Here is a 57,671-nt window from a genome sequence, read left to right on the forward strand (position 1 = left end):
GCCTTCGCCATGCAATGTATGAGTACGGTAGCAGTGGTATTCAGGGAAACGAAGTCCTGGAAATGGCCTTTAATTCAGTTGACCTATATGACTGCAATGGCCTATATCGCCAGTTTGATCGCCTACCAGCTTTTGAAGTAATTTACTTATCTTGGGGAGGTGAAAAAGGAGGAGATCTTAGCGCAGTACATGCCCCAGGCAGCCGCACCGATCATTGCGAAGTGGATAGATTATTTTCAATGTGAGTTTAAAATATCTAAAAACAGGGTGACGAAACTGGGCGATTACCGCCATCCCTATCAAGGGCTGGGGCATAAAATATCTGTGAATAACGATTTGAATCCCTATGCATTTCTGGTTACCACGGTTCATGAATTTGCACATTTGCTTACCTGGAACGACCATAAGAATAAGGTGAAGCCCCATGGCGGAGAGTGGAAGCACAATTTCAAGCGCATGATGGCCCCCTTTATTGAGCAGAAAATCTTCCCTCAGGATGTGGAACTGGCGATTGTCAGCTACCTGCACAATCCTTCTGCGGCCAGCTGCACTGATTTAAAACTCTCCCGGGCGCTCAAAAAACACGACATATTAAAAGATGCTTCCCGATTGGAAGAACTGCCTTTAGACGCGGTGTTTACCATCAAAGATGGCAGGCAGTTTAAAAAAGGAGAGAAGCTCAGAAAAAGATACCGCTGCCTTTGTCTGGACAACGGAAATGTCTATTTATTTAATCCTTTAGCGGAAGTCATGTTGGCGCCAACAGGCACATAAACGGCCTCTTTATCTGCTATTTCCCATTTAAAATTCAACTTTTCATTCTTGAATATCGTAGGCTGACGTTGTAAACTGTCAATCAGCGCATCCGGTGTTCTCACCATTACATTTGCAGTATAGCTATTCTGGCCACTGCCTTTCAGTTGTAGGATACTTTCTTCAGGAATGTCTATAAATTGCTCAAAATACATTGCAAAATCGCCTTTTTGACCAATCGCATCTTCCAGTTTTTTGAGCTGCTGTACCTCGTCTTCCGCTGTTTGGACAGTTCTCATTGCAGACTTAACAGATAAAAAAGGTTGTTTTTTCAATGCTGCAGCGTTTACCGCTGTACGCTGTTCCTTTTTAAAAGAAATGTTGTTCCTAAAATAGTTGCGGATTTCTGTCAGGCCATTATTGGCTTTAATGCTTTCCTGAACAAGGATTAAAGTATCGTTTTTCAGGAAGTATTTTTTGCTGCTGTTGCTGATCAGCTTATTGTCAATGTTTTCTTCATATAAGACCGGATTCCCATTCGCGCTGTACTTTTCTACATACATGGATTGTTCTCCCTGCTGGAAAATAAGACTGCTTTGTTTCTCCAAACCACTGAGGTTTGATTGAATAGAATCGGCATAATGAAGAATGGAGGCATCGGTCATTGCGGCTGGAGAACTCTGATTGATCAGGTCTGCCTGGGGATGTTTGGGCTGCTGATTACAACCGGATATCGCTAAGGTCAGCGGGAAAATGAATGATAGATAAGCGTGCTTCATAGTATTCCTTAAGTAGTTCAGGAATCAAAATGCGATTATCGTGCCATAAGAAGGTTTGGAGTGTCGCAATATTGCGCAGAAATTTATTGGGAAGACCCAAAAGTCTCAGTGCTGGGGAGACAAATAGGCTGCAGGAATTATTGGACGTAGCTCATGAGCCTTTAAATGAGGAATGACTCCTTAATAAGCCAGCAGCTGATCAACCATACCTGATAACCTGCTTTTCGCAAGGAAGTCCTCTTCCAATACTTTACTCATTGGAATGGCCGTATCGGCACTGGCGCAGCGCATCACTGGTGCATCCAGATCGCTAAAACAATGTTCGCCTATCCATGCCGCCAATTCTGCTCCAAACCCAGTGCTTAAGGTATCTTCATGTAGGATCAATACCCTTCCTGTCTGCTTTACAGCAGCACTGACTGCAGTTTTATCCCAAGGCTGCAAACTGCGTAAATCAACGAGTGTGATGCTTAAGTCCGGATGTTCCGCGATATAGGAGAGCGCCCAGTGTACACCAAGCCCATAAGTAATAATGCTCAATTGTGTCCCTTCCTGTAATACATTCGCTTTGCCGATTTCCAGGTTGTATTCGCCTTGCGGAACTGCTCCGGTTAAACTCCTATACAGATATTTATGCTCAAAAAATAATACTGGATTCGGATCATCAATTGCCGCCAGCAATAGTCCTTTTGCATCCGCAGGAAAGGCCGGATAGACAATTTTTAATCCCGGTGTTTTTGTAAACCAGGCCTCATTACTTTGGGAGTGAAAAGGACCAGCACCGGTTCCGGCACCTGTAGGCATTCTGATCACCACATCTGCTTTTTCTCCCCATCTATAATGGGTTTTCGCCAGGTTATTTACGATTTGATTAAAACCACAGGTCACGAAATCGGCGAACTGCATTTCTACCACTGCTTTATAGCCATTGATAGAAAGGCCTAATGCGGTGCCTACAATTGCAGATTCACAGATGGGCGTATTTCGTACCCTTGACTTGCCAAAAAGACCAACAAAGCCTTCTGTAATCTTAAAAGCACCACCATATTCGGCAATATCCTGACCCATCAATACCAGATTTTCGTGTTTAGACATTCCGATTTTCAGCGCATCAGCAATGGCATCCAGGTAACGCATTTCTGAAGAAGGGAGCGCTGTTAGGGGGATCACAGGTTCAAAAGCATAGGGAGCGTACATATCTTCAAGTTCAGCCTGGGCATCTGCCACTGGTTCTTCCTCCTGGAATGCGGCTTCTATTTCATACTCAATACCAGCTTTAAAATCTGCTTTAATCTCTGTTATAAGCGAGGCAGTCAGCACATTTTCTGCTAATAAATAGCGTTCAAAGTTTGCTACCGGATCTTTCTGCGCCCAGGCATCCATCAGTTCCTGCGGAACGTATTTAGTGCCTGAGGCTTCTTCATGCCCCCTCATTCTGAAAGTTAAACACTCTACCAATACAGGTTTAGGATCTTTACGAATTTTTGAGGCAATACCGGCCAGCGTATCATAGACTTCCAATACATTATTGCCATCGATTTGAAAACCTTCAATACCATAACCTGCTGCCCGATCTACCAGATTTTTACATTTGTATTGTTCGCTGGTAGGGGTAGAGAGACCGTATCCATTGTTCTCAATCAGGAAGATCACTGGAAGATTCCATACAGCAGCTACGTTGATGGCTTCGTGGAAATCACCTTCACTGGTAGCACCTTCGCCGGTAAATACCAGCGTTGCTTTTTCCTGACCGGAGATCAGGTCTGCGAGGGCGATGCCATCTGCAACGGCCATTTGAGGTCCCAAATGGGAGATCATGCCGATAATTTTATAGTCTTGACTGCCAAAATGGAAGGAGCGGTCCCGACCTTTGGTAAAGCCGTTCAGTTTTCCCTGCCATTGTGCCATCAACTTCTTCAAAGGAATGTTACGTGCGGTAAATACACCGAGGTTTCTATGCATAGGGAGGATATACTCCGATTCCTCCATAGCCAGTGTACTGCCAATGGCAATGGCTTCCTGACCGATGCCGGAGAACCATTTGCCAATTCTGCCTTGACGTAATAGGATAAGCATTTTTTCCTCTACCATTCTTGGGTAGAGCAATTGCGTATATAAATTTAGTAATACCGCATCGTTCTTATCTTTTCTGTCGAACTGCATATTTTAAGGGTTTTTGTTTGCTTTCTTTTTCTCTTCGTAAAGCTTCGCAAAAGACTTCGGCGCAACTTCCGGCATGCTTCGGTATTTGCCCCAGGTCTTTTTGAAGAAAAACTTGAGGAAGAAGTTTTTCATTTTCCCTCCTAACATATCCATTCTAGACCGTTTTTGCATGGTAGTCGTGAAAGCGTTCCATCCGATCTCCTCTACTTTAGTATTTTGGTTATCGGCTACTGCATCTCTTCTATTCAGCAATAACATTTTATGAACGTCAATCTTTACCGGGCAAACCTCTGTACATTTACCGCATAAACTAGAGGCATTACTGAGGTGTTTGAACTCCTTCATCCCCTGTAAATGCGGGGTGATAATAGAGCCAATCGGTCCGCTGTAAGTAGTGTTATAGGTATGTCCGCCAATATTTTTATATACCGGACAAGCGTTTAAACAAGCGCCGCAGCGGATGCAGTATAAGGCCTGACGCTGTTCTTTTTGTGCCAGTAGATTGGTTCTGCCATTGTCTAGCAATACCACATACATCTCCTCCGGACCATCAGTTTCATGTGCCTGTCTGGGGCCGCTCAATATCGTATTGTAAACGGTCAGGTTTTGTCCGGTTCCATGACTAGAAAGCAATGGCCAGAACAAATCCAGGTCAGCCATAGAAGGAATGACCTTTTCTATGCCAACAATAGCAATATGGATTTTAGGAAAAGTAGTACATAACCGCGCATTTCCTTCATTTTCTGTCAGGGCGATGCTGCCGGTATCGGCAATTAAGAAGTTCCCTCCGGAAATGCCAATGTCTGCTCTCAGGTATTTTTCCCTCAGTAATTCTCTGGCCTTTTGGGTCAGTTGCTGAGGTGTCGCATCTAGTGGTGTCCCAAATTTATCATGGAACAGCTTTGCAATTTCCTCTTTACTGAGGTGCATGGCAGGGGTAACAATATGGTATGGAGCCTGGCCCAATAGCTGAACAATATATTCACCAAGGTCGCTCTCTAAGGATTCAATGTTGTTTTTCTCCAGGAAATCATTGAGGTGGATTTCTTCAGTGGTCATTGATTTAGACTTGATGACCGTTTTACCACCACTCTTCTGGATGATGTTTAAGATCTCTCTCTGTGCCTCTTCTACATCATTCGCCCAGATTACTTTCCCGCCTCTACGTTGAAAATTGGTTTCAAATTCAGGGAGAAACTTATCCAGGTTCTCCATCACCCTCCATTTAATCACATGCGCTTTCTTTTTCGAGTTTTCTAAATTCTCGAACCTCGACACCCCCCGTTCTACCGCAACATTATACTTGCCAATATTATGATTAATTGTCTTGCGATGCCCTAAATCAAAGGCTTTTTCATCGGCCTTAACCAAAAATTCATCAGATATCTTCATCATCATCAAATATAAAAATAATTAGGCTTGAAATGGATTCCTGCCCTGAAATTACAATATAAGGAAAGGAAGAGGAGTATCGACGAAATATTTTCGTCGATTGGTCGAGAAGTTCGGGCATTTCGTCGAGAGGTACACTGCTATGGTCTAAAGCGCCGAAAATCGCTGAAACGTTTCTGATTTGGCTACGTCTTATCTACAAAACAACTTAAAAAATTAAAAACTTAAAAAATAAAAGATATGAAAACTGCCATCAAAACTCTAATCGCAACTTCTTTAACAGCTATCGTTTTAACTTCTTCAGCGTTCACAACATTCGCAAAAGAAAAAGCACCGATGGGCACTACTACTGCTGTAAAATTTAATAAAATCGTAGTAACTGGAAACGCAAATGTGGTATTAGTACAAGGAAATAGAGAAGACATCAATAGTTATGATGCCAACTCAGAAGAAGGTACAAGTGTAGTACAAAAAGGATACACTTTATACATCAACTCTACTGACAACAGCACGATCTATGTAAATGTAAAAGACCTGCAAAGAATTGATGCATCAAATACTGCTACCGTTAGAACTCGTGGTAATTTCGACCTTGCTGTTCTTCAGATCTTCTTAAAAGATGATGCTAAAGCCAATGTAAATGCGAAAGTAGGCAGTCTTTATACAGACATCAGTGGTTATTCTGACTTGAAATTGAGTGGTTCTTCAAAAGAACATGCACTGGTAAAAAACGATGTTTCTAAATTGAACCTGAATGACTTTGTGATTGCTAAACTTTAATTAGCAGGCCATCATTCAATTCAACAGGTCAAATAAAAGATCGGAGTGATGATCAACAGCACAAACTTCAAAGCTATTGATCAGTACAAATGCTAAGATCTCAAAATTAACAGGCCAGCTGGATAAAGTATCCAGCTTTAAAGCCCGGGAGCCCGGGTAAAGATATAGCCCAACACATAGGAACCAAACGAGAACCGCTCTAAACCAGGGCGGTTTTTTTGTGCAAAAAAATACCCCTTAACTTATGTTTAAGGGGTATCATTTTGAATTCAGAACTGAGCTTTTAAAGCTCACTTATATATACCAGCATTTAGTTTTTTCTGGTGCCGTCTTCGTTCTTATCAACTTTCGGTCGATTGGCACGATTGGCAAGTTCCCAGGCCGTAAAGTAAACCAACCTTGCTCTTTTAGCCAGCATTGGGAAATCAATCTTGCTGATCTCATCACCTGGCTGGTGGTAATCCTCATGAACTCCATTGAAGTAGAAAATTACAGGGATACCATGTTTCGCAAAGTTATAATGATCTGAGCGGTAATAGTAGCGATTTGGGTCGGTTCTATTGTTGTAACGCTCATCCAATTGAATATTTACGTAATCTTTATTTGCTTTTTTGCCGATCTGGTCTAGCTCTGTGCTCAACATATCAGAACCGATGATATAAACGAAGTTGTTGTCCTTTTCATGGTCTTTATCCCCTCTGCCGATCATATCAATATTTAAGTTTGTGATCGTTTTTTCTAAAGGAAACACTGGATGTTCAGAATACCATTCCGAACCCAAAAGCCCTTTTTCTTCACCGGTCACCGTCATAAACAAGATGCTTCTCTTCGGACCTTTACCTGCTTTTTTTGCATTGGCGAAAGCTTCTGCTAACATCAATACACCAGTAGTTCCAGAGCCGTCATCATCTGCACCGTTGTTGATCTTATCGTCGCCTTTCACTTCCGGAGTGATACCAATATGGTCATAATGACCAGTGACTACCAACACCTCATGTTTCAATTTCGGATCAGAACCTTCCAGGAAGCCCAGTACATTTTCTGCTCTTACTTTCGTCTCTACTCTCTTTGCAGAGGCAGAAATGGAAACATTAATCTCCTGTGTTGCAGGTTTACCAGTATCCGCAATTTTCTTTTTAACGTCAGTGATGTTCGTTTTTGCGGCAGCAAGAATTTGATTAGCTACACCAGATCCGATATAGATCACTGGTGTTTCCTGTGGGGCGTTCAATTTTTCAATCTCTTCCTTAGTTTTCATCACCATTCTTGGTGCAGTCAGGTAGCTTTTCAAGTTTTCCGGCATCACTTCTACCGTAGGGTCGATCACCAATATTGCAGCAGCATTTTTTTCCGTCAGGTATTTTACTTTTGCCATCATTACAGACCTGCTGTTTGCAGAACCTGCAGTCCCATTTGGCTCTCCTGATTTGAAGATCATCACTACTTTTCCGGCAACATCAGCACCTTCAAAATCATTGTAACCTTCTTTTTTCAGGCCATAACCTGCAAAAAGAACAGTAGGGGTATTGAATCCAAAACCTGCTCCAGAAACTGTTTGTGGAACAATATAGAATTCTTTTAAAGCTTCTGCCGGTTGACCATTCAGCGTTAAGATCTGAGAAAGTGAGATGTTCACCATATCGATCGGCTGGAAGTAATCTCCGTTTACCGGAGCTTTTAAGCCCAGGCTTTTGAAGAAATTCTTAATGTAATCAGCGGCCATCCAACCACCTTTTGTACCGGTTTCTCTACCTTCATAGGCATCAGATGCCAATACGGATAGGTGTTTATAAGCATTGTCTTTGCTGATCGTTTTACTAAACTTCACCGCATCTTTATTTTGAGCAGTGGCAGAGCAAGCCATCGTCAGTACGAAACTGGCGTACAATAAATGTTTTTTCATCTGGGTCTTTTTCTTAGCGGTTAACAAGAAATTTTGTTCACTCTGTTCTCATGTCTGCCACCTTCAAATGCAGTATTTAAAAAGGTAGTGGTCATTTCTTTTGCCAATTCTTCAGAAACAAACCTTGCTGGAATACACAATACATTCGCATTGTTATGTACCCTTGCCAGCGATGCAATCTCGTTTAGCCAGCAAATGGCTGCACGGATATGCTGGTGTTTATTGGCAGTAATGGCAACACCATTTGCGCTGCCGCACACTAGAATTCCAAAAGTATATTCCTGACTTTCCACGGCCAATGCCACAGGATGAGCAAAATCCGGGTAGTCAACAGATTGTGTAGAATGGGTTCCGAAATCTTTGACCTCATAGTCGCCAAGAAAAGACTTTAGCAATTCTTTGTATTCAAAACCGGCATGGTCGGCGCCGATTGCAATTTTCATTTTTGGGGCTGTTGACATCTTCAAAAATATATAGTTTGGTTAGTTTTTTCTAATGGTAGACACACCGTAAAGTTCTTTATTTTTCTTACGCTCGATGTTCGCTGAAATAATGATACTCAATTCATACAGCAGGAACAATGGTGCTGCTACAATTAACATGGTGTATGGATCTGCAGTAGGGGTAACTACAGCGGCAACAATCAGGATTAAAACAGTAGAGTACCTTCTGCTGGAGCGCATAAATGCAGGTGTCATCACTCCTAATTTCGACAGGATATAAATGATCACCGGCAATTGGAAGATTACACCCGAACCGATAGTAAGGGTCATCACTGAAGAGAGGTAAGAGTCAATGGTAAAGGTGTTTTCAATCTCCGGACTCACGGTAAAGTTAGTCAGGAAGTTGATAGAAAGTGGACAGATCAGGTAATAACCAAACATAATCCCCAGGAAGAAAAGAAAAGAAGCGAAGGCTACAAATCCACTGGCAGACTTTCTTTCATTGTCATGCAAAGCTGGTTTAACAAACAGCCAGATTTCAAAAAGTAAGTAGGGGATTCCGAGAATAATTCCGACCATCACACAGGAGTTCAGCTGCAGGGTAAACTGTCCTGCCATTTCCGTGTTGATGATCTTCGCATCGATCTTTGTAATGCAAAAATCTGAACCTATAGAGGGGAAGCGCTCTACGAGTTTACACATCATTCTGTAAGTCCAGAAGTTAGGGTTTTTTGGCCCCATGATGATGGTGTTAAAAATGAAGTCAGTAAAGTAAAAAGCTCCGGCTGTTAACACTAAAACGACTGCTAATGCGCGTAGTAGGTGTTTGCGGAGGACATCGATATGGTCAAAGAATGACATTTCTGCCTCTAAAGTTTTTCCTTTTTCTTTTATAGCACCAATAAGGTCCCTTTTCTTAGTATCACTCATGTACGTTATTTGTAAAACAAAAATACCATTCTATTTTGTTTAGAATGGTATTTACGTTTTAAATCTACTAAATAGTTTTTGTTAGCGGGAATTTGCTTTGTAACAAGTATAAATCCCGCCATTACTATGACTTATTTATTCCGAAAACTCGAAAGTTTCCATGAACTTAGTGGTAAAATTACCAGCTCTGAAGTTCGGGTCTTTCATCAGTTTTAAGTGGAATGGGATCGTCGTTTTAATACCTTCGATTACAAATTCACTTAAGGCACGCTCCATGGTACTGATCGCTTCTTCGCGGGTTTGAGCCACACAAATCAGTTTAGCAATCATTGAGTCGTAGTTAGAAGGAATCTGGTAACCAGCATATACGTGCGTATCTACCCTCACCCCATGACCACCTGGAGAGTGGAAGTTGGTGATTTTTCCAGGACAAGGTCTGAAGTTATTGAATGGATCTTCAGCATTGATCCTGCACTCGATTGCGTGCATATTTGGTAAATAATTTTTTCCTGAGATCGGTACACCAGAAGCTACTTTAATCTGTTCTTTGATTAGATCATAGTTGATTACTTCTTCTGTTACCGGGTGTTCTACCTGGATACGGGTATTCATCTCCATGAAGTAGAAATTACGGTGTTTGTCTACCAGGAATTCAATGGTCCCTGCACCTTCATATTGTACCGCAATGGCACCTTTGATGGCTGCTTCACCCATTTTCTCACGAAGTTCTGGTGTCATGAATGGTGATGGTGCTTCTTCAACCAGCTTTTGATGGCGACGTTGAATTGAACAATCACGTTCCGACAAGTGACAAGCCTTACCATATTGATCTCCGATGATCTGGATTTCAATGTGACGAGGATCTTCGATATATTTCTCTAAGTAAAGACCATCATTTCCAAAGGCTGCACCTGACTCTTGTCTGGCGCTATCCCATGCATTTTCAAAATCTTCATCTTTCCAAACTACACGCATTCCACGGCCACCACCACCGGCAGTTGCTTTAAGAATAACGGGGTAGCCCATTTCATTGGCCATCGAAATTCCATCCTTGAAATTTTCAAGCAATCCCTTCGATCCTGGAATAGTAGGGACACCAGCTTTTTTCATCGTTTCTTTTGCCGAAGCTTTATCACCCATTGAGTTGATCTGCTCCGGTGTAGCACCGATAAATTTAATTCCATAATCACGGCAAACTGAAGAAAACTTAGCGTTCTCAGAAAGGAAACCGTAACCTGGGTGAATGGCATCTGCATTTGTTAATTCTGCAGCTGAAATAATATTCGGGATGCTCAGGTAAGAATCCTTACTTGGCGGCGGCCCTATACAAACAGCTTCATCGGCAAAACGTACATGTAAACTTTCTCTGTCTGCAGTAGAGTAAACAGCTACGGTTTTGATGCCCATCTCTTTACAGGTGCGGATGATACGCAAAGCGATCTCGCCCCTGTTGGCAATTAGTATCTTTTTAAACATATATTTTTTCTTTTCCCCCCGAATTAGTTCAGGGCATATTAAGCAATGAGCTGTTGATCTTTCAATTCAGAAAATTGAATTTTCAACAGAACGAATTACATAGGTTCAACTAAAAATAACGGTTGGTCATATTCTACTGGAGAAGCATTCTCTACTAAAACTTTCACGATTCTACCAGAAACTTCACTTTCGATTTCATTGAACAATTTCATCGCTTCGATAATACAGATCACTTTACCTACTGGGAATTCATCACCTACATTTACGAAAGATGGTTTATCCGGGCTAGATGAGCGGTAGAAAGTTCCGATCATTGGTGATTTAATAGTGATGTATTTTGAATCATCTTCTACAGCAACAGGTGCTTTTGTTTCTGTTGGGGTAGTTGGTTGAGGTGCTGCCGCTGCCGGAGCTACTGCTGGAGCAATCTGTGCTGGTACCGTTGCCTGAACGTAGGTAGGAGCCTGATTGGTTTTAATTGTTATTTTGAAATCTTCCTGCTCAATAGCGACTTCATTTACGCCCGAACGAGAAACAAATTTAATAAGTTCCTGAATTTGTTTGATATCCATTTTTTGGTGTTTTTTAGAGAAAACAGTATGTCTTAACAATTATCTAAGTTAAGATTAATTATTTTATAAAATTAATAAGCCCACTTTAAGTACACAGAACCCCAGGTGAAACCACCTCCAAATGCTGCAAGGATGATGTTATCGCCTTTTTTCAATTGGCTTTCCCATTCCCATAGACATAGTGGAATTGTTCCATTAGTGGTATTTCCGTAACGTTGAATGTTGATCATTACCTTTTCTGTGCCCAGGCCCATTCTTGATGCTGTAGCATCGATGATCCTTTTATTGGCTTGATGTGGAACCAACCAGGTCACATCATCAGAAGTCAGGTTATTGCGTTCCATGATTTCGGCCGCAACATCTGCCATATTAGTAACCGCAAATTTGAATACTGCCTGACCTTCCTGATGCACAACGTGCTCATTATTGTCGACCGTCTCATGGCTTGCCGGTCTGGCAGAACCGCCAGCTTTTTGGTGTAAGAATTGACGACCAGCACCATCACTTTTCAGGATGGAGTCCTGGATGCCCATTCCTTCCTCATTTGGCTCTAAAAGAACTGCACCGCAGCCATCACCAAAGATGATGCAGGTGGTACGGTCCTGGTAATTGATGATAGAAGACATTTTGTCGCCGCCAACCACCAATACTTTTTTATGTTTACCGGATTCGATGAACTGAGCCCCAGTAGACAAACCGAAGATGAATCCTGAACAAGCTGCCTGCAGGTCATAGCCCCAGGCATTCTTTGCGCCGATTTTATCAGCAAGGATGTTCGCCGAAGCAGGGAAAGGCATATCAGGAGTGGTGGTACAAAAGATGATCAATTCGATCTCTTCTGCAGTAATCCCACGTTTCTTAAGTAAACCATTCACCGCATGAACTGCCATGTCTGAAGTACCTAATCCTTCACCTTTCAATATTCTCCGCTCTTTGATACCAGTCCTGGATAAAATCCATTCATCCGTAGTTTCTACAATGGATTCTAGCTCTTTATTAGTTAGTACGTAATCTGGTACGTAACCATTAACAGCCGTAATCGCAGCGTGAATTTTATTCATTTTCAATGTTCTTATTTAAATGCAGCTTGAATTTTACCTACCAAGCCAGTAGTAATCATGTCTCTTGACTGAAGAATCATGTTCTTAACAGCTGTCGGACTTGAAATGCCATGACCTATGACCACAGGGGCATTGACACCTAGAACCGGGCTTCCGCCATAGTTTTCGTAGTTAAAGCGGTCAAAGAAATCATCCTTTAAACCTCTTTTTAGTGTCAATACATAAAATGACTCTGCCAGTTTCAGCATCACATTTCCTGTAAATCCATCGCATACAATTACGTCAGCCTTATCGTTGAATAAGTCCCTTCCTTCTACATTACCCACAAAGTTGAAAAGATTGGTATCTCTCATTAAAGGGAAAGTCGCCAAACTAAGCATATTGCCTTTTTCGTCTTCTTCACCAATATTCAATAACGCAACCTTAGGCTGTTCAGTACCAAACATGCACTCGGCATACAAACTACCTAAAGCACCAAATTGAAGCAAGGTGTCAGGCTTACAGTCGGCATTTGCACCAACATCAAGCATTAAACCTAGGCCTCCACTTAGTTTTGGAAGAATTGTAAGGATACATGGCCTGATGATTCCCGGAATAGTTTTTACACTAAACACGGCACCAACAAGCATTGCACCAGAGTTACCGGCGCTGGCAAAGGCATCGATTTTACCTTCTTTAAGTAAGGAAAAGCCGACAGCAATGCTGGAATTAGGCTTTTGAACAATAGCCTTAGTGGGATGTTCGCCCATACCAATCACTTCTTCGGTATGAACATATTCAAAGTGATCCGGATTGAATCCGTTTTCAGTGAGAAGGGGCTTAATCTGCTGTGTATCTCCGATCAACACTATGTGCTCCCCGGGAGATAACAATTGATGGGCAGCTATTGCTCCTAAAACGTTCGCTTTAGGAGCATAGTCTCCGCCCATTATATCGAGACCTATTTTCATAGTAAAAAATCAGTTTGTGTTTAGAAGGCAAAATTGCCCTAGTTTTCCGTCGCTAAAGGTAAACTTTCAGCGACTTAAAACACAAACTATTTTTCAAGAAAATTAACCTATTGAAGTGTTTTCAATAACCAATTTACCGTTGTAGTATAGGTTACCATCAACGTTGTATGCATGGTGAGGTACGTGAATTGCACCAGTGGTTTGACAAGTAGCCAAAGAAGGAGCTACCGCTTTATAGTGAGTTCTTCTTTTATCTCTTCTACTCTTAGAAATCTTGCGTTTTGGATGTGCCATTGCTGATTTGTTTAATTATTATTTTAATTTTTTTAATGCTGCCCAACGCGGGTCATCATCGTTATTTTCTTCTTGTTGTTGTTCTTGTCTATCAATTGAAAAACTTTCCAGTCTCGCAATCATTTCCTCGTCGCATTTCTGGCCATTGCCATCCTGCTCACAGGCTTTAATATAAGGTACTGATACATTGATGAGTTCGTATATCGGAAGCGCAACATCTACTTCGCTTTCTTTTGTACTCAGGACAATGATTTCTAAATCATCACTTTCCAGTTCATCTTCAGCAAATTTTACAATCTGCCTTTCTTGTATGCTTATTGGTGCATTAAATTCCGACAAACATTTGTCACAATCCAATACGATTGTTCCTTTGATGTCGAAATGCAAAAGTAGCATTGTTTCCTGTTTATCCAGTTCAATGCCAACTTTTAAGTTTCCTTTTTTTACTAAAGAGTATTCAAAGGCCTCAAAAAAGCTGTTATCAACCTCAAAATCAAACTGATGTTTGCCGATTTTAAGGCCCGTAAATGGGATTGAAAATTGTTTTAATGGTTTCAATTGTAACAAAATTTTAGCCCGCAAATGTAGGAATTATTTTATAGAATTAAAATGTTTTTTCATTCTAATTTGCGTCGTCTTTTATATCCGCTGCAGTTTCTATAATTTTCCCCCCACTTCTCAGCTGGTTTTTCAATAATTCTTCCTGTTCTCTTCTGTTTCTCAGGATGTGAGTTGCTGCAAATAAGGCTTCTATAAATGAAGTCGGATCTGCCAGGTTCTTTCCTGCAATGTCGTATCCTGTGCCATGATCCGGTGAGGTACGCACGATTTTCAGGCCTGCAGAGTAGTTTACGCCAGTGCCAAAAGCGATGGTTTTAAAAGGGATCAAACCCTGGTCATGATACATCGCCAATACGGCATCAAATTGCTTGTAACTGCCCTTGCCAAAAAAGCCATCCGCAGGGTAAGGACCAAAACAAATGACGCCTTTATCGAAAGCTTGCTGAATTGCCGGCATGATGATATCCGTCTCTTCGCTGCCCAATAAGCCATTATCGCCCGCATGTGGATTTAATCCCAATACCGCAATTTTCGGTTTTTCAATCCAGAAATCTTTCTTTAAAGTCTCATTCATCAGGATCAGTTTCTTCACAATCTTTTCAATTGTGATACTTTTTGAAACTTCTGTAATGGGAATGTGCCCGGTTACCACACCTACCTTAATGTCTTCACTCACCAAAAGCATCAATACGTCGCTGCTTCCACTGCGTTCCATCAGATATTCGGTATGTCCTGGGAATTTAAAGGTATCTGATTGTATATTATGTTTGTTGATCGGGGCCGTTACCAAGGCATCAATTTCCCCTTTGATCAGATCTTCTGTCGCTTTCTCTAAAGAAAGTAAGGCATATTTACCACCAGTTTCATTGGCTACACCCAGGTCGATTTTCACATCTTCCTCCCAGCAATTGATCATATTCGCCTTCTTAGGATTGGCCAATGCAGCCTCTGTAATCACATTGAAGTTGAAATCACTCAGCCCTAAAGCCTTGCGATGGTAGGAAGCAACCTTGGTATGTCCATAAACGATAGGGGTACAGTAATCCAGGATTGCGCTCTCGGCTAAAGTCTTGAGGATGACCTCCAAACCTATGCCGTTCACATCTCCTATGCTGATTCCGATTTTAATCTTATTGCTCATACTTCAAAAAAATTTAGCGCAAATTACAGAATTCATTTTAAAATGGTTGGTTTTTCTGGCGCTTGTATTTCCACTTTTGTAGAAATGGAAGCCGATCTCTAAAACGATCGGAAAATGATATCCTTATTTTTAAGGCTGTAGAGGGTGTTTTAGTGGATTGTTGCTCTGATACTCGCAAAACTTTGCTTATTTTGCAGCTTTTAGAAGGAGAATATATGAGTTTGGTAAGGGCAAAAAAACATTTAGGACAACATTTTTTAACGGACAAAAAGATTGCCGCGAAAATCGTAAACGGTCTGGTACATACCGATCAGTACAAACAAGTACTGGAAGTAGGACCAGGAATGGGGATCCTTTCGGACCTGCTGCTGGAAAGAGCAGATCTGGAAACTTTCATGATCGATATCGATGTGGAGTCTTACCATTTCCTGAAAGAGAAATATCCGCAATTAGGAGATCGCTTAATCAATGGCGACTTTTTAGCCTTGGACCTTTCCTCGATCTTCAAAGAAAAATATGCGATCATCGGTAACTTCCCATATAACATCTCTTCTCAGATTCTTTTCAAAATATTGGAAAACAGAAGCCAGGTAGTGGAAATGGTAGGAATGTTCCAGAAGGAAGTGGCAGAACGCTGTGCTTCTAAAGAAGGCACTAAAGACTATGGAATTTTAAGCGTCCTGATTCAGGCGTATTATGATATAGAATATCTATTTACCGTGAAACCGGGAACATTTAACCCACCACCGAAAGTAAATTCAGGGGTGATCAGGTTGAGTCGTAATGACGTGGAAACGCTTCCATGTGATGAAAAACTGTTTTGGCGTACCGTGAAAGCAGGTTTCAACCAGCGTAGGAAAACCTTGAGAAATGCGCTTTCAGGTGTAGTGCCAAAAGAGAAAATGGACGACCATATTTTCTTTGATAAGCGCGCCGAGCAATTGAGTGTTGCCCAGTTTATTGAGCTGACACAGCATTTAACACAGCTTTCACAGTAAATAATAATTGATCAACAACAATATGAGTAAAGGAAGAATTTTAATTGTGGATGAGTTACATCCTGTCTTTAAGGAACGTGCCATCGCTTTGGGTTATGAGGTAGATGACCTGCCATTGTATACCCGTGAGCAAACACTAGCCGCAATTTCCAACTATCAGGGGATCGCTGTGAGAACAAAATTCAGAATTGATCAGGAGCTGATGGCCGCTGCACCCTCATTGAAATTCATTGCCAGAGCAGGTGCCGGTTTAGACAATATTGATGTGGATTACGCAAGGAGTCGGAACATCGAGTTGTTAAATGCTCCGGAAGGCAATATGGATGCCGTAGGAGAACATGCCACAGGGATGCTGCTGTCGTTGATGAACAATTTCCGTAACGCGGATCAGGAGGTTCGCAATGGCATCTGGGACAGAGAAGGAAACCGCGGTTATGAACTAAAAGGTAAAACAGTAGGGATCATTGGCTACGGTTTTATGGGCAAAAGCTTTGCAAAAAAGCTGGCCGGATTTGAAGTCAACGTGATTGCCTATGATAAGTATAAAACTGGTTTCAGTGATGCTTACGCAAAAGAAGTGAGCATGGAGGAGATCGTAAAACATAGCGATGTGTTGAGTTTACACATTCCGCTGACCTCAGAAACGCGTCAGATGGTGGACGAGGAGTACTTCTTCCATTTCCGTAAGCCTATTTTCTTTATCAATACCGCCAGAGGTGAAATTGTCAATACCCAGGCCGTATTACAGGCCATTCAGACGGGTAAAATCTTAGCTGCTGGTTTAGATGTACTGGAAGTGGAGAAATTTCCGTCATTACAGCAAACACCTTGGTTTAATGACCTAAAATCCTCCGGGAAATTGATCCTGACGCCACATGTTGGGGGCTGGACCTTTGAATCTTACCGCAAAATATCGGAAGTTTTAGCAGATAAGCTGATTGCTGTCATTTAAACATACATTTTTGATAAACTGCCCAAAATCAAATTAAATAATTTGTTTTTGTGGTTATACCCCATTATCTTCGTTTTTATTGAAGCAAGACTATGTAGGCTTAACAGCCCATATAGTCTTGTTTGTTTTTATAGTACTACATAAAATAAATTGAGCTATGACAGAGGTTACCTATTATACCCAAGATGGTTTAGACAAACTAAAGGCAGAATTACACCAGATGAAAACCACCGGAAGGCAACAAATCTCTAAGGCAATTGCCGAAGCTAGAGATAAAGGGGATCTTTCCGAGAACGCGGAGTATGATGCAGCGAAGGAAGCACAGGGTTTACATGAAGCTAAAATAGCAAAATTGGCAACTACGCTTTCTACCGCCAGATTAATTGATGAATCAAAGCTGGATACTTCTAAAGTATTGGCCTTATCTATAGTAAAGATCAAAAATGTAAAGAATGGTTCTACCATGTCTTACCAATTGGTCGCAGAAAGTGAAGCAGATCTTAAAACTGGAAAAATTTCCGTTAAGTCGCCGATTGCCAAAGGTTTATTGGGTAAATCGGTAGGTGATAAGATTGAAATTCAGGTTCCTGCGGGAATGATCGAATTTGAAATATTAGAGATAACCCGATAACCCTTTTAAATTACCCATTCGATGGCAAGTATATTTTCAAAAATAGTAGATGGTGAAATCCCTGCACATATCGTAGCGGAAACTACCGAATTCCTGGCATTCTTAGATGTTAACCCCCTCACCATGGGCCATGTCCTGGTGATTCCTAAAAAGGAAATTGACTATATCTTTGATATGGAGGAAGAAAGCTATGTTGGACTCACCATGTTTGCCAAGATTGTGGCAACAGGGCTAAAGGAAGCGTTCCCTTGCAAAAAAGTAGGCGTTGCCGTTATCGGCCTGGAAGTACCGCATGTACACATCCATTTGATCCCTATGAATGCAGTGAACGATATGAACTTTAGTAAGGAAAAATTGAAACCTTCGCAGGAAGAACTGGCAGAAGCCGCATTAAAAATCAAAGCAGCGTTGAATGAAACGACCGCTTAATAGATAAAAAATGAATGGGTGTTGACCCGAAATGAAAAGGGGCGTCTTTATAGGCGTCCCTTTTTTTGTTGAACCGGAGTTAACTAATGGTTAATCGGATTTGTGCCCGGATATATAGCTTTTGATGTGCTGTTGTACTGTTGTTCTGGTGCTGTTTTTCTTTTGCTGGAGCAATGCCGGAGTAAAAGAAAAGCAAAATAAGAGCAAAACAATAGCAAAATAGATAGCGTCTGCTGTCCCGGTTAAAATCGGTAACGCTGCACCAGAATCAGGAAGAAATTTTTACGAAGCAGTCGTCAGTTTTTCCTGCATTGGGAACTGAGCTGGATTCTTTTTTACAAAAAAGAAGAAATAAATATTGCTATTTTCTTTGCTTTGTATCTTTTTATGACAGGCTAAAAGATGCTGAAATGAAGGGTGCCCAAAATTCTTGGGCACCCGATTTCTATAGGGGGGTAAATGTAGGGGCAGGTTGTTGCTGAAAGCTGTAATTGATGCCTTCTGGGTTGCTGATCAGGTCGGCTAGTAGCTCATCAATCTGGGCATGATTCACATTGGGCATACAGATGAGGTGCGAAAGACCGTTTTCTGAGGCCAACTGCCACTTCTGACAAATCCATTTGGATGGCGCAGGAAAAACTACGGTAATCGCATTTGGATTGCTCCAGGCCTCGATTCCAAGATCTTTCAGTTTGGCTTCGGCATAAGCAGCAATGCTTAGGCTGTGAATCGCTCTTTCTTTCAGGCCTTTTAAGCCTAGTTTTTTTAACGTATACCAGAGGAATAATGGCGTATGTCCATTCCTGGAACCGGTAATCGTGGTATCTACGCTTCCGATGTAATCAATGGAACGCGCAATCCTGTCGCGGTTGGTCTTTTTGACAATCACTAAACCGCATGGCATTGGAGAACCCAAAAACTTATGTCCGCTGATGGCAATACTATCCGCACCATCTGCAAAATCAAAAGCTGGACGAGGCTCAATAAATGCACTGTAGCTTCCTGATAAAGCACCATCTGCATGGATGTAATGATTTTTTATCGCCAGATTTCTCAGAATGCCCTTAATCTTTTTTACATCATCCCTCGCTTCGGTCATTGTGGTACCAATATTGGCAAAAATCACCACCGGCAGGTGCCTGTTCATCAATAGGCTATTGTGTAAATCCTCATAATCCATTTCGCCATTCTCCTGAGAACGAATCGCAATATTTGGCATGTTGAGCAATAACAGGTTCTTTTGCACACTATAGTGTGTCGCATCAGAATAGTAAACCATGGCTTTAGGATACAATTCTCTGGCCAGATAAAGGCCGTATAAATTGCCTTCTGAGCCGCCATTGGTTACATATCCCCACCAATTGTCGGTAGGGGCACGAAATAAATTCGCAAAAAATTCGATCACTTCCCTTTCCATTTCCCTGGTATCTACTGCATAGGTAGATTCCGTAAAAGGGTCTCCAAGGTTATTGATCGGATATTGAAGGAAAGGAAGCAGGTCGGTATAGTCAAAATCTTTAGAAACCGGGTAGCCCAGAAACAAACGAGTCCGGTCTTTCACTTTTTCATAAAGTTCTGATAATCTTTTGTTATCCTGGGTTGAAAGGTTAAAGTCCATAGTTCTAATAGGTGGTTCAGACTACAAATCTAGAGATCTCCATTCGATTGGTCTTTAAAATGATTAATATTAGAAAATAAACACTTAATTTTACCTTTATGTAGTTTTATTCGTCTTAATGGCGCTAAATTACTGTAGAAATCAGAAAAACTAAACTAGATGGAACAGTTTGATAAAATGGATCAGCGCATATTAAATGCGTTACAGCAGAATGCAAGGCTAAATACAAAAGAGATTGCGCATAAAGTTGGGCTTACTGTAACGCCAACTTACGAGCGTTTGAAAAAGATTGAAAAGTCTGGGGTGATCAAGAATTATGTGACCTTATTGGATCGGGAAAAGATTGGAAAAACGCTGGCTGCCTTTTGTAACGTGACCTTGCAGGTACATTCGCTGCCTTTGCTGAAAAAGTTCGAAGCTGCTATGACTAAGCTGGAAGAAGTGATGGAATGCTATCACGTTGCCGGTACTTACGATTACCTTTTGAAAGTAGTCGTAAAAGATATGAGCAAATACCAGGACTTTTTAACGAATAAACTTGCTGCAATTGAAAATATTGCCAACGTAAACAGTTTGTTTGTGATGACAGAAATCAAGCACAATACTGCGTATACAATTGATCAATAAAGAACTATTTCAATTTTTCGTTGTTCTGATGGCGGTCGGTATCTCTGATGGTTTTTTTAACCAGGTTTTTCTCTAAGGCGCTGGTGAGGTCGATGCCGGTTTGGTTGGCCAAACAGATCAGGACGAACAATACGTCGGCCATCTCATCGCCAAGGTCTACTGCTTCATCGCTTTTTTTGAAGGACTGCTCACCATATTTTCTGGACATGATTCTAGCCACTTCACCCACTTCTTCCATGAGGATTGCGGTATTGGTGAGCTCATTGAAATAACGGATCCCTGTTTTATTGATCCACTGGTCTACGGTTTCCTGGGCTTCTGCTATCGTCATGTTATTGTTTATTTTTGGTATCTATTACAATGGTGACAGGACCATCATTAATTAAACTGATCTTCATATCTGCGCCAAAAATTCCTGTTTTGATCTCTTTTTGGAGGAGCGCAGATAATTTGGCAATCATTTCTTCGTATAGAGGAATGGCTTTTTCGGGTCTGGCTGCTCTGGTAAAACCGGGTCTATTGCCTTTTTTTGTGGAAGCAAAGAGGGTAAATTGACTAATCAGGAGAATATTTCCACCGACATCAGCAAGGGATTTGTTCATCTGGTCATTTTCATCGCCAAAGATCCTCATATTGACCATCTTCTGGCTAAGCCAGTCGAGGTCTTCATCGGTATCAGCGTCTTCAATGCCTAATAATACCAGAATACCAGTATCAATGCTGCCGGTTGTTGTTCCTTCTACTACACAGCTGGCTTCTGTAACTCTTTGAATAATTGCTCTCATCGTTATTAAAAACCGGTATTAAGCGCGGGTTTCGTTGCCATGGTAAATACTCAGGTAACTTTCGTACCTGCTAATTTCAATTTCACCATCTTCTACCGCTTTGATGACGGCACAGCCCGGCTCATTGACATGGCGACAGTTATTGAACTTACATTTGTTCATCAATGCACGCATTTCTCTGAAATAATGGCCCAATTCTTCAGGTCTGATATCAAAAATCCCCAATTCACGGATCCCTGGGGTATCAATCAGGTAGCCACCGAAAGGTAACACATGCATTTCTGCAAAAGTGGTAGTATGCTGTCCTTTATCACTTGCTTCAGAGATTTCTCCGGTTTTGATGTGTCTATCTGGAAGCAATGCATTGATCAGACTTGATTTTCCTACTCCGGAATGTCCCGAAAACAGGGTAGTTTTGTCTTTTAACAGGCTTTCTATCTGTGGGATATTGGTGCCTTCCAATGCGGATACCGTATAACAAGGGTAGCCGATGTTTTCATAAATATGCTTGTATTCTTCTAAAACCGCCAGTCCATCTTCATTAAACAAATCCAGTTTATTGAAAATCAATACTGCAGGAATGCGATACGCCTCGGCAGTAGCCAGAAACCGGTCAATAAATCCCAAAGAAGTTCTTGGGGAAACGAGGGTAACCACCAAAAATGCCTGGTCCATATTGGCCGCAATAATCTGTGCCTGCTTGGAAAGGTTGATGGATTTACGGATAATGTAATTGTTCCGCTCATGTAATTTATGTATTACCCCATTTTCTGAATTTGGCTCCAGCTCAAAGTCTACCTGATCGCCAACGGCAATCGGATTGGTGGTTTGAATGCCCTTGATCCTGAACTTCCCTTTAATACGGCAGTCGTATCTGTTGCCGTCTTCCGCTTGTACCTGATACCAGCTTCCTGTTGATTTTATGACTAATCCTTGCATATTATGGCGTAAAGGTAATAAAATGTTTGTCGGGAATCAGCGTCTGCAATCGCGTAGCTTGCGCTTTCCGTAAAACCGGGTTAAATTTTAAGCTGCTAAGGGTGCTAGAATCATTTTTCTGCTTTTTACCCTTGAATAAGAGTACTTTATCGCGGAAGGATTTATAAACCTACTCTATACCTTTTAATCGCAATATTTTAAAATTCAGGCAAAATATTTAGGTAATCATTTGTTAATTAGAAAAATATAACTTTACTTTACGCCACAGCACACTAAGTGTATAATGTACAATGTTTAATAATTCAACCATTATTTCCATTATTATTACCACCGGGATATCTCGGAGGGAGGATAGCTAATGGGTATAAAATACTAAAAATAAAAACCACAAAAAGCGCCTTCCTCTAATCGGGGAAGGCGCTTTTTTTTTAACCTAAAACTATGAACATATTAAAATTTGGAGGTACATCTGTTGGTTCCGTAGAAAGCATCACTGCTTTGCTGGGAATCTTGAAAGAGCAGCAAGGCGCTGAAAATCCCATTGTCGTCTTATCTGCCATGAGCGGGGTGACCAACGCCCTGGTCGAAATGGCAGAAAACGCAGGAAAAGGGAAGATTTATGGGGAGGAATTGAGTGCTATTGAAAAGAAACATTTTGAAGTGATCCGTGCCTTATTGCCAGCAAGCGCACAGAATCCGGTACTCACCAAGCTAAAAATCTATTTTAATGAGCTGGAAGATATTTTGCAATCGGTCTATAACCTGAGAGAACTGAGCCTGCAAACGAAAGACTTAATATTGAGTTACGGAGAGCGTTGCTCGGCAGTGATGGTAAGCCATATTGCCAAACAAACTTTTCCGGATGCCTTATATGTTGATGGTTCTGAACTGATCAAAACAGACCAGAACTTCGGACAAGCGAAGGTGAATACCTACCTCACAGAAACTTTAATCAAAGATTTCTATGAGTCAAATGCCGATAAATTATTATTCGTAACTGGTTTTATTGCCAGTAATGATGAGGGAAGAATCACTACTTTAGGAAGGGGCGGAAGTGACTATACCGCCGCTATCTGGGGTTCTGCACTGAATGCATCCGAAATTCAGGTCTGGACAGATGTGGACGGAATGATGACTGCCGATCCAAGAATGGTGAAAAAGGCCTTCTCCCTTGCAGAATTGAGCTATACCGAAGCCATGGAGCTTTCTTATTTTGGCGCTAAAGTGATATATCCGCCTACGATGATCCCTGCGTTTTTGAAGCGCATTCCTATTGTGATCAAAAATACATTCAATGTCGATTTTCCGGGCACTTATATCAAGCATGGTGCGGGAAGTTCAAAATTGCCGATCAAAGGGATCTCTTCTATTGATGAAATCAGTGTATTGAATCTTTCTGGTAGTGGAATGGTTGGAAAAGCAGGTTTCAGCGGTCGGTTGTTCTCTTTACTTTCCCGTGAACAGATCAATGTGATTCTCATTACACAGTCTTCTTCTGAGCATAGCATCACTTTCGCGGTAAAACCAGGTGACGCTTTGAAAGCTTTGGCGTTGATCAATAAGGAGTTTGAACTGGAATTACAAGCAAGAAAACTGGAATATCCGGAAGTAGAAAATGGTTTGGCCGCCTTAGCTATTGTTGGTGAAAACATGAAACGGACGCCTGGAATGTCAGGAAAGCTGTTCCATGCTTTAGGTAGAAACGGGGTCAATGTCAGGGCAATTGCACAGGGTTCTTCGGAGTACAATATCTCTGTGATCATCTCTAAACCGGATTTGTCGAAAGCTGTAAATGCGGTGCATGATGCTTTCTATGCGAATCTGAAAAGAACACTGCCTATCTTTTGTCTGGGAACAGGGAATATTGGCAAGACCTTATTTACACAGCTGGAAGCGCAAATGAATTTTCTGGCCACCAATAATGACCTTCAGGTAAAGGTAATGGGCGTTTGTAATACCCGTAAAATGTACCTCAATGTTGATGGAATTGCTTTGAGCAATTGGGAAGAAGTACTGGAAAGTGAGGGAGAGCCAGCAGATTTACCACTTTTCATCAAAAAGATGAAAGCGATGAACCTGCCAAATTGTGTGTTTGTAGACAATACTGCCAGTCATAATCCAATTCAGTTTTATAAGGATGTGCTGCAATCGAGCATTTCTGTGGTGACTTGTAATAAGATTGGTAATTCAGCAGATTATGAGCAATATGCCGCATTTAAACAGGCAGCAAGGACTTATGGCGTAGATTTTCATTATGAAACTAATGTGGGTGCAGGCCTGCCAATCATCCGTACTTTAAAAGATCTGATGATGAGCGGCGACCAGATTCACCGCATAGAAGCCATCTTATCAGGAACCATCTCTTATATATTCAACAATTACACTGGCGATAAATTGTTCCATGAGGTAGTGAAAGAAGCACAGGATAAAGGCTATACTGAACCAGATCCTAGAGACGATTTGAACGGAAAAGATTTTATGCGTAAAATGTTGATTCTGGCCCGTGATGCCGGTTATCCATTGGAAGAATCGGACATTACGATCGAAAGTATGTTGCCTCCGGCTTGCCTGGCAGCAGCAACTGTTGCTGATTTTTACCATGAACTGGAAAACAACACCGAGTATTTTGAAAAGTTAAAAAAACAAGCCGCAGCGGATAAAAAAGTGCTGCGTTATATCGGGAAACTGGAAGAGGGAAAAGTGGAAATCACCTTGCAAATGGTAGATGACAGCCACCCTTTTTACATGTTGTCTGGCAGTGACAATATCATTTCATTTACTACGGACCGTTATAAAGATCGTCCATTGGTAGTTAAAGGCCCAGGTGCAGGTGCCGAAGTGACTGCTGCAGGTGTTTTCGCTGATATTATAAACGTTGGTAAACGATGAGAGAATCTATAAAAGTTTTTGCCCCGGCTACAGTAGCCAATGTGGTGTGTGGTTATGATGTTTTGGGTTTTGCCGTGAATGAACCCGGTGATGAGGTCATCATGAAATTGACAGGTGGTTCTGGAATTACCATTTCCAAAATCACTGGTGATGATGGGCGTTTGCCGCTTGATCCGAAGAAAAATACGGTAAGTGCAAGTGTGCAGCATTATTTAAACCATATCGGAAAACCGGATACCGGGATAGAAATTGAACTGCACAAGAAAATGCCGATTGGCAGTGGATTGGGTTCCAGCTCTGCCAGTACGGTAGCCGGATTGTTCGCGGTAAACAACTTATTTGATCGTTTATTGACCAATAAAGAATTGGTGCCTTTTGCGATGAAAGGCGAGGAACTGGCTTGCGGTTATGGCCATGCCGATAATGTAGCTCCGGCTTTATTAGGCGGTTTTGTGCTGATCAGAAGTTATGAGCCTTTAGACATCATCAGCTTGCCGCACCCTGAAGATTTATATGCGGCCATTGTATATCCGGAAGTGGATGTACCCACCAAAGATGCCCGACAAATGATCCGTTCCAAAGTATTATTGAAAGATGCCGTAACGCAATGGGGAAATGTAGCAGGTTTGGTGAGTGGTTTGTTTTTAAAAGACCATGACCTGATTGGGCGCAGTATGACGGATATTCTGGTAGAACCGACCCGTTCTATCCTGATTCCGGATTTCTACAAGATGAGGTCGCTGGCTTTAAAAACCGGGGCAATCGGATTTGGAATTTCTGGTTCTGGCCCATCTGTTTTTGCCTTAACAAAAGACGAAGCCACTGCAAACGCCATCACCCATAAACTACAGCAGCATTTAAAAGGAATTGGCATCAACAGTCTTTCTTTTGTATCCTCCGTAAATCAAAAAGGCCCTGTTATTTTAGATTAATCCACATGAAATTATACAGTACAAATAACCACGAACTAAACGTTGACTTTCCAACGGCTGTTTTTAACAGCATGCCTTTGGATAAAGGCTTATATATGCCGGTAAATGTTCCTTTGTTAGATCAGGAATTCATTGAAAATATCCATAAATACAGTATGCCGGAGATCGCTTTTAAAGTGGCTTCAACTTTGTTGGATGGGGCAATTCCTTTAGATGATTTAAAGAAAATTGTGGAAGAAACCATCAGTTTTGATGCTCCTGTAGTAGAATTGGAAGCAGATACCTACGTATTAGAACTGTTTCATGGCCCTTCATTGGCGTTTAAAGATTTCGGCGCCCGTTTCATGAGCAGAATCATGGCCTATTTCTTAAAAGATGGGGAGCAATTATTAGATGTATTGGTGGCTACTTCCGGCGATACGGGAGGCGCAGTAGCACTAGGTTTTCTTGGGGTGCCCAATACCAGGGTCACCATTCTTTATCCAAAAGGAAAAGTAAGTGAGATCCAGGAATTACAGCTTTGCACCAATGGACATAACATCCATGCGATAGAGGTGGAGGGGACCTTTGATGATTGTCAGCATTTAGTGAAACAGGCATTTGCCGATGCTGAATTGAACGAAAAACTTCGCTTAACCTCTGCAAATTCGATCAATATTGCCAGATTGATTCCACAAACTTTTTATTATTTCAATGCCTGGGCGAGATTGCGCAGAGCGGGTAAAAAGGAAGTGATTTTCTCTGTGCCCAGCGGAAATTTCGGAAATATTGCAGCGGGATTGCTGGCTTATAAAATGGGCTTGCCGGTGAAAAAATTCATCGCGGCAACAAACGTAAATGATACTGTTCCGCATTTCCTGAAAACAGGAGTTTATGAAACTAAACCATCTGTACAGACTTACGCGAATGCGATGGATGTTGGGGCGCCAAGCAATTGGGTGCGGATTATGGATCTTTTTAACCAGGACCTGGAAGCTTTGAAACAGATTTTGAAAAGCTATACCTATACCGATGAGCAAACATTGGCTGGGATTCAGTCTATTTATGACCAATACGGTTATATTGCTTGTCCGCATACTGCGATTGCAGCTTTAGCTTTAGCAGACTATAAAAAAGAAAACCCAGAGCAAAACGCTGCGGGTGTATTTTTGTCGACTGCCCATGCCTGTAAATTTCCAGATGTATTTCCAGCAGAACTGGCTGCAAAGATCAAAATTCCTGCTGCGGTACAGGAACTGGATTTAAAAACTAAACATGCAGAAAAAATGGATACGGACTATAGTTCATTTAAGAACTACCTGACTACTTTTTATGAAAACGCATAATGGCGATGTCTCCCATCATGAAATTCAGGGTGCTGTCGCTCACTGAATAACTGCTGGTTTTTCTTAACATTTCCATAAAGATGGCCTCTCCTTCACCGGGACAGGCCATTTTTGTCATGGCCATTGGATGGGTGAAGTTGATGGTGGTATCATCCGCCACTAAAGCACCGGAAAAAGAATTACAACTGGTGTTGCCGCTTACTTTCTTGTTGGTAATGTCAAAAGTCAGGCTTGGTTTCTTTGCTGGATACAATCCGTTGAAAGCGATTCTAGGGCCTGAAATGTAATTCAACTCCCAGCTTCCTCCCAATTCAGACAGGCCACCATTTCCTATTGTTCCAGGTTTTAAGGTGGTGCATGCAGCGAAAGTACTGGTCATGACAATTGCCAATAAGATGATTCTTTTCATAGCCTTAAGTTTTTAATGATAGCCGAAAGGTACAAAGAGTATTCCAAAAAATACCTATCGGCTATCATGAAGGGCTAAAACACCGCGTTGGCAATTTTTTTAGTCGGCTCAGGGTTCCCCATCGTGTAGAAGTGAAGCACTGGTGCGCCCATTTCTTTCAGCTCTTTACATTGATGGATCATCCATTCAATACCTACTTCTTTTACGTCTTTTTCAGACTTGCAGGATTGGATTGCTTCGCTCAGTTCAATAGGAATATCCAAATGGAAAATCTTTGGTAAACTGATCAGCTGTTTGCTGCTGGTAATTGGTTTAAGTCCCGGGATAATAGGGACATTGATCCCGTTTTCACGACATTTATCTACCAGTGCTTTGTATTTTTTATTGTCAAAAAACATTTGGGTAACGATGAAATCAGCACCCAGATCTACCTTATGTTTTAGATATTTAAAATCGGTATCCAGGTTTGGCGACTCATAATGTTTTTCCGGATATCCGGCTACTCCGATACAGAAATCCGTCTTTTCAGAGTTCTCCATATCATCATGCAGGTAGCGGCCATTGTTCATGTCCACTACATGTTGTAACAATTCTGAGGCATAGGCATGGCCATCTGGTGTTGGGATGAAAGCATTGTCGCTTTTTCGGGCATCACCGCGCAATACCAGGACATTATCAATGCCCAGAAACTGAAGATCGATCAATGCGTTCTCTGTTTCATCCTTGGTGAAACCACCACAGATCAAATGGGGAACCGCATCTACTTTGTACTTGTTCATAATCGCAGCACAGGTAGCCACTGTACTCGGACGTTTCCGATAAGCGACTTTTTCCAACAGGCCATTTGCATGTTGTTTGTAGATGTAATCTTCTCTCAAGTAGGTCACATCAATAAAAGGAGGGTTGAATTCCATTAAAGGATCGATGGCGTCAAAGATACCTTTGATGCTTTGTCCTTTTATAGGTGGCAAGAGCTCAAATGAGAAAAGGGTTTTTCCTTTTGCGTTGCTGATATGGTCTACGATCTTCATTAAATATTGCTTGTTAGGTCTCGTTATCTGTTATTTAGTAAGCCAGGTTAGGGCTCAGCCATCTTTCCACTTCTTCCAAAGGCATGTCTTTTCTGGTCGCATATTCTTCGACCTGATCTTTGGTAATTTTCCCCAATCCGAAATATCTGGATTGCGGGTGTGCGAAATAGAAACCACTTACCGCTGCGGTAGGGTACATGGCATAGCTTTCTGTGAGGCGGAGTCCGATTCTGTTTTCGGCATCCAGCAATTCAAAAAGTGTTCCTTTTTCACTATGTTCCGGGCAGGCAGGATAGCCTGGTGCCGGGCGAATCCCTGCGTATTCTTCTTTAATGAGGTCTTCGTTGCTCAGCTTTTCATCTTTTGCGTAGCCCCAGTAATCTTTACGCACCAGCTCATGCATTCTTTCAGCGAAAGCTTCCGCAAGCCTGTCCGCCAATGCTTTTGCCATGATGCTGTTGTAATCATCGTAATTGGCTTCAAATTCTGCAACCAGTTCATCGCAGCCGATACCTGTGGTGACCGCAAAGCCTCCGAAGTAATCTGCAACACCTGATTCTTTTGGCGCTACAAAGTCGGAAAGTGCATAATAAGGTTCTCCAGCCATTTTTTCCGCTTGTTGGCGAAGGGTGTGAATGGTCACTTCTTTACCTGCTACATCCAGGATGATGTCGTCGCCAACAGTATTTGCCGGCCAGAAACCGATTACGCCTTTGGCGGTCAATAGTTTCTCCTCAACAATGCGTTTCAATAAGGCTTGCGCATCATCAAATAGTTTTTTTGCTTCATCACCAACGCTTTTATCGTTGAAGATTTTAGGGTAACTGCCGCGCAATTCCCAGGTATGGAAGAATGGCGTCCAGTCGATATAAGGCACCAGGTCTTCCAGCGGATAATCTTCAAATACCTTTGTTCCGGTAAATGCAGGGGCAGGGGCTACCAGATCCAGGTCGATTTGAAACTGGTCTTTTCTAGCTTCTTCTATCGTTTTGTAGCGTTTATCGGAGCGTTTGTTTAAATGCGCTTCTCTGGCTTTATCGTATTCCTGTTTGATGCCATCAATATAGGCACCTCTGGTTTCGGGATTCATTAAGGTACTGCACACGGTTACGCTTCTGGAAGCATCTAATACGTGAATGGCAGGGCCTGAATAGTTTGGCGCTACTTTTACTGCGGCATGGATTCTGGAGGTGGTTGCACCGCCGATAATCAATGGAATGGTAAATCCTTCACGCTCCATTTCTTTGGCAAAATGTACCATTTCATCTAGGGAAGGGGTAATTAAACCACTCAATCCGATAATGTCGGCATTGATTTCTTTTGCTTTTTGAATGATGGTTTGTGCTGGAACCATCACGCCCATATCCACAATTTCGAAGTTATTACAGGCCAATACTACGCCTACAATGTTCTTACCGATATCATGCACATCGCCTTTTACAGTGGCCATTAAGATTCTTCCTGCTGAAGAGCTGGTGTTTCCATCAGGATTGTCCAGTTTTTCCTGTTCAATGAAGGGAAGGAGGTAAGCTACTGCCTTTTTCATTACCCTGGCGGATTTTACCACCTGTGGCAGGAACATTTTTCCGGCGCCAAAAAGGTCTCCAACAATGTTCATTCCGTCCATTAAAGGACCTTCGATCACATGGATAGGTTTTGGATATTTTTGTCTGGCCTCCTCTACGTCGGCATCCAGGTATTCAATAATTCCTTTCACCAAAGAATGAGAAAGTCGTTCTTCTACGCTGGTTTTTCTCCATTCTTCATCCCTAACGATCTCTTTACCTTTAGATTTGATGGTTTCAGCAAACTCTACCAGGCGTTCTGTGGCGTCCTCTCTGCGGTTCAGCAGGACGTCTTCCACACGTTCTAATAATGCTGGTGGAATTTCCTGGTAGACTTCCAGCATCCCTGCGTTTACAATCCCCATGTCCAGACCAGCTTTAATGGCATGGTAAAGGAAGGCAGAGTGCATTGCTTCCCTTACGGTATTGTTTCCACGGAAAGAGAAGGAAATGTTAGATACCCCGCCGCTCACTTTAGCATGAGGCAGGTTTTCTTTAATCCAGCGTGTCGCATTGATGAAATCTACGGCATAGTTGTTATGTTCTTCCAAACCGGTTGCCACGGTTAGGATATTTGGGTCAAATATGATGTCTTGCGCTGGGAAACCGACTTCGTCTACTAATATATCGTAAGAACGTTTACAGATTTCTTTTCTACGTTCAAAGTTATCAGCTTGTCCATATTCGTCAAATGCCATCACGACTACGGCTGCGCCATAATTCATGATCTTTTTAGCACTTTCAATAAATTTTTCCGGTCCTTCTTTCAGAGAGATGGAGTTCACAATTCCTTTTCCCTGCAAACATTTCAAACCGGCTTCAATGACCGACCATTTTGAGGAATCGACCATGATGGGCAGTTTGGAAATATCCGGCTCTGAAGCAATCAGGTTCAGGAATTTTACCATTGCCGCTTCACCGTCCAGCATGCCTTCATCCATGTTGACGTCGATGATTTGTGCACCACCTTCTACCTGCTGACGGGCAACAGTTAGTGCGGCTTCATAATCACCTCCTAAAATCAGCTTAGAGAATTTTGGGGATCCGGTGATATTGGTACGTTCCCCGATGTTCACGAAAATACTTTCCGGGGTAACGGTAACCGCTTCTAATCCGCTTAAACGCAAATATGGAGGGACGGTAGGGATTTTTCTTGGTGTCACCTTTTTCGCTTTTGCAGCGATACAGGCGATGTGTTCCGGTGTTGTTCCGCAGCAGCCACCTACAATATTTACAAAGCCATGCTGGATGAAATCTTCCACGAGGTGAGCGGTTTCATGCGGCATTTCATCGTAAGCACCAAATTCGTTAGGTAATCCTGCATTTGGATAGGCAGAAACGTAACAAGTGGCTTTTGCAGACAGTTCTTCAATGTGCGGCCTCATGTCTTTGGCGCCTAAAGCACAGTTGAAACCGATGCTGATCGGGTCGGCATGAATCACAGAATTCAGGAAGGCTTCTACCGTTTGTCCGGATAAAGTTCTTCCCGAAGCATCGGTAATGGTTCCAGAGATCATGATCTCAATCTTTTTGCCGATTTCTTTCTCGTATTTTTTGATCGAAAAGATTGCGGCCTTGGCATTCAGTGTATCGAAAATAGTCTCAATTAACAAGACATCCGAACCACCGTCTACCAATCCACGTACTTGCTGATCATAAGCGGATACGAGTTCATCAAAAGTCAAGGCCCTGTATCCAGGGTCGTTTACATCTGGTGAAAGGGAAAGAGTTCTATTGGTTGGGCCTACAGCACCTGCAACGAAGGACCTGCGATCCGGGTTGGCAGCCATGAATTCGTCTACTGCCTCACGTGCTACTTTTGCACCGGCAAAACTCATTTCATAGTCCAGCTCCTCCATCTGGTAATCTGCCAGGGATATGCGCTGTGTACTAAAGGTATTGGTTTCAATAATATCTGCACCGGCTTTCAGGTATTCGGTGTGTATTGCTTTGATAATATCAGGACGGGTAAGGTTTAGCAAATCGTTATTGCCTTTCACATCACAAGGGTGATCTTTAAATCTTTCGCCTCTAAAATCTTCTTCTGTCAGGATATAACGCTGGATCATGGTACCCATGGCTCCGTCAATAATTAATATGCGTTTCTCTAACTCTGCTCTAATGTCCATTTTTTTATATCTCCGGGTAAGGCCTGGGTAAAAGATCACCGGTTAGGAATGTCCTGTCGGTTACGGTTTTACACACAGTTAAAATGCTTATTGAAAAGTCCGGTATCGGGTCGACTTTAACTTATCTTTCGGGTACCGATGGTCCGGTTCCGGTAGAATGTAGCACCTTGTAAGCACAGGTTGCTAAGACATCGCAGGGTCTAATCCCTCCGTCTTTCTCTATAAGCTCTGCAAAAGTGCAACAAAGAAAAATCATTTCCAAAAAAACAGCAGTTAAAGCATATAATATTGCAATAGCAGGGAGTATTTTGAGGCTGTTCGGAATAAAATTCTGAATGTCTGTGGCTTCCTAATATAAATACACCGAATTATTTAAGCTCATCTATCACGATTAACATGATATGCTTATTGTTAAATTAATTAATTCTATGTATTTTGGAGGCCATAACTACTAAAACAAACTAAAAACAAATGATGAAAAAATGCTCTTTTTTATTCTCAATCCTATGTGCTGTAGGAATGACGGCCTTTGGTCAAACCACCGTTAATGTAGATGAACCTGAATACATTGGTGAAGCGGTAAGTGTTTCCGCTGAAAATGTAGCGACCCCATTGGAAAAGCAAAGTGTAAAGATCCAAACTAAAGCGGGAGCTTCAGTATACCTGGTTGGGATTGGTAAAGTGAAATCTAAAATGGTCATTGAAGGAGGTTCTTCCCCTGTGTTAATGAAAGCTGGTGATCCTTTAACTTTTGTAGTTAAAAGTTTTGATAACAAATCAGATCCTTTGTCAATTATCAGTGTGGTGAAGTTCGAAGCCAGTAAGAAAAACCGCAAGTCGGAACTGGTTTCTGCAGGTACTTTTTCTGGAGCTTCTACCAACAATCAGAACTATATTAAGTATCAATCGAAAAAATACAAAGACAGTTCTTATGTATTGAGATTAGATCCAATGGATGTAGGAGAGTATGGTATTATTGTTTCTAACCCAAATGCGCTGGCAAACAGCAACACTATTGTAGCTTGTTTTTCTGTTCAATAGTATTATTTTATGATCTAAAAGAAATGGCTATCAACAATTGTTGATAGCCATTTCTTTTAATAGGTTTATCTGGTATTCAAAACCTATTGGTTTTTTATCCCTTATTTTCTGCTTCCGAAGATTCTCAATAAGAAAAGGAAGATATTGATAAAGTCAAGGTACAGTGATAAAGCACCCATAATGGCTAACTTTTTACCATCAGCTTGTACGATAGGATCACCACTTTCTTCCAGACCTGCACCGATACGTTTCAGTTTCTGAACGTCATAAGCGGTTAAAGCGGTAAAGATAGCTACACCGAAGAAGCTCATTACATAGCTGAATGTTGGGCTGCCTAAGAATAAGTTGATGATGCTGGCGATAAATAAGCCGGCTACACCTACCATTAGGATAGGACCGAATTTAGTTAGATCTACCTCTGTGGTATACCCTAAAAAGGCCATGATTCCGAAGATACCTGCTGCAGCACCAAAACATGCGGCAATAGATCCTGCGGTATATACTAATAATATAAAGCTTAAACTGATCCCTAATAAGATAGAGAAAAGGGTGAAGACACCAATTAAGGCACCATAAGAAAGGCGGCTAAAGCCGGCTCCCATGAGTAAAACCAGGCCTAGTGGTGCAAACATGGCGATATATCCTAAAACTGTTCTTTGTCCGGTTTCGAAGTTGATCAGCTGTCTTAAAGCGGCTTCAGAATTCGAGATGAATAAAGCGGCTATAGTTGATAAACTCAGGGCAATAAACATCCATAAGAATACATTTGCGAAGAATTTCTTAGCAACGACTCCTCTTTCCTGCTCCACAAATACTGTTTTGTGTGCCCATTCGTAATTATTGTTGTTGTCCATTTTTCTTTAAATTTTAATAGTTAAAGGTACTAATTAGTTTACGTTCTTACAAAACCTATGCCCCAAGCCTTTTTGTCAGCGTTTCTTCTACTTTCTTGAAAATTTGCAGTGGTTTTAGGGTTCTCCATGCCAAATCGTCAAGCTGACCGCCAAAGTTGATGTAGTAATCCAGGTTGGCAGATCTGAACTCTTCGATCACATGTTCCTGGAAATTGATGCCGCAGATCCATCCATCTTCTACGTCCTGGAACCACTCTTCGTAATAGCTGTCTTCGGAAGAATGGAAGTTCAGTATATTTTCTCCGATGAGGATAAACTTGTTGATGCCTTCATCGATCATTAGCTCAAGGATTTCTCTTTTGAGCAGCATGATGTCGTTGTCTATGGCATCATTCCATTCTCCAATAAACTCAATGATTGCATAATTCCGATCGTAATCCGCGTACAATACTTTTATGTAGAGCGTGTTGGAGCCGAAATCATCCCATTGCGGGTGGATTAAAAAATTGTACAGCTGCTTATCAAAATAGAATTCTGAGTATTCTGTGTCATAAAAAGGAGAACGCTCATCTTCCGCAGCGATGTAATCGTCGCGCCAAAGGTAGAAAGGTTCGATTTCGTGCATATAATTTCCTGTTATTTGCTGCCAGCTTCTACTGCTTTACGTACGCTGCCGTAGCGTAAAAGCAAGTCTTCCGCCTTCGCGTAGTCAATGTTTAGTTCTTCCATTACCATTTGTGTGCCACGATCCACTAATTTATGGTTGGTCAGCTGCATGTCCACCATTTTGTTACCTTTTACACGTCCGAGCTGAATCATGACGGTAGTGCTGAGCATATTTAAAGCTAATTTTTGTGCGGTTCCTGATTTCATGCGGGTAGAGCCGGTCAGGAATTCGGGGCCGACTACAATTTCTACAGGGAAATTACTTTCTGCGGCAATTGGGCCACCGGCATTGCAGACGATACATCCGGTCAGGATGCCATGCCGACGCGCGGTGTTTAATCCGCCCACTACGTAAGGTGTAGTCCCGGAAGCGGCGAGGCCAATTAAACTGTCTTTTTCATTGATCTGGTATTCCTGTAAGTCGATCCAGGCCTGTTCTACATCGTCTTCTGCATTTTCAACGGCTCTTCTGATCGCAGTATCGCCGCCGGCAATGATGCCAACTACCCAGTCGAAAGGCACCCCAAATGTTGGTGGGCATTCTGAGGCATCTACTACGCCCAAACGGCCGCTGGTTCCTGCACCTATGTAAAATAAGCGGCCACCATTACGCATGCGTTCCGTTACGGCAATTGCCAGTTTTTCCAGCTGCGGAATTGCTTTTTCTACTGCCAGTGGAACGGTTTGATCTTCTTTGTTAATTCCCTGAAGAATTTCAAGGACAGACATCTGATCGATGTGATGATAGGTGGATTCCTGCTCGGTAACTCTGATCATATTTTTTTTTGTTAAAACTCGGGATTTTCTTTTTAAACGCGAAATATTCGCCTATCATATAGGATCTTCGGGAACAAAGCTGCAACATTCTTGTTAATTCTTATAAAGAGTAAACAATTGTTAATGATTAGGACTTAATTTACTAAATGATAGGGTTATTTTATAACTTTACGCAGCAATAAACCATGAAAAAGACCACCCGAAACCACCTTTTAATCGCGCTTACTTATTCTCTCACTTTAATAGGGGGGATGTTTGTGGGCTATAAGTTTTTAAAAGATCAGGGGTATACGATGCAGAAGCCATTGGCTTATGCGGCGGATAGCAGCAGGAAGGTCGATGAAATCATCCACATCATCAATAAAAACTATGTGGATGAGGTGAATGCAGACAGTTTACACCATTTGCCAATTGATAGTTTACTCCATCAGCTGGATCCGCACAGTGTGTATCTACCTCCGGCTAAAGCCAATGAATTTGCCGAAAATTTAGGAGGCAATTTTGAAGGCATTGGGATTGAGTATTACATTTTGAATGATACTTTATTGATTACGAATGTAGTGAAAGATGGCCCGGCATTTCTTGCCGGACTTCGTCAGGGAGATAAGATCCTTAAAATCGACACCATGTTTGTGAGTGGACGTGACCTGCCAAGAGAACAAATGGTTGGCAAGATCAAGGGGAAGAAGGGAACTGCTGTTAAATTGAGTATTTTACATCCTGGGAATCCTCAGCCGGTGATGCTCAGCGTAAACCGGGCGAGGGTAAAAGTGAGCAGCATTGATGCTGCTTATATGCTCAATCCCGAAACGGGATATGTGCGCATCAGCAAGTTTGGTGCAGATACAGATTCCGACTTTGTCGAATCTGTGCGTAACCTGAAGTCGAGAGGCATGAAAAAACTGGTTTTAGACCTTCGCGATAATGGGGGAGGCTACCTGACTGCGGCAACGGGCTTGGCGAATCAAATTCTCAGCGAAAACAAGCTGATTGTTTATACACAAGGAAAACATGAGCCGCGTACGGATTACTTTACAACAGGCGGCGGTGAGTTTGAACAGGGAAAACTGGCGATATTAATCAATGAAAACTCTGCTTCTGCATCAGAAATTCTTGCCGGTGCGGTCCAGGATCTGGATCGTGGGATCATCATCGGACGCCGTTCCTTTGGTAAAGGGCTGGTACAGGAGCAATTTCCCTTTGTGGATGGATCGGCTTTGAATCTAACGATTGCGAGGTATTATACCCCATTGGGCAGGAGTATTCAGAAATCTTATAAGAAAGGATACAATGCCTATCAGAATGAAATTGAGGACCGTTTTAATGATGGGGAGCTGACTTCAGAAAACTTAAAGGATAGTTTGAAGAAAAGTAAAGACTTTTTAGGTGGCGGTATCCAGCCGGATATTTATGTAAAAATGGATACCAGTGGTTACAACAGGTTTTATGCGAAGCTGATTGCTAAGAAAGTATTATTTGACTATGTATATGACGTATTGGGAAATCGTTATACCGCTTCTTTTTTAGAACAAAACCTTGCAACCTTTACCATTAATGATGCAGATTACAAGGATTTAATTAAATATATTCAAAATAGGAATATTGTCATAGAGCCTAAATTACTCATGGCCGCAAAACCTTTGATCCTGAATGATGTCAAAGTTTTGCTTTGTAAATACCACCTGGGTGATGCCGGTTATTACAAAGCGCTCAACTTGAGTGATGCAATGGTCAAACAGGCATTATCCAGTTTGCAGTAATTTATGGATTATTTCTGTCTGAAATAGATCTGGATTGGTGATCCCGAAAAATCGAAGTTTTCACGCAGTTTATTTTCAATGAAACGTTTATACGGTTCCTTAATGTACTGAGGTAAGTTACAGAAGAAAGCAAACATTGGTGAAGTACCATTGATTTGCGTAATGTATTTGATCTTGATGTACTTTCCTTTCAATGCTGGCGGCGGATATTTTTCAATAATCGGCAGCATCACGTCATTTAATTTAGAGGTAGGAACTTTCTTTCCTCTGTTTTTGTGTACTTCCAATGCAGTTTCAATGGCCTGGTGAATACGTTGTTTGTTGATTACTGAAGTGAACACGATAGGTACGTCAGTGAATGGCTGCAATTTAGTGCGAATCTGATCTTCAAAAATCTTAGTGGTTTTGCTGTCTTTTTCTACTAAATCCCATTTGTTGACCAGGATCACGATACCTTTTTTGTTTTTCTCGGCCAGGTGGAAAATGTTAACGTCCTGCGATTCTAACCCTTCCATAGCGTCGATCATTAAGATCACGACATCCGCTTCTTCTAAAGCTTTGATGGTACGCATTACAGAATAAAACTCGATGTTCTCTTTTACTTTAGTTTTTTTACGAAGACCTGCAGTATCGATGAACATGAATTCATGTCCGAATTGATTGTAATGGATATGTATAGAATCTCTTGTTGTTCCAGCGATAGGTGTTACAATATTTCTTTCTTTACCAATCAATGCATTGATTAGTGATGATTTTCCAACGTTAGGTCTGCCAACAATAGTAAGTTTAGGTAATGTATTTTCTTCTTCTACTACATCTTCGAAGTGTTTGATTACATCATCTAATAAATCACCTGTTCCAGAACCAGTCATAGAAGAGATCGGGTAGATCTCACCTAAACCAAATCCGTAAAATACGGAAGCATCATTTTGTAATTGAGTATTGTCTACTTTATTTACAACGATGAATACAGGTTTATTGCTGCGTCTAAGTAACTGTGCAATTTCGTCATCCAGGTCGGTAATGCCGGTTACGACATCCACCATAAACAACAATACAGTTGCTTCTTCGATCGCAATGACCACTTGTTCGCGGATTGCTGCTTCAAATAAATCTTCGGAATTGGCTACATAGCCTCCGGTATCAATAACAGTAAACTGCTTATCAGTCCATTCTGCCGATCCGTAATGACGATCACGGGTTACACCGCTAAAATCATCAACAATGGCTTTACGACTCTCTGTTAAGCGGTTAAATAGGGTAGATTTGCCTACGTTTGGTCTTCCGACGATTGCGATAATGTTGCTCATGTGTATGTATGAATTGTATTAATTATTAAGGGGTTGCAAAGGTAAGCTTAATTTTCGTACCCGAAACTTTTTAAATAGTTCTTTTTACTGCGCCAGTCTGGAACTACCTTTACAAAGGTTTCTAAAAAGACTTTTTGGTCCAGGAATTTCTCAATATCCTTACGGGCCTCAGTACCTACCTTTTTAAGCATTGCGCCACCTTTACCAATCAGGATGTTTTTCTGAGAATCACGTTCTACGATGATCTCTGCACTAATCCTGGTAATTTTCTCTTCTTCTTTGAAGGAAGTAATCACTACCTCTGTGCTATAAGGAATCTCTTTCTGGTAGTTATTGAAGATCTTCTCTCTGATAATTTCCGACACAAAGAATCTTTGTGTACGGTCTGTCAAATCTTCTTTATCATAGAAAGGAGCATGTTCCGGTAGTTGATCCAATACCGTTTCCATAATACCATCCAGGTTATATAGGTGTAAAGCGGAAATGGCATATATATGTTTAGGATTTAACTTTTCCTGCCAGTAGGTCATTTTCGCTTCTACTTCTTCTTGTGTTGCGTTGTCGATCTTATTGATCAGGACAATCATCGGGATGGTCGTGTCAATGATTTTATCTAATACATCATTCTCATCATGTGTTTCGTTAATGTCGGTAACGAACAGAATAAGATCTGCATCAGTCAGTGCTCCTTTTACAGAACTCATCATAGAATCTTGTAAACCATAACGAGGTTTTATGATCCCCGGAGTGTCCGAAAATACGATTTGATAATTTTCTTCATTGACAATTCCCAGAATACGGTGACGGGTAGTCTGAGCTTTCGGAGTAATGATAGAAAGCTTTTCACCCACCAGGGCATTCATTAACGTTGATTTACCCGCATTGGGCTTACCAATTATACTTACAAAACCTGCTTTATGTGACATGAAAATATTTTTTGAAATAAATTTGCACCGCAAAGAAACGAATTATATCTTTGCATTCCAATTCGGAGGAAGAGTTAACCAATTAATTAACACAATCGGAATTGTATATAGTGCGGGATGGAGCAGTTGGTAGCTCGTCGGGCTCATAACCCGAAGGTCATCAGTTCGAGTCTGGTTCCCGCTACCAAAATTGATTCGCTAATTGTAAAATTAGTGGCAGTCAAAATGGCCCGTTCGTCTAGGGGTGAGGACGCCAGATTTTCATTCTGGTAACAGGGGTTCGATTCCCCTACGGGCTACGATCCTCCTTACGTGTAAGGAGGATATTAATAAACTTGACTACAGAGGTAGGATAGTAATCACATAGAGTGCGGGATGGAGCAGTTGGTAGCTCGTCGGGCTCATAACCCGAAGGTCATCAGTTCGAGTCTGGTTCCCGCTACCAAAACAGGTTCGTCAACGCAAGTTGAAGGCAACCTTAAATGGCCCGTTCGTCTACCGGTTAGGACGCCAGATTTTCATTCTGGAAATAGGGGTTCGATTCCCCTACGGGCTACAATCTTCCTTTACTATGTAAAGAAAGATCATTAACTTTAACACGTAGGTGTTGAAGCAGTAACATAGAGTGCGGGATGGAGCAGTTGGTAGCTCGTCGGGCTCATAACCCGAAGGTCATCAGTTCGAGTCTGGTTCCCGCTACCAAAACGGGTTCGTCAACGTAAGTTGAAGGCAACCTTAAATGGCCCGTTCGTCTACCGGTTAGGACGCCAGATTTTCATTCTGGAAATAGGGGTTCGATTCCCCTACGGGCTACGAAGCCGCTTTACGAAAGTAGAGCGGCTTTTTGCTTTAATAGGCTTTCCGCCTATTGCCTGCCTGCAATTCTACAAATCTTCATTACTAAACTATCATGGGTTCTCCAGCTAAAGCGCAGCCGAAAATTATGGTGTGGTACCGCTAATATTGATACCTTGCAGCAGTATAACATTTATCTCAATAAAATATTCATGGAAAAAAGAACCGTTTTACAGATCTCTGCAGTTTTATTAATCATTTTAGGTATCGCTATAATTTTTGTTGGTTTATCCGGACCTAAATTCATGCTGCCACCAGTGATTACCGGTTTGGGATTTTTTGTGGTCAGCTCGGCGCTGTTTGCATTAAAAAAATAGAACAATCTTTTCGTTTTTCTGTTTGTTTCGGTAATGACGCTGCTAATTTATAAATGGAGTAGTTTCATTAAAAGGAAATATTCATTATATTGAGTTAATCATTAAGCTTTTATTTATCGAAATCATTTTATCATGAAAAAATCAATTCTTTATCTGGCCTGCATGGCAGTACCGTTGGTGTATAGCTGTAGCGGTAACAATTCTGAAAAAAAAGCCGCTGTAAAAGTCGACACTACGGTGAGTAGCGAATGTTATGTAGCTATAGATGCTTTAGATACGGCCAATCTTCACCTGAATACAAGTAGTGAAGGGAAAATTACCGGTCATCTGCTCATCAATTACAAGGATAAGGGAGATAATATTGGTGAAGTAGCGGGAAAATTTAGCGGGGATACCTTATTTGTGGATTATACCTTTAAAATAGGGAATGCAAATCCAACAGTTTATAAGAACCCATTGGCATTTTTAAAGAAAGATGGTAAGTTGATCTTAGGCGTTGGTCAGATTGAAACTTCTGTAGGACGGTCTTATTTTGTAAAAGGTAAACCGATCTCTTTTGATAAAGGCAGATTTACATTTGCTCCTGAAGCTTGTAAATAATAACATACCCCATAAAAGCTGCGGAAATTATTTTTTCGCAGCTTTCTTGTGAAATGATAATTTTGTAAACAGGACACTGGCGACTGTTTTGAAATTAATTATGATGAAGTAAACACTTCTTTGAGCGCTGTGTTGAATTTCAATGCAGCGATTTATTAGCAATTCATTCCTTTTTTTAAAATCTGGTCATTCATCGGATTTATTCGGATTCGCTCTTCTTCTTTTAAAACGAGCCCCATAAATTAGTTGTTTTTTTCTCTAAATCCACAATTATTCTGACAACAATATCGCTTATAATCCTCATAATAGGTCATTAAGCAGGGTATTGGGGGAATTTAAAACTAATTTCAAATAAATTCTATTAAATTAGTAGACTTTATTATCTTTGAACTCAATAAGCATTAAGAATGTGATTCTCAGTTCGTCCGGACTGTTGCTTAAAAATTAGATGTTTGGTTAGATCTAAGTTTTGTTTGGTTAAAAGCCAGGTTGGATGACCTGGCTTTTTCATTGTCCGGGCCCCTAGCTTTCAGCTCAAAAGGATGAATCATAAAGAAATTAATTCTTAATTTACGACACACAAATAAATGAACCTAATCAATGACCAAAATTTCAACCAACACCAACAAACTCTTAATTCATGAAGACTGGGCGGTAGTGATACTCGGATCCCTTGTTATCCTAAGTAGTCTTTTCTTTTTCTTATTGCCGATCCCGGTTTTCAAATGGGATAGCCTAGCCAATTTAAGCGACAAGATTTTCCATATGGAAAACTTAACCGCTATTTTTATCCAGTTTGTATTTATTACAGTGATTGGCGCGGTAGGTGCTTTCATTATGGGTAAATCCGTAAAAAACTTTTTAATGGGCTTTCCGGTAGTGTATGTGCTCACCATCATTGCCTTGCTGATTGCCGGGAGTTCCAGCATGCGCGCACTGAATCTGGAAGCTGTAATTTTTAGTTTGATGATTGGCCTGGCCATCAGCAACTTCTTTAAACTGCCGCAATGGTTCAAATCAGCCCTGTCTACCGAGCTTTTTGTGAAAATCGGATTGGTACTATTGGGGACTACCGTGATCTTTGCAGATATTTTAAAGGCCGGGTCTTTAGGCTTGATTCAAGCTTTAGTAGTCGTTATCTCCGTATGGTATTTTGCTTTCTGGCTTTGTAAGAAGTTAAAAGTAGATGATGAACTGACCATGATGATTTCCAGTGCAGTTTCTATATGCGGGGTTTCTGCCGCAATAGCAACCTCTGGCGCAATCAAAGGAGATTCCAAAAAACTCTCGTATGTGATTTCTATGGTATTGATCACTGCCATTCCAATGATGATTTTTATGCCTTACATCGCACATTATTTCTCCTTTCCACAAGCCGTAACAGGTGCTTGGCTGGGTGGAAGTATTGATACTTCCGGTGCAGTAGTAGCTTCCGGAACTTTAGTAGGGGAAGAGGCTTTGAAAATCAGCACAATTGTGAAGTTTTCCCAAAATGTATTGCTTGGGATTGCCGCTTTTGCCATCAGTATTTACTGGTCTTATACCAACCATAAAGATGAAAATGGAGAAAGAGTAAGGCCAACAGTAGGGGTGATCTGGGAACGCTTTCCTAAGTTCGTACTGGGCTTTATCGGCGCTTCTTTATTGTTCTCTTTTTTCTTGCCGCAAGAGATGATTTCCAATGTGAAAGACAGCTTGAAAAATTTACAGGGTGCCTGGTTTGCATTGGCATTTACCAGTATTGGTTTAGAGACTAATTTCAAGGATTTATTCGGTAATCAAAGCAAGAAACCTTTGTATGCTTTTTTGCTGGCACAGCTGTTTAACGTGATCATTACATTGATTATCGCATTTTATTTGTTTGGCAACACGGAGGTCTTTGCTTAACTTTTCTGAAATTACAGATCATGGCAGGCTCCTTGCTGTTCTATCTGTACATTTGAAATTGTGTTTGTAAAAGATGAGTGATACCCCAAAGAAAAGTCTGTTTAAAGCGATAAAAGGAAAGGTAATTATTGCCTTATTACTCGCCTGTTTTGCCTTAATTATGGCTTGGGCAGTAAGTAAAGTCGCTTTTAATGAAATGCTGAATACCGTAGAAAATATATCTACGCCTAGTGAACGACTGAGGATGGTAAACCGCATCTCTTTAAAGATCAGCCGACTGGATCAATTGCAGAAAACGCAAGCCTCAAATGATCCGAAAAACTATAGTAAACTTTTAAAGGAATCCGGGGAGCTGCGTGCTTCCCTGGATTCTTTATCCAGCTTATATGCTAAAGATTCCGTTCAATTGCAGCGGATCGGCAGTATTCAAAAGCTGCTGAAAGAGCGTGATAACCAGTTTCTGAATTATCTAAAGGTGAGGGAGCGATTGGTAAACAACAAATCCTTCTCCACCCAGGTACAGAATCTAAGTGAAATGGTTAATAAAAGTGGGAACGATAGTACTGTTCTGGCTTCCCAATTGCAAACGTCTACCACCACCATTTATTCTTCAGAAGATAAAAACAGGGGTTTCTTTGGGCGTCTTTTTGGAAAGAAGAAAGACAGCGAAGACAATAAGTCTTATAAGATCATCAATGAAAAGAATCTGAAAGTAGATACCATTTCACTTTCAAATGAAGACAAGACCTCTAAAAGTCTGGAAGAAACACTTCGCAACATTGAAAAAGAGCAGAAAAGAAACAGTGCACGCTTTTTAAATAAAGAAGCGGAACTGGCCAATGCCAATAACCTTTTGATCAATCAGATGCTCGACATTCTCCGTAAGGTAGAAAGCGAAGTGGTGACGCAGATTGAACTCAATGGGATTCAGGCCAAGCATGTCGTAAATACCGGGATCAATACCATTAGTGTCATTATGCTGGTCTTTTTCCTGCTTATGCTCCTGATGCTCTATTTCATTCTAACCGACATTACCAGAAGTAATCGTTATAAAAATGAACTGGAACAGGCCAGAGATCTGGCCGAATATCATGGGATGGCCAAGCAGCGTTTCCTGTCCAATATGAGCCATGAAATCAGGACGCCGCTCCAATCTATTATTGGTTATGCGGAACTTATTCGGCAGCAGGAGAAACCGAATCCCCGGGATATTGATGCCATTTATCATTCTTCAGAACATTTGCTGCAGATTGTAAATGAGGTGCTGGACTATAACCGGATCATTTCTGGTAAATTTACTTTCATAGAAAAGCCTTTTGATATTGCTAAATTATTGGAAGAAGTGATTTTCGTGATGCGGCCACAAGCCGAGCGTAAATCCCTGAATTTGCTCACAGAGATCTCCCTGCATGAAACAAAATACATCAATGGTGATCCTTTCCGCTTAAAGCAAATCCTATATAATTTATTGGGTAATGCCATCAAATTTACCAACGAAGGAGAAGTGGTTTTGTCTGTTTTTTATAAACGACAAGGTGAAAGTCTGCATTTTACTTTTATGGTAAGAGATACTGGAATCGGCATTTCAGAGGCTTCAAAAGCAGTGATCTTTAATGAATTTGAGCAGGTCAATGAAAATGATCAGGAAGTACTGCATCAGGCAGGAACAGGATTAGGGTTAACCATTATCAAATCTCTGATAGAAACCCAGGGCGGAAGAATTTATGTGAAAAGTAAAGAGGGGGTAGGCAGTGTATTTACCGTTTATCTTACTTTTAAAATCGCGGAAGAGCCGATAGAAGAGAAGTTATCACAATCAAAAGATCGGTTGAGCTGGAAACCATTTAAAGTATGGGTGGTAGATGATGATCCACTAATTTTAGAGCTTTGCAGTATTATTTTTGAACGGAATCATATTGATTATACCAGTTTTAATTCTCCGGTACAGCTGCTGCATGAAACAGAGGAAGCCGCGGGTTTAAAATATATCCTATTGGATATGCGGATGCCGGAAATGAACGGCATCGAACTTTGTCAGCTGCTGCGGAAAAAGATGGGCAATACGGTTAAGATCTTTGCGATTACCGCTCAGGTGCTTCCCGATGAACGTGAATTTCTTTTGAATAATGGGTTTGATGGCTTGGTGATGAAGCCTTTCCGTGAAAACGAGTTACTGGCCGTTTTTTCTGAAGAACTGGAAGCGCAGTCTTTTTCAAAAGAAGCTAAACTTGTGGTCGAGGATAAAAAAATAGATTTGGCAGTAACAGATGCAGTTGCTGATCCTGTACTTGATGCTATTGAACTGGATCTTGGTCCTTTGAGAAAAATGACCTTTGATGATGAGGAGCAATTGAAAAAGATTTTGAACAGGTTCACATTAGACTGCGAAAATGACCTGCAGGAATTGACGGAGGCGATGCAGAAGGAGGATACGGAAAAGCTCGGTCTGCTGAGTCATCGACTGGCAGGTCGCATCGCACAGATCGGTTCTAGAAATCTGGCCAGTGACTTCCGGCAACTAGAACTTGTTTTTCATCAACAAAGCATTCCCGATGAAAAGAGCAAAAAAACTGTTGTCGAACTATCCGCAAAATTAAAGCAGCTGATCGACCAGATCCACAAGCTGTAATGACTTATTCTATCTCATAGCGTTCCATTTTACTGTATAGGGTCTTGCGATCGATATTCAGTAATTTGGCAGCTTTAGATTTGTTGTATTTTACCTTAACCAGGGTTTCCATGATCAGCATCTTTTCATTGACTTCATTGATGGCTTTAAGATCTGAGCCCTGTGGTTTAGGTACCTGATTAATGGAAATGATCATTTCTTCTGGTAGGGCATCTATCCCTGCAGTTTCAGTAGGCGTCAATAACACCATTCTTTTGATCACATTTTTCAACTCTCTTAAGTTTCCTGGCCAATCGTATTGCAGCAGCAGGTCTTTTGCAGCTGGAGAAAGGTGCTGTACATTTCTATTCAACTCTTCATTTGAGAGTTTTATGAAATGATTGATAAACAGTTCAATGTCTTTTCCTCTTTCTCTCAAAGGTGGAAGCTGAATTTTAAACTCGTTTAAGCGATGGTAAAGATCTTCTCTGAAATCACCATTGCTGACACTGTTCTTAAGGTCATCATTGGTGGCCGTAATGATTCTGACGTCTACTCTTACATTCTTTGTACTGCCTAAAGGCTGAATGGTCCTTTCCTGTAAAGCGCGCAGCATTTTGACCTGCACTTCATAGCTTAGGTTTCCTACCTCATCTAAAAACAAGGTGCCTCCATTTGCGGCTTCAAACTGTCCTTTTTTATCGTTTAGGGCACCGGTAAAAGCGCCTTTAGCATGTCCGAACAATTCACTCGCAGCCAATTCTTTTGACAATGCACCGCAATCTATGGCAATAAAAGGTTTGTCTTTACGCTTGCTGTGGACGTGTAATGCCCTGGCTGCATATTCTTTTCCTGTTCCGGTTTCGCCTTGAATAATCACCGACATGTCTGTTGGTGCAACCAGGTTAATGTGTTCGTATAATTTATCAGCAATGCTGCTTTTTCCTTTGATGGCATCGGCATGTTCGATTGAATTGCCGGAAACGGGTTTTTCTTTTTTACCTAAAGCATTGTTGATGATCATCAGCAATTCATCAGGATTTACAGGCTTCGTAATGTAATCGAAGGCCCCTAATTGTATAGATTTTACAGCGGTTCTGACATCATTAAAACTGGTCATAATGATCACTGGCTGGCTCATACCCCTATCGCGAATATGCGAGAGGACATCAAGCCCGGTGCCATCAGGAAGACGATAATCTACCAGAAATAAGTCGAAATTTTGTTCAGCGGTCAATTTCAGACTTTTCTTCACATCATTGACCGCAACAGGTTCATGCCCATGCTTGGTCAGGAAGCCTTCCAGGATTTGCGAAAAGGTAAGATCGTCTTCAATAATCAGTATTTTTGCCATAAGAATCTCGCTTGTAATTATAGCAAAAATACGAAAGCCGGGGGACATCCGGCTTTCGTACACTATATTAATTGTTATTTATTGATGGTTTACTCAATAACAGCACCGTCTTTAGTTATTTTTAACGATGCAGCTTCGTCTCCTTTTTTAACATCTACCTGAAAGAATTCAGTTTTGTCGGCATTCACGATTAAGAATGCTGCTGCTGGAGTCCAGTCTTTATATTTGTCGGAAGCCAATGTTGTTTTTACTGCATCCGGAAGATCTTTCAATTCAACTGGAGTTTTTGTAGTGCTATCTTGTTTTACACTGATGATAACTGGGTTTTTAACGTCAGTTGCTTTTACTTGTGTTAATCCTGCGAATGCTAAAAATGCGGCTGATAAGATGATCTTTTTCATAACTCTATATTTAAATTTAAATTCTTTTTGTTTCAATTACGATTAGATAAGGTACATAATGGTGCCAGAATCAGGGGGTCTCCAGTAAAAGGCTCGTAATCAGTGTTTAGCTGGTTTGCGCCAAAATTGAAACTGTTGCATTATTCCACACTTTGTGGCCGAAAGAAACATGGGGGAGGGCTATTTCGACAAATTATTACCTGATGAGAAAGTAATGGATTTTTCTTAACTTTGCCTTATGCTATCTAAGAAGACTAAATATGCAATAAAGGCGCTTGTAGCGCTCGGAAAAAACGCTGGAAATCCTCCTATGCAGATCGTAAGATTGGCAGAGCAGGAAATGATCCCCCGCAAATTCCTGGAGCAGATTCTATTGGATATGCGTAATGCAGGATATTTATACAGTAAGAAAGGTGCCGGTGGCGGTTACAGTTTAAATAAGGAACCGGGAGATATTTTCCTGGCTGATATTCTTCGCATCACCGATGGCCCTATTGCCATGGTTCCTTGTGCCAGTCTTAAATTTTATCGCAAATGCGATGAATGCCATGATGAAATCACTTGTGGAATTAGAAAAACATTTATTGATGTTCGTGATGCGACACTTAAAGTGTTGGCGCAAACCTCTATTGCAGATGTGATTGCACGCGAAACAGATGGTAATTTCATAGAATAATCAACTATTTTAAAATAAAGTCTACTACTTCTATAGTCTTTTTATATATTTGTGTCAGCAAGACAAATATATAATCCCTTTAAACCTAAGGCTATGATTTTAAATAAGATTGAAAATGGTGTAAAAGAACCTAAAATTACATTAGTAGGTGCTGGTCCAGGTGATCCTGAACTGATCAGTTTAAAGGGAGTAAAAGCCATCAACACAGCGGATGTAGTGCTGTATGATGCCCAGGTGAATGAAGCATTACTCAACCACGCACCTGAGAAAGCCATTAAAATATTTGTAGGTAATAAATCTGAAGACGTATCCTATTCCCAGGATGCGATCAATAAGCTGATGATTGATTACGCTTTAAACTTTGGCCATGTGGTGAGGTTGAAAAGTGGTGATCCATTTGTTTTTGCCCGTGGATTTGAAGAAGTGGATTATGCGGAATCGTATAATATCCAAACGGAAATCATCCCAGGGATCTCCAGTGCTTTAGGAGTTCCTGGTTTACATAAAATTCCAATGACTTATGATAGACTGAGTGATAGCTTTTGGGTATTGAGTGGCACTAACGCAGCTGGGGAGCTTTCTCCGGACTTGAAAGTGGCCGCAAAATCCAAAGCAACGGTCGTAGTACTCATGGGAATTGAGAAGATCAGAGAGATTGCTGCTATTTTTCAGCAGGAAGGTAAAAATAGAATGCCGGTAGCGGTCATTGAAAATGGTTCTTCTGTGAATGAAAATATTAAAATAGGGGTAGTAGATACAATTGCAGAATTAATTGAAGACCATAAGATCTCCGCGCCAGCATTACTGGTATTCGGAGATGTGGTTTCTTTACATCCCTCTTTTGCCAGAATCAAGAATTTCTATGAACTGATGGAACTGCAATAAGCGTTTATTTTGTCAGATTAACTATTCACTATAATTTTTTCAGAAAGCCGGATATTAAATCCGGCTTTTTTACGTTTATGCTGGGATATTGGTGATCGTCGCATATTTGATACGAACACCATTTCTCATTTATTATTTAACTTTGTCCAAATTATCTATTATATGAATATGAAGAAAGCGAACTTTTGCTATCGTGGAATATTGAGTTTGTCCTTATTGGCAGTGGTTCCATTCGTGTCTGTAGCACAAAAACCAAACTGGCAGAACCTGGATCTTAAAACAGATACTACCTTTGGTATCAGTACTGAAAAGGCTTATAAAGAATTGTTAAAAGGGAAAAAGTCTAAATCTGTAATTGTTGCGGTATTAGACGGTGGGGTCGATATTAAACATGAAGACCTGAAAAGTGTCATTTGGGTAAATAAGAAAGAAATCGCTGGAAACGGAAAAGACGATGATAAAAACGGATACATTGATGATGTAAACGGCTGGAGCTTTTTAGGATCTAGCAAAGGGTCTATCAACTATGAAACATTAGAATTAACACGTTTGGTTCGCAGAGACAATGCGAAATTTGCGAATTTAGAGGCGAGTTCAGTAAAAGCGGAGGATCTTCCTGCATTTGAAACGTATCAGAAGAACAGGGCTGAATTTGAAAAACAATTGGTAGAAGCTAAAGAGAATCTGGAGCGTTATACTGCCTTGAAAGATGCAATTGACGGAGTAGTGAAAACGATTGGCAAAGAAAACCCTACTGCGGCAGATTTTCAAAGTTACCATCCTGCAAATGACATGGAAAAAAATATCCAGAGAATCATGGTGCAGCAATTACAAGAGACCAACTTTAAAGATTTTTATGCAGAGCAGATTGTAGATGGTGTGGATCATTTTAAATCTCAGGTGGAGTATAACCTAAACCTTGACTTTGATCCAAGATCAATTGTTGGGGATGATCCTAATGATGTGAAAAACCGTTTCTATGGCAATAATGATGTTGCCGGACCAGATGCTTTGCACGGTTCTCATGTGTCAGGAATCATTGGCGCAGTAAGAAATAATAAAATTGGGATCAATGGTGTAGCAGATAATGTGGTGATCTTACCGGTTCGTAATACGCCAAATGGTGACGAACGTGATAAGGATGTGGCCAATGGTATTCGTTACGCAGTTGATAACGGAGCAAAAGTGATCAACATGAGCTTTGGAAAAGGTTATTCATGGGATAAAAAGATCGTTGATGATGCCGTGAAATATGCCGTATCAAAAGATGTTTTATTAGTACATGCTGCTGGAAATGATAATAAAGACCTGGATGAAGCTCAAAACTTCCCTAACCCTGAATATCAGGATGGTGGTGTAGCTTCTTCATGGATCACAGTAGGTGCTTCAGGATGGAAAAACGATGAAACCATTAAAGCTGATTTTTCTAATTACGGAAAAACTAAAGTAGATGTATTTGCACCTGGCGTAAACATCAACTCGACTACTCCGGGTTCTAAATACCAAAAATTGAATGGTACCAGTATGGCTGCTCCAGTGGTAGCTGGTTTGGCTGGTTTGATCCGTTCTTACTACCCTAACTTAACTGCTTCGGAAGTGAAAGACATCATTATGAAGTCTGTAGTGAAAGTAGATCAGGTGGTAAAAGTACAGCAAGGTGACGCGGTTAAGGACATTCCTTTTGCTGATCTTTGTATCAGTGGCGGTGTAGTTAATGCTTATAATGCACTTAAACTAGCTGCTGAATACAAGAAATAATCGCATAAGTTTTAAGATAAGCCTGACATCGCTAGATGTCAGGCTTTTTTTTTGCCCTAAATCAGTACCCATTATTGGGTATATTTCCTTAATTACAAGCGGAATGCAGTAAAATATAACGCAGTTAATCCAACGCTATTGTATTTTTGTTAAAATGACAGGGAGATTTGATATGGGGTTATGAAATCCATGCTTGTTTTCAAAAAAATTAAAAATTCTAAGATGTTTTCTTTTTTTAACAAAAAAATGCACATCGACCATATTGAGTGGTTAGGTGTGGACATGCATGCACATTGGTTACCGGGCATTGATGACGGTGCTAAGAATATGGAAATGGCACTAAATTTTATGAAAAGTTTACAGGATCTGGGCTTTAAAAAATTACTGGCCACACCTCATGTTTTTGCCGAACTATATCCAAATAATAGAGAGATTATAGAAAGTACCTTAGAAGACACCAAACAGGCTTTAAAAGCCAGCTCATTACCTATAGAAACTGGAGCCGCAGCAGAGTATATGGTAAATGAGGATTTCGAAATTACCAGTAATATGATGTGCCTCCCCAAAAAGCACATTCTAATAGAGTTGTCTTATGTATCGGAAATGCCAAACATAGAGCAGATCATTTTCAACCTCCAGGTTAAAGGATATATAGTCGTCCTGGCACATCCCGAGCGTTATAGCTTTTATCAGGATAAACATCAGCGTTTCCACCGTTTGAAAGAAATGGGGGTATTGTTTCAGCTCAACCTGCTTTCCGTATCTGGCTATTATGGAAAAGACGTAAAAAGACTCGCCGAGTACCTGCTTCAAAAGAATTACTATGATTTAGCAGGAACAGACTTACACCACGATAAACATTTGCAGGCATTGACTATTGAAATACAAAGTGGACGCCTGTTTACTAAGCTCGGAAATGTTGATTTCAAGAATATGGAGCTGTTTTTCTAGCTAAATACCCATTTGTAGCTAGGTGTAATTGAAATTTAAAACGATTATTTTTGCTTTCACATGATTCTGGTGATTAAGCCGTTTTTTAGATCGAAATTACTATGGTTAAAGTTTTGTTATCAAGAAAATACCTGAATTATTTGGCTATTTTCTCTATTATTTTGCTGAACTCTTGTTCTACGACAAAAAAAGTTCCTTATTTCCAGGATATTACTGCTAATGGTCAGTCTGATATTGAAAATACTACGATTTTTAAGGGTTTAACTATAAATCCTGATGATATTTTGTCGATTTCATTGGTAACTGTTGATCCGACGACCGGAATGCCAGTAAATCAATTGGCTAGTCAGGCGGCAAATGGCAGTACTATAGCTGCAGCATCTGGCAGCAGTACTTCCGCAGCCAGCGGTTTTCTGGTAGATAAAAATGGTGAGGTAGACCTCTCTATCATTGGCCAGGTGAAAGTTGCCGGATTAACTACTTACGAGGCACGTGAACTCCTGAAAACTAAAGCCGCCGTCTTTTATAAAGATCCCAATGTGCAGGTCAGGTATGCCAATTTCAAAGTAACTGTATTAGGGGAGGTGGCAAGGCCTTCTTCTTATATCCTCCCAAATGAAAAGGTGAGTGTACTGGATGCCCTGGGTATGGCTGGTGACCTCACGATTTTTGGAAGAAGGGAAAATGTATTATTGATCAGGGATCAGGACGGCAAAAAAGAATTTGCACGGTTAGACCTCAATTCCTCCCGGATTTTTGACAGCCCATTTTATTATTTGAAACAGAATGATGTGATCTATGTAGAGCCTAATAAAGGTAAAGCAGCCTCTTTAAACCAGGCAAGAACACAAACTTTTGCAGTGATTGGAACAGTTTTGTCCGTTTTAATTGTATTGTTTTCAAGGATTTAACTGCCATTGCTTTATTAACCGCTAGACTATAATAAATGAAGAACATAAATTCTGAAGATAAAACCGCGCATGAAAATTCAGATGGCCTGGATGTTAAACAGCTCCTATTACGCTTATTGGACAATTGGTATTGGATTGCGTTATCCGTATTCCTTTGTCTTGGGCTTTCTTATTTATATGGGAAGTATAAAACTCCCTACTATAAAATTTCCGCCAGAGTTCTGGTAAATGACGAGAAAAAAGGAGCAGGAATGTCGGGTGGTGGTGATCTTTTAGGTGACATTGGAGGGCTTCTAGGTACAAAAAGTACCGTGGATAATGAAGCTGAAATCCTGAAAACCAGGAACCTCATGGCTGAGGTAGTGAAGGATATGAACCTGAATGTTACCTATTACAGGACGGGGGCGATTAAAAATGTAGAATTGTATGAATCCCCTTTTCAGGTAAAGGTTTTGGCCCCGGTAGATACCATTAAAGCGGCTGAAGTAAAAGTAAGCTTTGCAGAAAAAGGAAAAGTAGCTGTGACCGCCGATGGACTGGATACACTGGTTGCCTTTAACCGTTCCTTTACGATTCCAGAGGTAGGTGTAGTTCAGATTGTAGAAAATGCAGCGGTTGCCCCAGCCAATAAAAATTACCTTTTTAGCATCTTGTCTGTAGATTCAAGAGTAATTGATCTAATGGCTGCATTAACTGTAGAGGTTAAAAATAAGCAGGTGACCGTGATTGACCTTGCGCTGAATCATCCTGTGCCAAAAAAGGGAGAAGATATCTTAGGTAAACTGATTGAAAAGTATGTCCAGGCTAACCTTAAAGATAAGAATGAAGTGGCTGATAGTACGGTAAAGTTTATTCACAATCGATTGGCGCATATCAGTGGTGAGCTGGGTGGATTAGAAGGTAATATTCAATCATTTAAGCAGAAGAATAACCTGGCAGATATGTCGGAGCAATCTAAGTTACTGGTGCAAACCAGCGGTCAGTACGTGAATGAGCTGGGGAAGATAGAAACCCAAATCAGTGTTTTAAGTAGTCTGCAGGACTATTTGAAAGATGAAGGTAAGAATAAAAAAGTACTGCCAAGTTCATTGATCCCTACAGATATGGTATTCAATGCGGTGGTAGAAAAATACAATGCACTGAGCTTGGAAAGGGCGAGAAGAATGATTGGTGTGACGGAGTCGAATCCGACCATTCAATTGATGGATAAGGAGATTTCTAATGCCAGAGCAGATATTGAAACTAATATTGCCAGTACGCTAAATGGTTTTGTGATCACCAGAAACCGCATTAATGAGCAAATGAAAAAGGCAGAAGGTCAGGTGCGAAATGTTCCTCAAATGGAGCGCAGTTACCTGAATCTCGCCCGCCAACAACAGATCAAACAGGAGCTTTATATCTTTCTGATGCAGAAAAGTGAGGAAACAGCGATTTCGAAAACAGCGAATATTGCCAATTCAAGAACCATAGATCCACCTAAATCTGAAATTAAAGCCTTTAGCCCTAAAAAAGCTTATGTCTATCTGTTCGGATTGATTGCTGGACTGGCCATTCCTCTTGGAATCATGTACCTGAAAGACCTCTTGAATGATAAAGTACAGTTGAAAGAAGATGTTACCAAGGCGACTAAAGTGCCCGTAATCGGAGAAATCAGTCACCAGGAAGACAATCAAAATATGGCCATTGCAAACAGTTCACGCTCCGCAATTTCAGAGCAGTTCAGGGCATTGCGAACCAATCTTTCTTTTCTGTTTAAGAGCAAAAATGAGAAAGTGATCCTGTTTACCAGCAGCATGTCTGGCGAAGGAAAATCTTTTGTAGCGATGAACCTCGGACATATCTTGGCCCTGGCCAATAAGAAAGTACTGCTGATGGAGCTGGATCTACGTAAACCCGGTCTTTCCGCAAAATTAAACCTGCCAGGTACAGTTGGGTTTACCAATTATGTGGCCAATTCTGAATTCAAAACAGCAGATATCATCATGCCGCTGAAAATCCAGGAGAACTTGTTTATGATCAGTTCAGGTCCGATTCCTCCGAATCCAGCAGAGCTATTATTGAGTGAAAGAACACAATCGCTGATGGAAGAATTGAAAGAACAATTTGATTATATCATCATTGATGCACCGCCGATAGGCATCGTAACGGATGCGCAATTGCTGGCTTCCTATGCGGATGTGTGTATTTATGTAGTGAGACAAAATTACACATTAAAGCAGCAATTGACGATTGTGGACGACTTGCAGAAGAGTCAGAAGATGAAAGGTCTAAGCCTGGTGATCAACGACATCAAGGCGACTAAAGGATACGGTTATGGTTACACTTATGGTGACTATGGCACCAGTCCGCAGAAAACAGGTTTTTTCAATAAATTATTCAAATCATAATAACCAAAAGATCAAATGAAATCAGGAAATAAGGTAGTGATGAACATGGGGATATTGTATGCCCGTATGTTGATTACCATGGGGATTTCATTATATGCAACGCGGTTGGTATTAACCGCTTTGGGTGCGGCAGATTATGGGGTTTTTAACCTGATCGCCGGATTGATAGCCATGCTTTCCTTTCTGAATACCGCAATGGCTACTTCTACCCAACGTTACCTTTCCTTTTATCAGGGGAAAAATGACCTGACAATGCAGAAAAAAGTTTTTTCAAATAGCCTTGTTCTGCATCTGGGAATTGGAATTCTGATTGTTGCCGGATTGGAAATCGCAGGATTATTTCTGTTCAATGGCTTTCTGAATATTCCAGCAGATAGGATTCATGTTGCCCAGATGATTTATCATTTTATGTCGGTCACGGTTTTCTTTACGATTGTTGCCGTTCCTTTTACCGGTTCTTTAGTGGCACATGAAAATATGCTATGGGTAGCCATAGTGAATGTAGTGGAAACCCTTTTGAAACTAGGGATCGCTTATTTATTATATGTAGTTACTCAGGATAAACTGGCCGTTTATGGTTTATTAACAGCAGGGATTAGTATCATCAGCTTGTTAATGTATGCAGTGTATTGCTTCTATAAATATGAAGATTGTACACTGAAAGGGATCTTTTCAGTTGATACAAAACTGATGAAAGAGCTGACTTCTTTTGCCGGCTGGAATTTATTCGGTTCCTTATGTGCCTTAGGCAGGGCAGAAGGCTTGGCAATCCTACTGAATATTTTTTTAGGAACGGTGGTGAATGCGGCTTTCGGTATTGCCAATCAGGTTGCAGCACAGCTTAATTTTTTTTCATTCACACTATTGCGCGCCATCAATCCACAAATCATGAAAAGTGAGGGTGCGAACAATCGTGAAAAGATGTTGAGGTTGTCTATGATCGGCAGCAAGTTTGGATTCTTTTTGCTGGCTTTTGTGGCTGTTCCCTGCATTTTTGAAATGGATACCATCCTTCGTTTATGGCTCACCAAAGTCCCGGAATATACTGTGGTATTTTGTTCCTTAATGTTGGGTGCAACCTTAATTAATCAGCTCACCATAGGCTTACAATCTGCAGTACAGGCTACGGGAAGAGTGAAAGCTTACCAGATGGTAGTGGGATCCGTATTATTGCTTGCTTTACCACTGGCATACGTGCTGTTAAAGTTAGGTTATCCTCCTTACTACGTATTTATTGGCTATTGTGTGGTGGAGCTGATCGCCTGTACATTGAGGCTGTTTTTCTTAAGAAGCATCGCCGGATTGTCTATTTCGCTTTACTTCTCTAACGTAATTTTTAAAATTATTATTCCGCTTTCTCTACTGGTGCTGACCTGCTATTTATCGGTGTCTTACCTGCATTTCGAATTCAGGTTTTTCTTTACCGGCACCGCTGGAGTCCTGGTCTTTGGAACAGGGATTTACCTTTTCGGATTGTGTGAGGATGAGAAACTATTTATAAAAAAGATGATTCCTGCTTTGCTGGAAAAGCTGCAGGCAAAGAAGCGGCAATTGAAACATACATAAAACCAACCAAATATAAACTGAATGAACTTAACCTGCGCTGAAACCTAGTTTCGGCGCATTTGAGTAAGACCAGCATTTAAAAATTATAAAACTCCGAATGAAAAATTTAATTAAAAAGATCGTTCCAAAATCAGCTAAACGGCTTTATAGAGCGAAGCAAACACAGTTGTCGATTATTAAAGATTATTTATATGATTACCGGAAGTTTAACAGAGAGTCTGCCTCCTTCAAGTTAAGAAGCAAGGAAATGATGCAGGCCTATATTCTTAAGGAATATCACGCCGTGGAAAAAGGATTGGCATTACGTGAGCCACGTCCTGGGTTTGGAGGACCAAGGATCGGAGCATTGGCAGATATTGTGGATGATTATGTGACTAAATATGGCATAGACGCAATTACAGATATGACCGCTTACACACTTCGTGAATATTTGAATTTCGATGAGGGCCACCATCAGGTATCTGAGGAATTGAAAAGTAAGCTGGAAGGCCTGTTGATGAGATGTGATGAATCTACGCTCAATAAAACCGGAGGGACAAAGATGGTTCCCAGACAGGAGATCCTGAATACTTTAGATTTTGATTACGAACGTTTTTTCAAATCCAGAAATAGCGTCAGAGATTTTTCAGAGCAACCAGTACCGACAGAAAAGATATTAAAAGTGATTGATACAGCCAGATATACGCCATCGGTTTGTAACAGACAGTCCTGGAAAGTCTATGTG

At 41.0% G+C, this 57,671-nt stretch carries 52 protein-coding genes, 6 tRNA genes and 1 riboswitch (2 of these 59 cut by a window edge); of the genes, 31 read left to right on the forward strand and 27 right to left on the reverse strand.

The genetic code is table 11. The features are described 5' to 3' along the window. Window positions 1-141, forward strand: the 3' end of a protein-coding gene (gene feoB / locus AQ505_RS02410) for a ferrous iron transport protein B (protein ID WP_231635009.1). The gene continues 1,965 nt to the left of window position 1, outside the view; 141 of the gene's 2,106 nt are visible here — the last part of the coding sequence; its start codon lies beyond the left edge, outside the window; the stop codon is at window positions 139-141. A gap of 18 nt (window positions 142-159) precedes the next feature. Next, entirely contained in the window at window positions 160-774 is a 615-nt protein-coding gene (locus AQ505_RS02415; protein ID WP_231635010.1) for a sprT domain-containing protein, read from the forward strand. Here the strand turns inward: AQ505_RS02415 and AQ505_RS02420 are convergent. From AQ505_RS02420 to AQ505_RS02430, 3 genes are all read right to left on the reverse strand, one after another. Further along, window positions 723-1,532, reverse strand: coding sequence for a hypothetical protein (locus AQ505_RS02420; RefSeq protein ID WP_062546711.1), 810 nt, complete (start codon window positions 1,530-1,532; stop codon window positions 723-725). The genes AQ505_RS02415 and AQ505_RS02420 overlap by 52 nt on opposite strands. 180 nt (window positions 1,533-1,712) lie before the next feature. After that, the gene (locus tag AQ505_RS02425; protein WP_062546712.1) at window positions 1,713-3,695 is read right to left on the reverse strand and encodes an alpha-ketoacid dehydrogenase subunit alpha/beta; all 1,983 of its coding nucleotides are present in this window, start codon (window positions 3,693-3,695) and stop codon (window positions 1,713-1,715) included. Window positions 3,696-3,698: 3 nt separating this feature from the next. Further along, the gene (locus AQ505_RS02430; RefSeq protein ID WP_197286377.1) at window positions 3,699-5,090 is read right to left on the reverse strand and encodes a LutB/LldF family L-lactate oxidation iron-sulfur protein; all 1,392 of its coding nucleotides are present in this window, start codon (window positions 5,088-5,090) and stop codon (window positions 3,699-3,701) included. A gap of 237 nt (window positions 5,091-5,327) precedes the next feature. Between AQ505_RS02430 and AQ505_RS02435 the strand changes: the two genes are divergently transcribed. Further along, window positions 5,328-5,867 (forward strand): GIN domain-containing protein, encoded by a 540-nt coding sequence (locus AQ505_RS02435; RefSeq protein WP_062546714.1) that lies wholly within the window; start codon window positions 5,328-5,330, stop codon window positions 5,865-5,867. A 310-nt stretch (window positions 5,868-6,177) separates the two neighbouring features. Here AQ505_RS02435 and AQ505_RS02440 read toward each other — a convergent pair whose 3' ends face one another. From AQ505_RS02440 to pdxA, 10 genes are all read right to left on the reverse strand, one after another. Continuing rightward, window positions 6,178-7,770: a M28 family peptidase gene (locus AQ505_RS02440; protein ID WP_062546715.1), complete on the reverse strand. Its 1,593-nt coding sequence runs from the start codon at window positions 7,768-7,770 to the stop codon at window positions 6,178-6,180. A 20-nt stretch (window positions 7,771-7,790) separates the two neighbouring features. Next, window positions 7,791-8,213 carry a ribose 5-phosphate isomerase B gene (rpiB, locus tag AQ505_RS02445; RefSeq protein WP_231635011.1) on the reverse strand — a complete coding sequence of 141 codons (423 nt, stop codon included), beginning with the start codon at window positions 8,211-8,213 and terminating at the stop codon, window positions 7,791-7,793. A 39-nt stretch (window positions 8,214-8,252) separates the two neighbouring features. Then, complete coding sequence (gene tatC, locus AQ505_RS02450) at window positions 8,253-9,143, reverse strand: twin-arginine translocase subunit TatC (RefSeq protein ID WP_062546717.1); 891 nt, start codon at window positions 9,141-9,143, stop codon at window positions 8,253-8,255. Between the two features lie 135 nt (window positions 9,144-9,278). After that, window positions 9,279-10,619, reverse strand: coding sequence for an acetyl-CoA carboxylase biotin carboxylase subunit (gene accC / locus AQ505_RS02455; protein WP_062546718.1), 1,341 nt, complete (start codon window positions 10,617-10,619; stop codon window positions 9,279-9,281). A gap of 95 nt (window positions 10,620-10,714) precedes the next feature. Then, complete coding sequence (gene accB / locus AQ505_RS02460) at window positions 10,715-11,191, reverse strand: acetyl-CoA carboxylase biotin carboxyl carrier protein (protein WP_062546719.1); 477 nt, start codon at window positions 11,189-11,191, stop codon at window positions 10,715-10,717. A 71-nt stretch (window positions 11,192-11,262) separates the two neighbouring features. Beyond that, window positions 11,263-12,252, reverse strand: coding sequence for a beta-ketoacyl-ACP synthase III (locus tag AQ505_RS02465; protein ID WP_062546720.1), 990 nt, complete (start codon window positions 12,250-12,252; stop codon window positions 11,263-11,265). Window positions 12,253-12,263: 11 nt separating this feature from the next. Continuing rightward, the gene (gene plsX / locus AQ505_RS02470; protein ID WP_062546721.1) at window positions 12,264-13,202 is read right to left on the reverse strand and encodes a phosphate acyltransferase PlsX; all 939 of its coding nucleotides are present in this window, start codon (window positions 13,200-13,202) and stop codon (window positions 12,264-12,266) included. Window positions 13,203-13,304: 102 nt separating this feature from the next. Further along, window positions 13,305-13,496, reverse strand: coding sequence for a 50S ribosomal protein L32 (gene rpmF, locus AQ505_RS25930; protein WP_073238280.1), 192 nt, complete (start codon window positions 13,494-13,496; stop codon window positions 13,305-13,307). A gap of 18 nt (window positions 13,497-13,514) precedes the next feature. Further along, complete coding sequence (locus AQ505_RS02475) at window positions 13,515-14,054, reverse strand: YceD family protein (protein WP_062550860.1); 540 nt, start codon at window positions 14,052-14,054, stop codon at window positions 13,515-13,517. Between the two features lie 64 nt (window positions 14,055-14,118). Continuing rightward, complete coding sequence (pdxA, locus tag AQ505_RS02480; RefSeq protein ID WP_062546722.1) at window positions 14,119-15,198, reverse strand: 4-hydroxythreonine-4-phosphate dehydrogenase PdxA; 1,080 nt, start codon at window positions 15,196-15,198, stop codon at window positions 14,119-14,121. Between the two features lie 215 nt (window positions 15,199-15,413). Between pdxA and rsmA the strand changes: the two genes are divergently transcribed. From rsmA to AQ505_RS02500, 4 genes are all read left to right on the forward strand, one after another. Then, window positions 15,414-16,196: a 16S rRNA (adenine(1518)-N(6)/adenine(1519)-N(6))-dimethyltransferase RsmA gene (rsmA, locus tag AQ505_RS02485; RefSeq protein WP_062546723.1), complete on the forward strand. Its 783-nt coding sequence runs from the start codon at window positions 15,414-15,416 to the stop codon at window positions 16,194-16,196. A 22-nt stretch (window positions 16,197-16,218) separates the two neighbouring features. Then, on the forward strand, window positions 16,219-17,148 hold the full coding sequence (locus tag AQ505_RS02490) for a 2-hydroxyacid dehydrogenase (RefSeq protein ID WP_062546724.1): 930 nt from the start codon (window positions 16,219-16,221) through the stop codon (window positions 17,146-17,148). 157 nt (window positions 17,149-17,305) lie between these two features. Beyond that, window positions 17,306-17,779, forward strand: coding sequence for a transcription elongation factor GreA (gene greA / locus AQ505_RS02495; protein ID WP_062546725.1), 474 nt, complete (start codon window positions 17,306-17,308; stop codon window positions 17,777-17,779). Window positions 17,780-17,800: 21 nt separating this feature from the next. Then, window positions 17,801-18,208: an HIT family protein gene (locus AQ505_RS02500; protein WP_062546726.1), complete on the forward strand. Its 408-nt coding sequence runs from the start codon at window positions 17,801-17,803 to the stop codon at window positions 18,206-18,208. Window positions 18,209-18,653: 445 nt separating this feature from the next. On the opposite strand, the gene AQ505_RS02505 is transcribed toward AQ505_RS02500, so the two are convergent. Continuing rightward, entirely contained in the window at window positions 18,654-19,826 is a 1,173-nt protein-coding gene (locus AQ505_RS02505; RefSeq protein ID WP_062546727.1) for a histidine decarboxylase, read from the reverse strand. Window positions 19,827-19,985: 159 nt separating this feature from the next. On the opposite strand from AQ505_RS02505, the gene AQ505_RS02510 reads away from it, so the two are divergent. After that, window positions 19,986-20,453, forward strand: coding sequence for an Lrp/AsnC family transcriptional regulator (locus AQ505_RS02510; protein WP_062546728.1), 468 nt, complete (start codon window positions 19,986-19,988; stop codon window positions 20,451-20,453). Window positions 20,454-20,457: 4 nt separating this feature from the next. On the opposite strand, the gene AQ505_RS02515 is transcribed toward AQ505_RS02510, so the two are convergent. From AQ505_RS02515 to rsgA, 3 genes are read right to left on the reverse strand one after another with little or no spacing between them, the layout of a single operon-like run. Continuing rightward, window positions 20,458-20,784: a nucleotide pyrophosphohydrolase gene (locus AQ505_RS02515; RefSeq protein ID WP_062546729.1), complete on the reverse strand. Its 327-nt coding sequence runs from the start codon at window positions 20,782-20,784 to the stop codon at window positions 20,458-20,460. A 1-nt stretch (window position 20,785) separates the two neighbouring features. Beyond that, complete coding sequence (gene dtd, locus AQ505_RS02520; RefSeq protein ID WP_062546730.1) at window positions 20,786-21,238, reverse strand: D-aminoacyl-tRNA deacylase; 453 nt, start codon at window positions 21,236-21,238, stop codon at window positions 20,786-20,788. 18 nt (window positions 21,239-21,256) lie between these two features. After that, window positions 21,257-22,177 (reverse strand): ribosome small subunit-dependent GTPase A, encoded by a 921-nt coding sequence (gene rsgA, locus AQ505_RS02525; protein ID WP_062546731.1) that lies wholly within the window; start codon window positions 22,175-22,177, stop codon window positions 21,257-21,259. Window positions 22,178-22,618: 441 nt separating this feature from the next. Between rsgA and thrA the strand changes: the two genes are divergently transcribed. The 3 genes from thrA to thrC are packed head-to-tail and all read left to right on the forward strand — an operon-like array spanning window position 22,619 to window position 27,323. After that, on the forward strand, window positions 22,619-25,066 hold the full coding sequence (gene thrA, locus AQ505_RS02530) for a bifunctional aspartate kinase/homoserine dehydrogenase I (RefSeq protein ID WP_062546732.1): 2,448 nt from the start codon (window positions 22,619-22,621) through the stop codon (window positions 25,064-25,066). After that, window positions 25,063-25,998 carry a homoserine kinase gene (locus tag AQ505_RS02535; RefSeq protein WP_062546733.1) on the forward strand — a complete coding sequence of 312 codons (936 nt, stop codon included), beginning with the start codon at window positions 25,063-25,065 and terminating at the stop codon, window positions 25,996-25,998. The genes thrA and AQ505_RS02535 overlap by 4 nt, the downstream gene beginning before the upstream one ends. 5 nt (window positions 25,999-26,003) lie before the next feature. After that, the gene (gene thrC, locus AQ505_RS02540) at window positions 26,004-27,323 is read left to right on the forward strand and encodes a threonine synthase (protein ID WP_062546734.1); all 1,320 of its coding nucleotides are present in this window, start codon (window positions 26,004-26,006) and stop codon (window positions 27,321-27,323) included. On the opposite strand, the gene AQ505_RS02545 is transcribed toward thrC, so the two are convergent. The 3 genes from AQ505_RS02545 to metH all read right to left on the reverse strand — a co-directional run bounded on the left by AQ505_RS02545 (window position 27,301) and on the right by metH (window position 32,457). Next, complete coding sequence (locus AQ505_RS02545; RefSeq protein WP_062546735.1) at window positions 27,301-27,732, reverse strand: META domain-containing protein; 432 nt, start codon at window positions 27,730-27,732, stop codon at window positions 27,301-27,303. The genes thrC and AQ505_RS02545 overlap by 23 nt on opposite strands. Before the next feature lie 74 nt (window positions 27,733-27,806). Beyond that, window positions 27,807-28,763 (reverse strand): methylenetetrahydrofolate reductase, encoded by a 957-nt coding sequence (locus AQ505_RS02550; RefSeq protein WP_062546736.1) that lies wholly within the window; start codon window positions 28,761-28,763, stop codon window positions 27,807-27,809. Between the two features lie 34 nt (window positions 28,764-28,797). Continuing rightward, window positions 28,798-32,457, reverse strand: a complete 3,660-nt coding sequence (metH, locus tag AQ505_RS02555) for a methionine synthase (protein WP_062546737.1) — start codon at window positions 32,455-32,457, stop codon at window positions 28,798-28,800. 118 nt (window positions 32,458-32,575) lie between these two features. Beyond that, window positions 32,576-32,685, reverse strand: a riboswitch (SAM riboswitch). A gap of 243 nt (window positions 32,686-32,928) precedes the next feature. Between metH and AQ505_RS02560 the strand changes: the two genes are divergently transcribed. Then, entirely contained in the window at window positions 32,929-33,498 is a 570-nt protein-coding gene (locus AQ505_RS02560; protein ID WP_082461390.1) for a hypothetical protein, read from the forward strand. A gap of 101 nt (window positions 33,499-33,599) precedes the next feature. Here AQ505_RS02560 and AQ505_RS02565 read toward each other — a convergent pair whose 3' ends face one another. From AQ505_RS02565 to murQ, 3 genes are read right to left on the reverse strand one after another with little or no spacing between them, the layout of a single operon-like run. Further along, window positions 33,600-34,352: a Bax inhibitor-1/YccA family protein gene (locus tag AQ505_RS02565; protein ID WP_062546739.1), complete on the reverse strand. Its 753-nt coding sequence runs from the start codon at window positions 34,350-34,352 to the stop codon at window positions 33,600-33,602. A 55-nt stretch (window positions 34,353-34,407) separates the two neighbouring features. Beyond that, on the reverse strand, window positions 34,408-34,977 hold the full coding sequence (locus AQ505_RS02570) for a hypothetical protein (protein ID WP_062546740.1): 570 nt from the start codon (window positions 34,975-34,977) through the stop codon (window positions 34,408-34,410). An 11-nt stretch (window positions 34,978-34,988) separates the two neighbouring features. Then, window positions 34,989-35,795 (reverse strand): N-acetylmuramic acid 6-phosphate etherase, encoded by an 807-nt coding sequence (gene murQ, locus AQ505_RS02575; RefSeq protein WP_062546741.1) that lies wholly within the window; start codon window positions 35,793-35,795, stop codon window positions 34,989-34,991. Between the two features lie 185 nt (window positions 35,796-35,980). On the opposite strand from murQ, the gene AQ505_RS02580 reads away from it, so the two are divergent. Further along, window positions 35,981-37,555 carry a S41 family peptidase gene (locus AQ505_RS02580; protein WP_062546742.1) on the forward strand — a complete coding sequence of 525 codons (1,575 nt, stop codon included), beginning with the start codon at window positions 35,981-35,983 and terminating at the stop codon, window positions 37,553-37,555. Between the two features lie 8 nt (window positions 37,556-37,563). On the opposite strand, the gene der is transcribed toward AQ505_RS02580, so the two are convergent. After that, a complete protein-coding gene (gene der, locus AQ505_RS02585; protein WP_062546743.1) occupies window positions 37,564-38,865 on the reverse strand; it encodes a ribosome biogenesis GTPase Der in 1,302 nt (433 codons plus the stop codon). Window positions 38,866-38,912: 47 nt separating this feature from the next. Then, window positions 38,913-39,791 (reverse strand): GTPase Era, encoded by an 879-nt coding sequence (era, locus tag AQ505_RS02590; protein WP_062546744.1) that lies wholly within the window; start codon window positions 39,789-39,791, stop codon window positions 38,913-38,915. Between the two features lie 111 nt (window positions 39,792-39,902). Between era and AQ505_RS02595 the strand changes: the two genes are divergently transcribed. The 10 genes from AQ505_RS02595 (at window position 39,903) to AQ505_RS02635 (ending at window position 46,079) form a co-directional block, all read left to right on the forward strand. Then, window positions 39,903-39,978 (forward strand) — tRNA-Met (locus AQ505_RS02595). 40 nt (window positions 39,979-40,018) lie between these two features. Beyond that, window positions 40,019-40,090, forward strand: a tRNA-Glu gene (locus tag AQ505_RS02600). 70 nt (window positions 40,091-40,160) lie between these two features. Beyond that, window positions 40,161-40,236 (forward strand) — tRNA-Met (locus AQ505_RS02605). Window positions 40,237-40,275: 39 nt separating this feature from the next. Then, a tRNA-Glu gene (locus AQ505_RS02610) sits at window positions 40,276-40,347 on the forward strand. 70 nt (window positions 40,348-40,417) lie between these two features. Further along, window positions 40,418-40,493 (forward strand) — tRNA-Met (locus tag AQ505_RS02615). Window positions 40,494-40,532: 39 nt separating this feature from the next. Then, window positions 40,533-40,604: transfer RNA gene (locus AQ505_RS02620), tRNA-Glu, on the forward strand. Window positions 40,605-40,798: 194 nt separating this feature from the next. Then, a complete protein-coding gene (locus AQ505_RS26570) occupies window positions 40,799-40,963 on the forward strand; it encodes a hypothetical protein (RefSeq protein ID WP_197286288.1) in 165 nt (54 codons plus the stop codon). A gap of 132 nt (window positions 40,964-41,095) precedes the next feature. Further along, complete coding sequence (locus tag AQ505_RS02625; RefSeq protein ID WP_062546745.1) at window positions 41,096-41,563, forward strand: hypothetical protein; 468 nt, start codon at window positions 41,096-41,098, stop codon at window positions 41,561-41,563. A gap of 600 nt (window positions 41,564-42,163) precedes the next feature. Then, window positions 42,164-43,450 carry a YeiH family protein gene (locus AQ505_RS02630; RefSeq protein ID WP_197286289.1) on the forward strand — a complete coding sequence of 429 codons (1,287 nt, stop codon included), beginning with the start codon at window positions 42,164-42,166 and terminating at the stop codon, window positions 43,448-43,450. A 73-nt stretch (window positions 43,451-43,523) separates the two neighbouring features. Further along, window positions 43,524-46,079 carry an ATP-binding protein gene (locus AQ505_RS02635; protein WP_062546746.1) on the forward strand — a complete coding sequence of 852 codons (2,556 nt, stop codon included), beginning with the start codon at window positions 43,524-43,526 and terminating at the stop codon, window positions 46,077-46,079. A gap of 4 nt (window positions 46,080-46,083) precedes the next feature. Here the strand turns inward: AQ505_RS02635 and AQ505_RS02640 are convergent, their stop codons facing one another. After that, entirely contained in the window at window positions 46,084-47,412 is a 1,329-nt protein-coding gene (locus AQ505_RS02640) for a sigma-54-dependent transcriptional regulator (protein ID WP_062546747.1), read from the reverse strand. An 89-nt stretch (window positions 47,413-47,501) separates the two neighbouring features. Further along, on the reverse strand, window positions 47,502-47,813 hold the full coding sequence (locus AQ505_RS02645) for a hypothetical protein (RefSeq protein ID WP_062546748.1): 312 nt from the start codon (window positions 47,811-47,813) through the stop codon (window positions 47,502-47,504). Window positions 47,814-48,051: 238 nt separating this feature from the next. Between AQ505_RS02645 and AQ505_RS02650 the strand changes: the two genes are divergently transcribed. From AQ505_RS02650 to AQ505_RS02685, 8 genes are all read left to right on the forward strand, one after another. Continuing rightward, a complete protein-coding gene (locus tag AQ505_RS02650) occupies window positions 48,052-48,489 on the forward strand; it encodes an RrF2 family transcriptional regulator (RefSeq protein WP_062546749.1) in 438 nt (145 codons plus the stop codon). A 93-nt stretch (window positions 48,490-48,582) separates the two neighbouring features. Further along, complete coding sequence (gene cobA / locus AQ505_RS02655; protein ID WP_062546750.1) at window positions 48,583-49,374, forward strand: uroporphyrinogen-III C-methyltransferase; 792 nt, start codon at window positions 48,583-48,585, stop codon at window positions 49,372-49,374. A gap of 162 nt (window positions 49,375-49,536) precedes the next feature. Then, window positions 49,537-51,132, forward strand: a complete 1,596-nt coding sequence (locus AQ505_RS02660; RefSeq protein WP_062546751.1) for a S8 family peptidase — start codon at window positions 49,537-49,539, stop codon at window positions 51,130-51,132. A gap of 222 nt (window positions 51,133-51,354) precedes the next feature. Continuing rightward, a complete protein-coding gene (locus tag AQ505_RS02665) occupies window positions 51,355-52,083 on the forward strand; it encodes a tyrosine-protein phosphatase (RefSeq protein WP_062550862.1) in 729 nt (242 codons plus the stop codon). A 101-nt stretch (window positions 52,084-52,184) separates the two neighbouring features. Then, window positions 52,185-52,994 (forward strand): polysaccharide biosynthesis/export family protein, encoded by an 810-nt coding sequence (locus AQ505_RS02670; protein WP_062546752.1) that lies wholly within the window; start codon window positions 52,185-52,187, stop codon window positions 52,992-52,994. Between the two features lie 35 nt (window positions 52,995-53,029). Next, entirely contained in the window at window positions 53,030-55,381 is a 2,352-nt protein-coding gene (locus AQ505_RS02675; protein WP_062546753.1) for a GumC family protein, read from the forward strand. 15 nt (window positions 55,382-55,396) lie between these two features. Then, window positions 55,397-56,947: a hypothetical protein gene (locus AQ505_RS02680; RefSeq protein ID WP_062546754.1), complete on the forward strand. Its 1,551-nt coding sequence runs from the start codon at window positions 55,397-55,399 to the stop codon at window positions 56,945-56,947. Between the two features lie 97 nt (window positions 56,948-57,044). Beyond that, window positions 57,045-57,671: the 5' portion of a nitroreductase family protein gene (locus AQ505_RS02685; RefSeq protein ID WP_062546755.1), read on the forward strand. Its footprint extends 381 nt past the window's final position; 627 of the gene's 1,008 nt are visible here — the first part of the coding sequence; the start codon lies at window positions 57,045-57,047; the stop codon falls past the right edge of the window.

Origin of the sequence: Pedobacter sp. PACM 27299, assembly GCF_001412655.1 — a bacterium.
Taxonomy (GTDB): Bacteria; Bacteroidota; Bacteroidia; order Sphingobacteriales; family Sphingobacteriaceae; genus Pedobacter.

Excerpts from the sequence above, each read along its gene's own strand:
- AQ505_RS02635 (WP_062546746.1), top strand. The coding sequence starts at position 43,524 with ATGAGTGATACCCCAAAGAAAAGTCTGTTTAAAGCGATAAAAGGAAAG.
- AQ505_RS02510 (WP_062546728.1), top strand. The coding sequence starts at position 19,986 with ATGGAACAGTTTGATAAAATGGATCAGCGCATATTAAATGCGTTACAG.
- AQ505_RS02435 (WP_062546714.1), top strand. The coding sequence starts at position 5,328 with ATGAAAACTGCCATCAAAACTCTAATCGCAACTTCTTTAACAGCTATC.
- AQ505_RS02570 (WP_062546740.1), bottom strand. The coding sequence starts at position 34,977 with ATGCACGAAATCGAACCTTTCTACCTTTGGCGCGACGATTACATCGCT.
- rpmF (WP_073238280.1), bottom strand. The coding sequence starts at position 13,496 with ATGGCACATCCAAAACGCAAGATTTCTAAGAGTAGAAGAGATAAAAGA.
- AQ505_RS26570 (WP_197286288.1), top strand. The coding sequence starts at position 40,799 with ATGGAAAAAAGAACCGTTTTACAGATCTCTGCAGTTTTATTAATCATT.
- thrC (WP_062546734.1), top strand. The coding sequence starts at position 26,004 with ATGAAATTATACAGTACAAATAACCACGAACTAAACGTTGACTTTCCA.
- plsX (WP_062546721.1), bottom strand. The coding sequence starts at position 13,202 with ATGAAAATAGGTCTCGATATAATGGGCGGAGACTATGCTCCTAAAGCG.
- pdxA (WP_062546722.1), bottom strand. The coding sequence starts at position 15,198 with ATGAGCAATAAGATTAAAATCGGAATCAGCATAGGAGATGTGAACGGC.
- rpiB (WP_231635011.1), bottom strand. The coding sequence starts at position 8,213 with ATGAAAATTGCAATCGGCGCCGACCATGCCGGTTTTGAATACAAAGAA.
- era (WP_062546744.1), bottom strand. The coding sequence starts at position 39,791 with ATGTCACATAAAGCAGGTTTTGTAAGTATAATTGGTAAGCCCAATGCG.
- AQ505_RS02580 (WP_062546742.1), top strand. The coding sequence starts at position 35,981 with ATGAAAAAGACCACCCGAAACCACCTTTTAATCGCGCTTACTTATTCT.
- rsgA (WP_062546731.1), bottom strand. The coding sequence starts at position 22,177 with ATGCAAGGATTAGTCATAAAATCAACAGGAAGCTGGTATCAGGTACAA.
- AQ505_RS02650 (WP_062546749.1), top strand. The coding sequence starts at position 48,052 with ATGCTATCTAAGAAGACTAAATATGCAATAAAGGCGCTTGTAGCGCTC.
- AQ505_RS02545 (WP_062546735.1), bottom strand. The coding sequence starts at position 27,732 with ATGAAAAGAATCATCTTATTGGCAATTGTCATGACCAGTACTTTCGCT.
- accB (WP_062546719.1), bottom strand. The coding sequence starts at position 11,191 with ATGGATATCAAACAAATTCAGGAACTTATTAAATTTGTTTCTCGTTCG.
- AQ505_RS02640 (WP_062546747.1), bottom strand. The coding sequence starts at position 47,412 with ATGGCAAAAATACTGATTATTGAAGACGATCTTACCTTTTCGCAAATC.
- greA (WP_062546725.1), top strand. The coding sequence starts at position 17,306 with ATGACAGAGGTTACCTATTATACCCAAGATGGTTTAGACAAACTAAAG.
- AQ505_RS02625 (WP_062546745.1), top strand. The coding sequence starts at position 41,096 with ATGAAAAAATCAATTCTTTATCTGGCCTGCATGGCAGTACCGTTGGTG.
- AQ505_RS02550 (WP_062546736.1), bottom strand. The coding sequence starts at position 28,763 with ATGAAGATCGTAGACCATATCAGCAACGCAAAAGGAAAAACCCTTTTC.
- AQ505_RS02430 (WP_197286377.1), bottom strand. The coding sequence starts at position 5,090 with ATGATGAAGATATCTGATGAATTTTTGGTTAAGGCCGATGAAAAAGCC.
- cobA (WP_062546750.1), top strand. The coding sequence starts at position 48,583 with ATGATTTTAAATAAGATTGAAAATGGTGTAAAAGAACCTAAAATTACA.
- AQ505_RS02500 (WP_062546726.1), top strand. The coding sequence starts at position 17,801 with ATGGCAAGTATATTTTCAAAAATAGTAGATGGTGAAATCCCTGCACAT.
- der (WP_062546743.1), bottom strand. The coding sequence starts at position 38,865 with ATGAGCAACATTATCGCAATCGTCGGAAGACCAAACGTAGGCAAATCT.
- AQ505_RS02645 (WP_062546748.1), bottom strand. The coding sequence starts at position 47,813 with ATGAAAAAGATCATCTTATCAGCCGCATTTTTAGCATTCGCAGGATTA.
- AQ505_RS02680 (WP_062546754.1), top strand. The coding sequence starts at position 55,397 with ATGAAATCAGGAAATAAGGTAGTGATGAACATGGGGATATTGTATGCC.
- AQ505_RS02515 (WP_062546729.1), bottom strand. The coding sequence starts at position 20,784 with ATGACGATAGCAGAAGCCCAGGAAACCGTAGACCAGTGGATCAATAAA.
- AQ505_RS02675 (WP_062546753.1), top strand. The coding sequence starts at position 53,030 with ATGAAGAACATAAATTCTGAAGATAAAACCGCGCATGAAAATTCAGAT.
- AQ505_RS02535 (WP_062546733.1), top strand. The coding sequence starts at position 25,063 with ATGAGAGAATCTATAAAAGTTTTTGCCCCGGCTACAGTAGCCAATGTG.
- AQ505_RS02440 (WP_062546715.1), bottom strand. The coding sequence starts at position 7,770 with ATGAAAAAACATTTATTGTACGCCAGTTTCGTACTGACGATGGCTTGC.
- AQ505_RS02420 (WP_062546711.1), bottom strand. The coding sequence starts at position 1,532 with ATGAAGCACGCTTATCTATCATTCATTTTCCCGCTGACCTTAGCGATA.
- rsmA (WP_062546723.1), top strand. The coding sequence starts at position 15,414 with ATGAGTTTGGTAAGGGCAAAAAAACATTTAGGACAACATTTTTTAACG.
- AQ505_RS02560 (WP_082461390.1), top strand. The coding sequence starts at position 32,929 with ATGATGAAAAAATGCTCTTTTTTATTCTCAATCCTATGTGCTGTAGGA.
- dtd (WP_062546730.1), bottom strand. The coding sequence starts at position 21,238 with ATGAGAGCAATTATTCAAAGAGTTACAGAAGCCAGCTGTGTAGTAGAA.
- thrA (WP_062546732.1), top strand. The coding sequence starts at position 22,619 with ATGAACATATTAAAATTTGGAGGTACATCTGTTGGTTCCGTAGAAAGC.
- AQ505_RS02670 (WP_062546752.1), top strand. The coding sequence starts at position 52,185 with ATGGTTAAAGTTTTGTTATCAAGAAAATACCTGAATTATTTGGCTATT.
- AQ505_RS02490 (WP_062546724.1), top strand. The coding sequence starts at position 16,219 with ATGAGTAAAGGAAGAATTTTAATTGTGGATGAGTTACATCCTGTCTTT.
- AQ505_RS02505 (WP_062546727.1), bottom strand. The coding sequence starts at position 19,826 with ATGGACTTTAACCTTTCAACCCAGGATAACAAAAGATTATCAGAACTT.
- AQ505_RS02660 (WP_062546751.1), top strand. The coding sequence starts at position 49,537 with ATGAATATGAAGAAAGCGAACTTTTGCTATCGTGGAATATTGAGTTTG.
- AQ505_RS02665 (WP_062550862.1), top strand. The coding sequence starts at position 51,355 with ATGTTTTCTTTTTTTAACAAAAAAATGCACATCGACCATATTGAGTGG.
- tatC (WP_062546717.1), bottom strand. The coding sequence starts at position 9,143 with ATGAGTGATACTAAGAAAAGGGACCTTATTGGTGCTATAAAAGAAAAA.
- metH (WP_062546737.1), bottom strand. The coding sequence starts at position 32,457 with ATGGACATTAGAGCAGAGTTAGAGAAACGCATATTAATTATTGACGGA.
- AQ505_RS02425 (WP_062546712.1), bottom strand. The coding sequence starts at position 3,695 with ATGCAGTTCGACAGAAAAGATAAGAACGATGCGGTATTACTAAATTTA.
- murQ (WP_062546741.1), bottom strand. The coding sequence starts at position 35,795 with ATGATCAGAGTTACCGAGCAGGAATCCACCTATCATCACATCGATCAG.
- AQ505_RS02465 (WP_062546720.1), bottom strand. The coding sequence starts at position 12,252 with ATGAATAAAATTCACGCTGCGATTACGGCTGTTAATGGTTACGTACCA.
- AQ505_RS02630 (WP_197286289.1), top strand. The coding sequence starts at position 42,164 with ATGACCAAAATTTCAACCAACACCAACAAACTCTTAATTCATGAAGAC.
- AQ505_RS02565 (WP_062546739.1), bottom strand. The coding sequence starts at position 34,352 with ATGGACAACAACAATAATTACGAATGGGCACACAAAACAGTATTTGTG.
- accC (WP_062546718.1), bottom strand. The coding sequence starts at position 10,619 with ATGTTTAAAAAGATACTAATTGCCAACAGGGGCGAGATCGCTTTGCGT.